Source organism: Flavonifractor hominis (assembly GCF_040095835.1).
Classification (GTDB): domain Bacteria; phylum Bacillota; class Clostridia; order Oscillospirales; family Oscillospiraceae; genus Flavonifractor; species Flavonifractor hominis.
This window is the reverse complement of record NZ_JBBMFT010000001.1, coordinates 797,466-854,454: the sequence shown is the minus strand read 5'-3', so window position 1 is coordinate 854,454 and position 56,989 is coordinate 797,466. Positions and strand designations below refer to the sequence as shown.

55 protein-coding genes, 1 tRNA gene and 1 riboswitch (2 of these 57 only partly in view) are annotated in these 56,989 nt (G+C 59.9%); of the genes, 32 read left to right on the top strand and 24 right to left on the bottom strand.

The window, feature by feature from the left end; all coding sequences use genetic code 11:
* The 10 genes from WMO45_RS04265 to gltA form a co-directional block, all read left to right on the top strand.
* Positions 1-26 carry the final stretch of a hypothetical protein gene (locus WMO45_RS04265; RefSeq protein ID WP_349139312.1) on the top strand. The gene continues 523 nt to the left of window position 1, outside the view, so 26 of the gene's 549 nt are visible here — the last part of the coding sequence; its start codon lies beyond the left edge, outside the window; the stop codon is at positions 24-26.
* An 88-nt stretch (positions 27-114) separates the two neighbouring features.
* Positions 115-528, top strand: coding sequence for a Mini-ribonuclease 3 (locus WMO45_RS04260; protein ID WP_349139311.1), 414 nt, complete (start codon positions 115-117; stop codon positions 526-528).
* Positions 519-2,243 carry an Rqc2 family fibronectin-binding protein gene (locus tag WMO45_RS04255; protein ID WP_349139310.1) on the top strand — a complete coding sequence of 575 codons (1,725 nt, stop codon included), beginning with the start codon at positions 519-521 and terminating at the stop codon, positions 2,241-2,243. The genes WMO45_RS04260 and WMO45_RS04255 overlap by 10 nt, the downstream gene beginning before the upstream one ends.
* Positions 2,244-2,930, top strand: coding sequence for a response regulator transcription factor (locus tag WMO45_RS04250; protein WP_349139309.1), 687 nt, complete (start codon positions 2,244-2,246; stop codon positions 2,928-2,930). It begins immediately after the preceding gene.
* A gap of 83 nt (positions 2,931-3,013) precedes the next feature.
* A complete protein-coding gene (locus WMO45_RS04245) occupies positions 3,014-3,937 on the top strand; it encodes an ABC transporter ATP-binding protein (RefSeq protein ID WP_349139308.1) in 924 nt (307 codons plus the stop codon).
* Positions 3,930-4,685 (top strand): ABC transporter permease, encoded by a 756-nt coding sequence (locus WMO45_RS04240; RefSeq protein ID WP_349139307.1) that lies wholly within the window; start codon positions 3,930-3,932, stop codon positions 4,683-4,685. Before WMO45_RS04245 ends, WMO45_RS04240 begins: the two co-directional genes overlap by 8 nt.
* 30 nt (positions 4,686-4,715) lie before the next feature.
* Positions 4,716-5,459 (top strand): hypothetical protein, encoded by a 744-nt coding sequence (locus WMO45_RS04235; RefSeq protein WP_349139306.1) that lies wholly within the window; start codon positions 4,716-4,718, stop codon positions 5,457-5,459.
* Between the two features lie 59 nt (positions 5,460-5,518).
* Positions 5,519-6,415, top strand: coding sequence for a histidine kinase dimerization/phospho-acceptor domain-containing protein (locus WMO45_RS04230; RefSeq protein ID WP_349139305.1), 897 nt, complete (start codon positions 5,519-5,521; stop codon positions 6,413-6,415).
* Positions 6,416-6,621: 206 nt separating this feature from the next.
* Positions 6,622-7,479, top strand: a complete 858-nt coding sequence (locus WMO45_RS04225) for a sulfide/dihydroorotate dehydrogenase-like FAD/NAD-binding protein (protein ID WP_349139304.1) — start codon at positions 6,622-6,624, stop codon at positions 7,477-7,479.
* Between the two features lie 13 nt (positions 7,480-7,492).
* Entirely contained in the window at positions 7,493-8,890 is a 1,398-nt protein-coding gene (gltA, locus tag WMO45_RS04220) for an NADPH-dependent glutamate synthase (protein ID WP_349139303.1), read from the top strand.
* Between the two features lie 47 nt (positions 8,891-8,937).
* Here the strand turns inward: gltA and WMO45_RS04215 are convergent, their stop codons facing one another.
* The 6 genes from WMO45_RS04215 to WMO45_RS04190 form a co-directional block, all read right to left on the bottom strand.
* Entirely contained in the window at positions 8,938-9,411 is a 474-nt protein-coding gene (locus WMO45_RS04215; protein WP_349139302.1) for a DUF2798 domain-containing protein, read from the bottom strand.
* Between the two features lie 142 nt (positions 9,412-9,553).
* Positions 9,554-10,999, bottom strand: coding sequence for a copper amine oxidase N-terminal domain-containing protein (locus WMO45_RS04210; protein WP_349139301.1), 1,446 nt, complete (start codon positions 10,997-10,999; stop codon positions 9,554-9,556).
* Positions 10,996-11,547, bottom strand: coding sequence for an RNA polymerase sigma factor (locus tag WMO45_RS04205; RefSeq protein ID WP_349139300.1), 552 nt, complete (start codon positions 11,545-11,547; stop codon positions 10,996-10,998). The genes WMO45_RS04210 and WMO45_RS04205 overlap by 4 nt, the downstream gene beginning before the upstream one ends.
* Positions 11,548-11,659: 112 nt before the next feature.
* Positions 11,660-12,691: a threonine aldolase family protein gene (locus WMO45_RS04200; protein ID WP_349139299.1), complete on the bottom strand. Its 1,032-nt coding sequence runs from the start codon at positions 12,689-12,691 to the stop codon at positions 11,660-11,662.
* A gap of 62 nt (positions 12,692-12,753) precedes the next feature.
* The gene (locus WMO45_RS04195; RefSeq protein ID WP_349139298.1) at positions 12,754-14,436 is read right to left on the bottom strand and encodes a glutamine--tRNA ligase/YqeY domain fusion protein; all 1,683 of its coding nucleotides are present in this window, start codon (positions 14,434-14,436) and stop codon (positions 12,754-12,756) included.
* Positions 14,437-14,584: 148 nt separating this feature from the next.
* Positions 14,585-15,208: an ECF transporter S component gene (locus WMO45_RS04190; RefSeq protein ID WP_349139297.1), complete on the bottom strand. Its 624-nt coding sequence runs from the start codon at positions 15,206-15,208 to the stop codon at positions 14,585-14,587.
* Positions 15,209-15,293: 85 nt separating this feature from the next.
* Positions 15,294-15,429, bottom strand: a riboswitch (FMN riboswitch).
* 139 nt (positions 15,430-15,568) lie between these two features.
* On the opposite strand from WMO45_RS04190, the gene WMO45_RS04185 reads away from it, so the two are divergent.
* Both WMO45_RS04185 and WMO45_RS04180 read left to right on the top strand, forming a co-directional pair.
* A complete protein-coding gene (locus WMO45_RS04185) occupies positions 15,569-16,072 on the top strand; it encodes an SLOG family protein (protein WP_349139296.1) in 504 nt (167 codons plus the stop codon).
* Positions 16,073-16,367: 295 nt separating this feature from the next.
* The gene (locus WMO45_RS04180; protein WP_349139295.1) at positions 16,368-17,744 is read left to right on the top strand and encodes a radical SAM/SPASM domain-containing protein; all 1,377 of its coding nucleotides are present in this window, start codon (positions 16,368-16,370) and stop codon (positions 17,742-17,744) included.
* Between the two features lie 57 nt (positions 17,745-17,801).
* Here WMO45_RS04180 and WMO45_RS04175 read toward each other — a convergent pair whose 3' ends face one another.
* Genes WMO45_RS04175 through WMO45_RS04165 form a run of 3 tightly spaced genes read right to left on the bottom strand, consistent with a single transcriptional unit; the run spans position 17,802 to position 19,409 of the window.
* Positions 17,802-18,305, bottom strand: a complete 504-nt coding sequence (locus WMO45_RS04175; protein WP_349139294.1) for a GreA/GreB family elongation factor — start codon at positions 18,303-18,305, stop codon at positions 17,802-17,804.
* Between the two features lie 33 nt (positions 18,306-18,338).
* A complete protein-coding gene (locus tag WMO45_RS04170; protein WP_349139293.1) occupies positions 18,339-18,938 on the bottom strand; it encodes a glycerol-3-phosphate acyltransferase in 600 nt (199 codons plus the stop codon).
* A gap of 57 nt (positions 18,939-18,995) precedes the next feature.
* Positions 18,996-19,409 carry a DUF3783 domain-containing protein gene (locus tag WMO45_RS04165; protein ID WP_349139292.1) on the bottom strand — a complete coding sequence of 138 codons (414 nt, stop codon included), beginning with the start codon at positions 19,407-19,409 and terminating at the stop codon, positions 18,996-18,998.
* 192 nt (positions 19,410-19,601) lie between these two features.
* Here WMO45_RS04165 and WMO45_RS04160 point away from each other — a divergent pair, with 192 nt between their 5' ends.
* A complete protein-coding gene (locus WMO45_RS04160; RefSeq protein WP_349139291.1) occupies positions 19,602-21,884 on the top strand; it encodes a putative bifunctional diguanylate cyclase/phosphodiesterase in 2,283 nt (760 codons plus the stop codon).
* Positions 21,885-21,936: 52 nt separating this feature from the next.
* A complete protein-coding gene (locus WMO45_RS04155) occupies positions 21,937-22,704 on the top strand; it encodes an SDR family NAD(P)-dependent oxidoreductase (RefSeq protein WP_349139290.1) in 768 nt (255 codons plus the stop codon).
* Positions 22,705-22,768: 64 nt separating this feature from the next.
* On the opposite strand, the gene WMO45_RS04150 is transcribed toward WMO45_RS04155, so the two are convergent.
* The 8 genes from WMO45_RS04150 to WMO45_RS04115 form a co-directional block, all read right to left on the bottom strand.
* Positions 22,769-25,312: an ATP-dependent Clp protease ATP-binding subunit gene (locus tag WMO45_RS04150; RefSeq protein ID WP_349139289.1), complete on the bottom strand. Its 2,544-nt coding sequence runs from the start codon at positions 25,310-25,312 to the stop codon at positions 22,769-22,771.
* Between the two features lie 82 nt (positions 25,313-25,394).
* The gene (locus WMO45_RS04145) at positions 25,395-26,099 is read right to left on the bottom strand and encodes a CvpA family protein (protein WP_349139288.1); all 705 of its coding nucleotides are present in this window, start codon (positions 26,097-26,099) and stop codon (positions 25,395-25,397) included.
* 14 nt (positions 26,100-26,113) lie between these two features.
* Entirely contained in the window at positions 26,114-27,304 is a 1,191-nt protein-coding gene (locus tag WMO45_RS04140; RefSeq protein WP_349139287.1) for a DUF5711 family protein, read from the bottom strand.
* Between the two features lie 36 nt (positions 27,305-27,340).
* A complete protein-coding gene (gene truA / locus WMO45_RS04135) occupies positions 27,341-28,090 on the bottom strand; it encodes a tRNA pseudouridine(38-40) synthase TruA (protein WP_349139286.1) in 750 nt (249 codons plus the stop codon).
* A gap of 11 nt (positions 28,091-28,101) precedes the next feature.
* The gene (locus WMO45_RS04130; RefSeq protein WP_349139285.1) at positions 28,102-28,914 is read right to left on the bottom strand and encodes an energy-coupling factor transporter transmembrane component T family protein; all 813 of its coding nucleotides are present in this window, start codon (positions 28,912-28,914) and stop codon (positions 28,102-28,104) included.
* On the bottom strand, positions 28,915-29,787 hold the full coding sequence (locus tag WMO45_RS04125) for an energy-coupling factor transporter ATPase (RefSeq protein WP_349139284.1): 873 nt from the start codon (positions 29,785-29,787) through the stop codon (positions 28,915-28,917).
* 115 nt (positions 29,788-29,902) lie between these two features.
* Positions 29,903-30,760, bottom strand: a complete 858-nt coding sequence (locus WMO45_RS04120) for an energy-coupling factor transporter ATPase (RefSeq protein WP_349139283.1) — start codon at positions 30,758-30,760, stop codon at positions 29,903-29,905.
* Positions 30,761-30,770: 10 nt separating this feature from the next.
* A complete protein-coding gene (locus WMO45_RS04115) occupies positions 30,771-31,637 on the bottom strand; it encodes a class I SAM-dependent methyltransferase (protein WP_349139282.1) in 867 nt (288 codons plus the stop codon).
* Positions 31,638-31,788: 151 nt separating this feature from the next.
* On the opposite strand from WMO45_RS04115, the gene WMO45_RS04110 reads away from it, so the two are divergent.
* Positions 31,789-32,502 (top strand): hypothetical protein, encoded by a 714-nt coding sequence (locus tag WMO45_RS04110; RefSeq protein WP_349139281.1) that lies wholly within the window; start codon positions 31,789-31,791, stop codon positions 32,500-32,502.
* A 38-nt stretch (positions 32,503-32,540) separates the two neighbouring features.
* Here WMO45_RS04110 and WMO45_RS04105 read toward each other — a convergent pair whose 3' ends face one another.
* The 5 genes from WMO45_RS04105 to WMO45_RS04085 all read right to left on the bottom strand — a co-directional run bounded on the left by WMO45_RS04105 (position 32,541) and on the right by WMO45_RS04085 (position 37,828).
* Positions 32,541-33,890, bottom strand: a complete 1,350-nt coding sequence (locus WMO45_RS04105) for an MATE family efflux transporter (protein ID WP_349139280.1) — start codon at positions 33,888-33,890, stop codon at positions 32,541-32,543.
* 367 nt (positions 33,891-34,257) lie between these two features.
* Positions 34,258-35,547: a glycosyltransferase gene (locus WMO45_RS04100; RefSeq protein ID WP_349139279.1), complete on the bottom strand. Its 1,290-nt coding sequence runs from the start codon at positions 35,545-35,547 to the stop codon at positions 34,258-34,260.
* Between the two features lie 66 nt (positions 35,548-35,613).
* Entirely contained in the window at positions 35,614-36,918 is a 1,305-nt protein-coding gene (locus WMO45_RS04095; RefSeq protein WP_349139278.1) for a choice-of-anchor A family protein, read from the bottom strand.
* A 155-nt stretch (positions 36,919-37,073) separates the two neighbouring features.
* Positions 37,074-37,364, bottom strand: a complete 291-nt coding sequence (locus WMO45_RS04090) for an alpha-helical endospore appendage domain-containing protein (protein WP_349139277.1) — start codon at positions 37,362-37,364, stop codon at positions 37,074-37,076.
* Positions 37,365-37,741: 377 nt separating this feature from the next.
* Positions 37,742-37,828: transfer RNA gene (locus WMO45_RS04085), tRNA-Leu, on the bottom strand.
* A 107-nt stretch (positions 37,829-37,935) separates the two neighbouring features.
* Between WMO45_RS04085 and WMO45_RS04080 the strand changes: the two genes are divergently transcribed.
* The 5 genes from WMO45_RS04080 to WMO45_RS04060 all read left to right on the top strand — a co-directional run bounded on the left by WMO45_RS04080 (position 37,936) and on the right by WMO45_RS04060 (position 43,518).
* On the top strand, positions 37,936-38,958 hold the full coding sequence (locus WMO45_RS04080) for a transglutaminase domain-containing protein (RefSeq protein WP_349139276.1): 1,023 nt from the start codon (positions 37,936-37,938) through the stop codon (positions 38,956-38,958).
* Positions 38,959-39,072: 114 nt separating this feature from the next.
* Positions 39,073-39,510, top strand: coding sequence for a MarR family winged helix-turn-helix transcriptional regulator (locus WMO45_RS04075; RefSeq protein ID WP_349139275.1), 438 nt, complete (start codon positions 39,073-39,075; stop codon positions 39,508-39,510).
* Positions 39,507-41,258, top strand: coding sequence for an ABC transporter ATP-binding protein (locus tag WMO45_RS04070; RefSeq protein WP_349139274.1), 1,752 nt, complete (start codon positions 39,507-39,509; stop codon positions 41,256-41,258). The genes WMO45_RS04075 and WMO45_RS04070 overlap by 4 nt, the downstream gene beginning before the upstream one ends.
* Positions 41,236-43,041, top strand: coding sequence for an ABC transporter ATP-binding protein (locus tag WMO45_RS04065; protein ID WP_349139273.1), 1,806 nt, complete (start codon positions 41,236-41,238; stop codon positions 43,039-43,041). Before WMO45_RS04070 ends, WMO45_RS04065 begins: the two co-directional genes overlap by 23 nt.
* Positions 43,042-43,131: 90 nt before the next feature.
* The gene (locus WMO45_RS04060) at positions 43,132-43,518 is read left to right on the top strand and encodes a metal-dependent transcriptional regulator (protein WP_349139272.1); all 387 of its coding nucleotides are present in this window, start codon (positions 43,132-43,134) and stop codon (positions 43,516-43,518) included.
* 94 nt (positions 43,519-43,612) lie between these two features.
* Here the strand turns inward: WMO45_RS04060 and WMO45_RS04055 are convergent, their stop codons facing one another.
* Positions 43,613-45,250, bottom strand: a complete 1,638-nt coding sequence (locus tag WMO45_RS04055; protein WP_172698305.1) for a recombinase family protein — start codon at positions 45,248-45,250, stop codon at positions 43,613-43,615.
* A 20-nt stretch (positions 45,251-45,270) separates the two neighbouring features.
* Positions 45,271-45,510 carry a hypothetical protein gene (locus WMO45_RS04050; RefSeq protein ID WP_155151602.1) on the bottom strand — a complete coding sequence of 80 codons (240 nt, stop codon included), beginning with the start codon at positions 45,508-45,510 and terminating at the stop codon, positions 45,271-45,273.
* A gap of 278 nt (positions 45,511-45,788) precedes the next feature.
* Between WMO45_RS04050 and WMO45_RS04045 the strand changes: the two genes are divergently transcribed.
* The 12 genes from WMO45_RS04045 to WMO45_RS03990 all read left to right on the top strand — a co-directional run.
* Positions 45,789-46,166, top strand: a complete 378-nt coding sequence (locus WMO45_RS04045; RefSeq protein ID WP_155151605.1) for a helix-turn-helix domain-containing protein — start codon at positions 45,789-45,791, stop codon at positions 46,164-46,166.
* A gap of 16 nt (positions 46,167-46,182) precedes the next feature.
* The gene (locus WMO45_RS04040; RefSeq protein WP_155151608.1) at positions 46,183-46,782 is read left to right on the top strand and encodes an ImmA/IrrE family metallo-endopeptidase; all 600 of its coding nucleotides are present in this window, start codon (positions 46,183-46,185) and stop codon (positions 46,780-46,782) included.
* A 54-nt stretch (positions 46,783-46,836) separates the two neighbouring features.
* Positions 46,837-47,037, top strand: a complete 201-nt coding sequence (locus tag WMO45_RS04035) for a hypothetical protein (protein ID WP_155151611.1) — start codon at positions 46,837-46,839, stop codon at positions 47,035-47,037.
* 252 nt (positions 47,038-47,289) lie between these two features.
* Complete coding sequence (locus tag WMO45_RS04030; protein ID WP_155151614.1) at positions 47,290-47,784, top strand: sigma-70 family RNA polymerase sigma factor; 495 nt, start codon at positions 47,290-47,292, stop codon at positions 47,782-47,784.
* A 400-nt stretch (positions 47,785-48,184) separates the two neighbouring features.
* A complete protein-coding gene (locus WMO45_RS04025) occupies positions 48,185-50,116 on the top strand; it encodes an ATP-dependent DNA helicase (RefSeq protein ID WP_155151616.1) in 1,932 nt (643 codons plus the stop codon).
* 113 nt (positions 50,117-50,229) lie between these two features.
* Positions 50,230-50,658 (top strand): translation initiation factor 2, encoded by a 429-nt coding sequence (locus WMO45_RS04020; RefSeq protein ID WP_186918809.1) that lies wholly within the window; start codon positions 50,230-50,232, stop codon positions 50,656-50,658.
* Positions 50,645-50,968: a hypothetical protein gene (locus WMO45_RS04015; protein ID WP_155151619.1), complete on the top strand. Its 324-nt coding sequence runs from the start codon at positions 50,645-50,647 to the stop codon at positions 50,966-50,968. Before WMO45_RS04020 ends, WMO45_RS04015 begins: the two co-directional genes overlap by 14 nt.
* Positions 50,969-51,088: 120 nt before the next feature.
* A complete protein-coding gene (locus WMO45_RS04010; protein WP_155151622.1) occupies positions 51,089-51,982 on the top strand; it encodes a toprim domain-containing protein in 894 nt (297 codons plus the stop codon).
* Positions 51,983-52,047: 65 nt separating this feature from the next.
* The gene (locus WMO45_RS04005) at positions 52,048-55,317 is read left to right on the top strand and encodes an S-layer homology domain-containing protein (protein WP_243141968.1); all 3,270 of its coding nucleotides are present in this window, start codon (positions 52,048-52,050) and stop codon (positions 55,315-55,317) included.
* Between the two features lie 93 nt (positions 55,318-55,410).
* The gene (locus tag WMO45_RS04000; protein ID WP_155151625.1) at positions 55,411-55,785 is read left to right on the top strand and encodes a single-stranded DNA-binding protein; all 375 of its coding nucleotides are present in this window, start codon (positions 55,411-55,413) and stop codon (positions 55,783-55,785) included.
* A gap of 5 nt (positions 55,786-55,790) precedes the next feature.
* On the top strand, positions 55,791-56,708 hold the full coding sequence (locus WMO45_RS03995) for a ParB N-terminal domain-containing protein (RefSeq protein ID WP_155151628.1): 918 nt from the start codon (positions 55,791-55,793) through the stop codon (positions 56,706-56,708).
* Positions 56,705-56,989 carry the start of a hypothetical protein gene (locus WMO45_RS03990; protein WP_155151632.1) on the top strand. It continues 450 nt past the right edge of the window, so 285 of the gene's 735 nt are visible here — the first part of the coding sequence; the start codon lies at positions 56,705-56,707; the stop codon falls past the right edge of the window. The genes WMO45_RS03995 and WMO45_RS03990 overlap by 4 nt, the downstream gene beginning before the upstream one ends.

Here is a 56,989-nt window from a genome sequence, read left to right as displayed (position 1 = left end):
GCTGCCCGCGGCTGCCTCAGGGGTGAGGAGAAGTGGAGGGCACCCGGTTGTTTTTCCGGCGGGATTGCGGTATACTATCCTATCAGTGACAAAGGAAAAACGAGGAAGATGGATATGACGGATTACTTTCACCTGCACGCCGAGCCGGACGCCATCCGGGCCATCAGCAGCCTGGGGCTGGCCCATCTGGGAGACGGTGTGTTTGAACTGATGGTGCGCTCCTGGCTGTGCCTGCACGGTAAGGCCACCTCCAAGGGGCTGCACCGGGCCACTGTGCGCTATGTGGCCGCCCCCGCCCAGGCTAAGGCGGTGGAGAAGATCCTGCCCCTGCTGAGCGAGGAAGAGGGGGACGTGTTCCGACGGGGCCGCAACGTCAGCCCCCACAGCGTGCCCCAGAACGCCAGCCGGGCAGACTATCAGGCTGCCACCGGGCTGGAGGCGCTGTTTGGCTGGCTGTGGCTCCAGGGACGCACCCAGCGGCTCAACGAACTGTTTGGCATTATGATGGAGGAAGAGACATGCCGCTAGACGCACTTTGCCTCACAGCGGTGGCCGACGAGCTGCGCGCCGCCGTCCAGGGGGGCAAGATCGACAAGATCTATCAGCCCGCCCGGGATGAGGTGGTGCTGTTCATCCGGGGGCAGCAGGGGAATGTAAAGCTGCTGCTCTCGGCCAATCCGGGCCATCCCCGGGCCCACCTTACCACCCTGCCCCGGGAAAACCCGGCCGAACCGCCCATGTTCTGTATGCTCCTGCGCAAGCATCTGCAGGGGGCGCGCATCCTGGAGTTGGTGCAGCCGCCCATGGAGCGCATTCTGGACTTCCGCCTGGAGAGTCTGGATGAGCTGGGCGACCGGGTGGAGCGCCGGCTGGTGCTGGAGGCCATGGGCCGCAACGCCAACCTGATCCTGTTGGATGGGGAGGGGCGCATCCTGGATTGCATACGCCGGGTGGACGGAGACATGTCCCGCCAGCGGCAGGTGCTGCCGGGGCTGTTCTACCGCCAGCCCCCTGCGCCGGACAAGCTGGACCCCATGGCGCTGGAGCCGGAGCAGCTGCGCCAGGCACTGGACAATCCGCTGGGCAAGCAGTGGGACAAGCTGCTGCTGGATACCTTTACCGGACTGTCCCCTCTGCTGGCGCGGGAACTGACCTTCCGGGCGGGGGAGGATCCCGCCCGTCTGGCCGCCGAGGTGGAGAAGCTGTGCGCCTGTGTGCGGGAGGGGCGGGTGACCCCCACCCTGCTGATGCGGGAGGGGAAAGCGGTTGATTTTACGTTCCTGCCCATCCTCCAGTACGGTCCGGAGACCGAGAGCCTGCCCCAGGAGAGCTTTTCCAAGATGCTGGACGGCTTTTATGAGAACCGGGAGGCGGCCGAGCGGGTGCGCCAGCGGGGCCAGGACCTGGTGAAGGCGGTAACCAACGCCCGGGACCGGACGGCCCGCAAGCTGGCCAACCAGCAGCGGGAGCTGGAAGCGACGCAGGACCGGGAGCGCCTGCGGGAGCAGGGGGACATCATCACCTCCAACCTCCACGCCATGGAGAAGGGAATGAGCGTGCTGCGCGCCATGGACTTCTACGATCCGGCCTGCCCCATGGTGGAGATCCGGCTGGACCCCCTGCTCACGCCTCAACAGAATGCCGCCCGGTATTATAAGGAGTACAACAAGGCTAAGACGGCCGAGAAGATGCTCACCATCCAGCTGGAAAAGGGCGGCCGGGAGCTGGAGTATCTCAACAGCGTGCTGGAGAACCTCTCCCTGGCTGAAGGGGAGCGGGACCTGCAGGAGATCCGCCAGGAGCTGACCGAGACCGGCTACCTCCGCCGTTCCGGCAAGGCCAAGGACCGGGGGAAAAAGGTGGCCGGCAAGCCCATGGAGTTCCGCTCCTCTACCGGGCTGCGGATCTCGGTGGGCAAGAACAACAGCCAGAACGACCTGCTGACCACCAAGATGGCCTATAAGAGCGATATCTGGCTCCACACCCAGAAGATCCACGGGTCCCACGTGATCCTCTGGCTGGAGGGGGGCGAGGCCGACGCCCAGAGCCTGACCGAGGCCGCCCAGCTGGCGGCCTGGTTTTCTCAGGCACGGGAGAGCAGCAAGGTGCCGGTGGACTATACCCCGGTGAAGTATGTAAAGAAGCCCGCCGGTGCCCGGCCGGGCATGGTGGTCTATACCACGTATCAGACCGCCGTGGTGGACCCGGACCCGGAGCTGGCCAAGCGACTGAGGGTGAAATAAATGGATACCTGCCACATCCTGATCGTTGAGGACGATCCCGATATCAACAAACTGCTCTGCCGCATTCTGGAGGGGGCGGGGTACAGCTGCCGCCCGGCCTTTTCCGGCAGCGAGGCCGTTTTGTGGGCGGGGCAGTATGAATATGACCTGGTATTGCTGGATCTGATGCTGCCCGGCCTGACCGGGGAAGAGTTTATCACCCAGATGCGCCGGAAAAAGACCATGCCCATCATCGTCCTCTCGGCCAAGGCCGGGCTGGAGGACCGGGTAAACGTGCTCCGGCTGGGAGCGGACGATTTTATCCCAAAGCCCTTTGACAACGCCGAGGTGCTGGCCCGGGTGGAGGCCCAACTGCGCCGGTACAAGCAGTTTTCCGGCGGCGGTGGAGGGAGCGTACTCACCCACGGAGACCTGGAGCTGGATAAGGAGAGCGTCACGGTCACAGCCGGCGGCGCCCCGGTGAGCGTGACCGCCCGGGAGTTTGAGATCCTCAAGCTGCTCATGGAGCACCCGAAAAAGGTCTTTACCCGGGAGCAGCTCTATGAGCAGGTGTGGGGCGGGGAGTATATGGGGGACGACAACACGGTCAACGTCCATATCTCCAACCTGCGCTCCAAGCTGGCCAAGGTTAGTGACCGGGAGTACATCAAGACGGTCTGGGGTATCGGCTTTAAGATGAGTGATTAAGACTTTCTTCACCTTTGCTTAAAGGCGGATTATGGACTTGCCGCTATACTGGCATCACAATCCAAACGAAAGGCTGATGCCGTATGACACAAGAAGTATTGGTGACCCACGGGCTCACCAAGCGATATGGAAACCGGCCGGTGGTGGACCGGGTGGACCTGAGTGTGGAGAAGGGCCAGATTTACGGCCTGGTGGGCCGCAACGGGGCGGGTAAGACCACCCTGATCCGTATGGTGACGGGGCAGACCGTTCCCTCCGGCGGGGAACTGAGCCTGTTCGGCGCCTCCGGCGGACGGGAGCTTTCTGCCATGCGCGCCCATACCGGGGTGATGGTGGAGACCCCCAGCTTTTATCCCTACCTCACCGCCCGGCAGAACCTGGAGTACTACCGTATCCAGCGGGGCATCCCCGGCGACCGGGTGGTGGATCAGGTGCTGGAGGAAGTGGACCTGGCGGGCACGGGGAAAAAGACCTTCAAGAACTTTTCCCTGGGCATGAAGCAGCGCCTGGGCCTGGCGCTGGCGCTGATGAACCGGCCGGACTTCCTGCTGCTGGACGAACCCATCAACGGCCTGGACCCGGAAGGGATCGTGGAGTTTCGCAACCTGCTGCTGCGGCTGAATGAGGAGCAGCAGACAACCATTCTCATCTCCAGCCACATCCTGCCGGAGCTGGCCAACCTGGCTACCTGCTACGGCTTCATTGACAATGGAGTGATGCTGGAGCAGATCTCCGCCCAGGCCCTGCAGGAGAAGTGCCGGGCCTGCATCGAGGTGCGGGTGGACGACGTCTCCCAGGCCGCGCTCGTTCTGGAGCGGGAGCTGGAGGTCCGGGACTATGAGGTGCTGCCCGGCAACCTCATCCGTCTGTACTGTTTCCTGGACCAGCCCCATACGGTGGCCCGGGTGCTGGTGGAGGGGGGCGTGGCCCTCCAGTCCATCGAGAGCCGGGGGGCCAATCTGGAGGATTACTTCCTGTCCATGATCGGGGGTGTCCGCCATGCGTAATTATCTGGCTGCTGAGTGCTACAAGGTCTTTCGGAGAAAATACTTCTATCTTACCCTGCTCGTCGTCCTGGCGTTGGAGGGAGTGCTGCTGTGGGGCTGCTGGCTGAGCAGCACCTGGGGCAATGCGGGCATGGATTTCTATTCCGCCGCCACCATGGTGTCCGTCATGCTGAGCATCGGGGCGTATGCCACCATCCTCACCTGTGATATGGTCTTTTCTGAACAGTACAAGCAGAACACCCTGAAAAATGAGGTGGCTTACGGTCTGCCGCGGGTGCGGATCTATCTGGGCAAGCTGGCGGTTGCCACGCTGGTGTCCATCCTGGCGGCGGCGGTCATGCTGGCGCTGTACGTGGCCGGCTGCTGGTTGCTGCTGCCCCACAATGAGCTGGATGGGGTAGCCATGACCCTCAACGGCTACGTCCTGGCGGGGGCCTTCCCCCTGTGGCTGGGTGCTCAGGGGATCACTATGGCCTGCTATTTCCTGGTGCGCAACACCACTCTGGCCGCCTTCGTCAGCGTGGGCTTGCTTGGGGTTCTGCCGGCCATCCTCCAGGGACTCGGACTGCTGTTCCATCCGGTGTTCGAGACGGTGCGGCAGATCATGCCGACGGTCATGCTGGAAACGCTGCCCAATCGGGCCTTCCAGATGGATTATGTAGGCATGTGCTGGCTGGTGGGCGTGGCGCTGCTGATTCTGTCCACCGCAGTGGGCCTGACGGCCTTTCAGAAAAAAGAGATCCGCTGAGGGGAGCGGACGGCCGGAAGGGGAACGGGTATGCTCAACTACATCAAAGCCGAGCTGTGGAAGTCCCTGCACCACCGGGTCGCCTGGGGGACCACCCTGTTTCTGGTCCTGTGTACCACTCTGTTTGGGATATTGATGAGCAGCGCCACCTATGCCGAGCTGGTCGGTGGGGTCAGCTTGACCATGCTGACGGGGATGCTGGTGGTGCCTCTGCTGGTGCAGGTGGTGGACGGCAACCGGGGGGAGACCCTCAAAAATGAGGTGGCCTTCGGCCTGAGCCGGGGCAGGATCTACGGCGGCAAGCTGTTGTCCGGCCTACTGTTGGGCATGCTTCTGTGCGCGCTTTTGCTGATGGGGCTTTTGGGGATCTGCTTTCCGCTGTTGTCCCACAGCGACCGGGCGGGGGAAGAAGCCTCCTTGGCAATCCTGCTTTTTTGCCTGGCGGGAGCTCTGCCGGTGTGGTGCGGGATGTTCGCTCTGTGCCATGCCATGGCAGTGATCTTCCCCGGTGCCGCCGTTTGGATGACGGCTTATTACCTGGTCTTTTTCGTGGGGCAGCCCATTCTGGCGGCACTGTCCACGCTGTTTACCGGGGGACAGCTTTCCCCACTGCTCCAGGCCATCCTGATGCCCTATACGCTGCTGATGCCCCCCTATCTGTCCGGGTGGCTCACCTGGAAGTACCAGCTCTGGTGCTGGGGGATCGGCCTGGGCTGGGGCGGCGTAAGCACCGCTGTGGGGGCAGTGTGGTTTTCCAGACGGGACATTCGATAAAGGACAAGGCGCGCCCGGACCCCGGGCGCGCCCTTGGCGTATTCAAGGGGGCGTGAGAAATGGGGATCCTGTGTATCCTGCTGGCGGCGGCCTGTCTGATCCTGGGCTGGTGGGTGTGGACCCAGCGGCGGGCGCTGCGGAGCGCGGCGGCACAGCTGGAGGAGCTGGAGCGGACGGGCAGCTCGGCCCGGGTACGGCTGGCAGTGCCCAACGGGGCGGCGGAGGCGCTGCTCCAGGAGGTCAACCGCCTGCTGGAGGCCCGCCGGATGGATCAGGCCGCCTGGCGGGAGCAGGAGAAATCCCTGCGGCGGCAGATCTCCAATATCTCCCACGACCTGCGTACCCCATTGACCTCGATTTTGGGCTACCTTCAGCTGCTGGAGGATCCAGATCTGCCGGAGGAGGAACGGCGGGAGTACCTGAGTGTCATTGAGAGCCGCTCTAAGGCCTTGCAGAATCTGATCACCGGCTTTTATGAGCTCTCCCGCCTGGAAGGCGGGGAGTATCCGCTGGAGCAGGCGCCGGTCAATCTCCATGCCAGTCTGTCCGGCCTGCTGGCCGCCTTCTACAACGACTTTGTGGAAAAGGGCTTTGACATGACGGTGGAGCTGGAGGAGGGCCTGCCGCCGGTGTTGGCGGATGAGGGGGCGGTGCTCCGGGTATTCACCAACCTGATCCGCAACGCGCTGGATCACGGCTGCGGGAAAATGGAGGTGCGCCTGTTCCGGGAGGGCGAGTGGGTGGTCAGCCAGTTCCGCAACGAGACCACCGACTTGACGCAAGAGGACGTTCCCCATGTGTTTGACCGCTTCTTTACCTCCGACAAGATGCGCACCGGCCGCAACACCGGCCTGGGACTGGCCATCGTCAAGGCCCTGGCCGAACAGATGAGGTGCCGTCTGGAGGCGGAGTTGACGGACGGAATGTTTGCGATCGTCCTCCGGTGGAGGACTTAACGAGGGTGGGCGGCGGTTTTCTAGACCGGCGCGCTTTACTTCTTGACAAAGCGTAGGAAAGCTGATATGGTTAGTTTAGTAAAGTGGACGGGCGGAATCCGTTGCGGCAGTAGGCCGTCTGGAATTTGGACCGCCCACCTTCCATTGACGTTAGGGACGCGCTCGCCGGACCGGGCGGACAAGCGCGATGAGAAGAGGTAGAGTATATGGTCAAAATCGTACGGAAAAAGGTCCTCAATCCCAGTGTGACCCTGCTGGAGGTGGAGGCGCCCCTCATCGCCAAAAAGGCGCGGGCGGGGCAGTTTATCATTCTGCGTTTGGATGAGCAGGGGGAGCGCATCCCGCTGACCATCGCCGATTACGACCGGGAGAAGGGTACCATCACCATTATCTTCCAGAAGGTGGGCCTGACCACCGAGCTGCTGGCCGATCTGAACGAAGGCGATGTGATCCGGGATTTCGTTGGCCCGCTGGGGCTGGCCACCGAACTGCCCGAGGGCGCCAAGCGGGTGTGCGTGGTGGGCGGCGGCGTAGGCTGCGCCATCGCCTATCCTCAGGCCAAGACCTGCCATGCCGCGGGGATCGAGGTGGATGTCATCGCCGGTTTCCGCTCCAAGGACATCGTGATCCTGGAGGAGGAGTTCCGGGCGGTGAGCGACCACTGCTATATCATGACGGACGACGGCACCTATGGCGAGCAGGGCTTTGTCACGGTCAAGCTCCAGCAGCTCATCGATTCGGGTGTCCACTATGACGCCGTCATCGCCATCGGCCCCATCCCCATGATGAAATTTGTCTCCAAGACGACCGAACCCTATGGGATCAAGACCATTGTCAGCCTGAACCCCATTATGATCGACGGCACGGGTATGTGCGGCGGATGCCGGGTCACCGTGGGCGGCAAGATGAAATTTGCCTGCGTGGATGGCCCGGATTTCGACGGGCACCAGGTGGATTTTGACGAGCTGATGAACCGCAACGCGGTCTACCGGGCCCAGGAGATCGAAGAGGAGAAGCGGCACGACTGCCGTATGGAGCAGCTGGCCCATGAGATGATCCATTGAGGGGGAGCAGAAGATGCCGAATATGAGTATGACCAAGATTCCCATGCCGGAACAGGACCCCAAGGTCCGCAATCATAATTTCCAGGAGGTGGCCCAGGGTTACACCGCCGAGATGGCTGTGGAGGAGGCCCAGCGCTGCCTCAACTGCAAGCATAAGCCCTGTGTGGGCGGCTGCCCGGTGAACATCCGCATTCCGGAGTTCATCGCCAAGGTGGCTGAGGGCGACTTCAAAGCCGCTTACGAGATCATTACCGATACCAACGCCCTGCCCAGCATCAGCGGCCGTGTCTGCCCCCAGGAGAGCCAGTGTGAGGCCCGCTGTGTCCGTGGCATCAAGGGCGAGCCGGTGGCTATTGGCCGGCTGGAGCGTTTTGTGGCCGACTGGTACCGGGAACACATCAACGAGATGCCCCAAAAGCCCAAGAGCAACGGCATCAAGGTGGCGGTGGTGGGCTCCGGCCCTGCCAGCCTGACCTGTGCCAGCGATCTGGCCCGGCTGGGCTATGAGATCACCATGTTCGAGGCGTTCCATACCGCCGGGGGCGTGCTGGTCTATGGCATCCCCGAGTTCCGCCTGCCCAAGGCCATCGTGCAGAATGAGGTGGACAAGCTGGCCGCCATGGGCGTGGATGTGGAGACCGACATGGTGGTGGGCAAGACCTACGATGTGGACGAGATGTTCGAAGCGGGCTACCGCGCGGTCTTTATCGGCACGGGCGCGGGCCTGCCCATGTTCATGGGCATCGAGGGGGAGACCCTGGCCGGCGTCTATTCCGCCAACGAGTACCTCACCCGCATCAACCTGATGAAGGCCTATCGGGAGGGGTACGACACCCCCATCAAGAAGATCAAAAAAGCCGCCATCGTGGGTGGCGGCAATGTGGCCATGGACGCCGCCCGCTGTGCCATGCGCATGGGGGCCGAGCATGTGTATGTGGTGTACCGCCGGGGCGAGGAGGAGATGCCCGCCCGGCGGGAGGAGATCCACCACGCCAAGGAAGAGGGCATTGAGTTCCTGTTCCTGAACAATCCCACCAAAATCCTGGGGGACGACAAGGGACGGGTCCGTGCCATGGAGTGCATCAAGATGGAACTGGGTGAGCCGGACGCCAGCGGCCGCCGCCGTCCCATCGAGGTGCCCGGCAGCGAGTTTGAGCTGGAGGTGGACGCGGTTATCATGAGTCTGGGCACCAGCCCCAACCCGCTGATCCGTTCCACCACTCCGGGTCTGGAGACCAATAAGAAGGGCTGCCTGCTGGTGGATGAGCAGACCATGGCCACCACCCGGGAAGGCGTGTATGCCGGCGGCGATGCGGTGACCGGCGCGGCCACCGTGATCCTGGCCATGGGTGCCGGCAAGAAGGCTGCCGCCTCCATGCATCAGTATTTGAAGGATACATACGGCGCTTGACGCGCAGAAAAAACGGGACGCCCTGAGGCGTCCCGTTTTTTCCGCCTTCAGGCGGTCTGGAGCTGTCGGTGGAAGAGCGCGCGGAAGAGCCGGCGCACCAGCGGCCCGCAGAAAAAGACCTGCCAGCACAGCGCCATGGGGAAATTGCGCACCAGCGTCTGGAGCCAGACCGAGACAAATTCCGCGTGAAATCCGGAGAAGAACACCGTGGCCCCAAAGCTCATGGTGGGGCACATCAGGGCCACGGTGATGCCGGCCCGCACCAGAATCACTAGAATGGGGCGGTCCTCCCCGGGAGTGAGCTGGGCGAAGGTCAGCTTCTGGGCCAGAGGGTCCATAAAGAAAAAACTCATGATAAAACAGGTGGGCAGCATAATACGCATTTCCCACAGCGCCGGCAGCCAGCAAGCGTTGGACATCCCACCCAGCCGGAAGGCGGTGTTGTACACCTCCATGGCCAGCACCATGAAAAAACACATGAGTAGAGCAAACACGACTTCCTGAAATTTGGTTCTTGGCATGATCAAACCACTCCTTTTCCGAAAAAAAGAGCGGCGCCCGGCACGTAACTGGATTTACGTGCCGGGCACCACTCGTTCGTGCCCCTATCATACTACATTTACGGGCATTTCGCAAAGGGCAATTTGCATGAAAGCGATCGACTCAGGGCCAGATGGTCCAGCTGTCGGCGTAGCATTCTGCCTGAGAGTCATAGGGCAGGCAGATCCAGAGCTGCCAGATATCCTCCAGCTCTGAGAAGGCCTCCACGCACAGCGTGCCCGACGCGCCGTCCGGCGCGGTGTGGAACTGGCCTGTGCTGTCCTGCACCAGAACGGGCAGACTCAGCTCGATCGGCTGGCCGTCCAGCCGCGCAGTCTGGCTGCCCCAGGTCAGCTCCAGCGTAATGCCGCGGTAGGTCATCACAGCGGTGTGGGAGGCGTCGTCCCAGTCGCAGTCGATCCCAAGCCCTTCACACAGGGCCCGTACCGGCAGGAGGTATCCGCCGCCCTCCGGCCGGGGGTTTACCCGTGCCAGAGAGAAGGGCAGGGTGTCACAGCTCTCCTCTTCTGTGGGCCGTGGTGTACTGCCATCCAAAGGGTATTCCAGGCCCCACACCACCAGCGCTTTGATCTGGGACAGGTCCTGCACGCTGCGGAACGTGAGGTTCCAGGTGCCCCGGTAGGCGGCGGTATCGCCGGAGGACTCCAGCAGGGTGGTGCCCTGGGTGGGGGCGTTCAGCATCTGGCCGGCCGTGCGCAGTGTGCCGTCCGCCATGCGGAACTGGATGGGGGGCAGAGGGGCCTCTTCCCGGAGGCCCTGGTCGGTCCAAGACACGTCCATCTGCAGGGAGAGCGGGGTAAGGGACACGGTATGCAAGGTGACCGGGCCTGCCGCCCGGGTCTCATACCAGGCCAGACCCTGACCGGAGGCGTTTACCGCCACCTCCACCGGCTGGGCCGGGTCCAGTGGCACCGAGATGGAGAGTCCCGGCTCCATATACCCCATGCGGACCGAGAGCTGACTGCACGTCATGCCCGACAGGTCCACCCGGATGCGCCAGGTGGTGGAAGTCTCGGTGCGCAGGGCGGATACCTCGCTGTAGCTGAAACTGCCGCCCACAGCGGGGGCGGAGTCCTGAGAGAGGTAGTCCGGGTCCACCGGGTGGATGCTCCACAGATCGATCCCGTTAAAATCCTCTGTGCCCATAAAGGCCGCGGCCTTGTCGGTACGGGCGTCTACCCGCACCAGCAGCAGCGCGGCGGAGGCGTCGCAGGCCGAGCTCTCCACCGTCAGGGTGTACTGCTCGTCACAGACCGACCTGGGTTGATCATCCACCAGGTCCTGGGCGGCGCTCTGTCCGCCCTGAAAGTAGAAGTCGAGCACATTCCAGTGGGAAGCGGCCGCCAGAGCCGAACCCGCCAGCAGGACCGCGGCGGCGGCGACCAGTGCCGCCAGGCGAAGTTTTTGCCGCATATAAAGGCTCCTTTCCGAAGGGATGGCGTTCAGCGCGGCATTGACCCGCCGCCGTACGGCTGCCGGGTCGGGCTGCGGACAGGGGCCCTCCATGGGAACGGTCTCGTCCCAGAGCTGCTGGAGTCGGTTCTTCACAGCGCATCCCCTCCTTCCGTCAATCGTTGTCTGAGTGCCTTGCGGCCCCGAAACAGCCGCTGTTTGGCGGCGGTCTGGGTCAGCCCCAGATCCCGGGCCGCATCCTTGAGCTTATCGCCCAGGTAGTAGTAGCGGAGGAACAGAGTGCGGTCAGGCTCCTCCAGGGCGTCTACGGCCTCCCACAGCCGCCGGGCCCACTCCCGGCGTTCGGCCTCTTCTTCCGGGCCGGGCGCGCCGGAGGCGGTGGACGGTTCAGGCAGCGGATCGGCCGGACGATGGGTCCGCAGCCAGTCGGTAGCCTTGTTGCGGGCCACGGTGCCCAGCCAGGGGCGCAGTCCCTGCTCCGGGTCCAGCTGTCCGGCGTGGGCCCAGAGGGCCAGAAACACGTCGGCCACCACTTCCTCCACGTCCTCCCGGCTGCCCTGGCAGCCCAGGGTGCGGGTCACCACCGCCCCCACATATGGGGTGAAACGGTCGATGGCCTGCTCCAGTGCCGTGCGGCTATGCCGCATGAGGTTTCGGGCCAGCGCCCGTTCGTCCATATCCATTCCCTCGCTTTCCAGAACCGGTTCTGCCTGTATATACGACCAAGATGGCCCACGGTTACGGTTTCGGGACAAAAAATTCCCCCAAGGCATGTTGCCTTGGGGGAAGAATGGCTCAGTGCAGGTCGGGCAGGGCGGCCAGCAGACCGTCCACGTCGGCCTCGCTGGTGTGGAAGCAGGCCACAAAACGGACCACGGTATGGGTCTCGTCATAGGGACACCAGTCTTCGTATTCGCACACCGCGTCGATCTGGGGCTTGATGGAGTTGGGTACCACGGCGAAGACCTGGTTGGTGGGGGACTCCACCCACAGCTGCCAGCCCTTGGCCTTCAGACCCTTCTGGAGACGGGCGGCCATCTCATTGGCCTGGCGGCCCATTTTAAAGTAGAGGTCGTCCTCAAACAGGGTCAAAAACTGCACGCCCTGGATCCAGCCCTTTTCCATTACGGCCAGCAGGCGCTTCTTCATGCGGAAGAAGCCCTCGGTGAGCTCGGGCCGGGTGATGACCAGGGCCTCGCCGAACATGGTGCCGTTCTTGGTGCCGCCGATGTAGAAGGCGTCGCACAGATGGGCGAACTCGGGCAGGGTCATGTCGTTGGCGTCGGAGGCCAGGGCACAGCCCAGCCGGGCGCCGTCCACAAACAGAAGCAGGCCGTTCTTGCGGCAGAAATCATACAGGGCGGTGAGCTCTGCTTTGGTGTAGACCGCACCGTTCTCGGTGGCGTTGGAGATGTACACCAGGCCGGGCTTGGTCAGGTGGACGTCCTCATGGAGCTTGAGCAGGGGGACCAGCTGCTCCGGGGCGATCTTACCGGCGGCGTCAGCCTCCACGGTGAGGATCTTGTGGCCGGTGGCCTCAAATGCGCCCACTTCGTGGCCGTTGAGGTGGCCGGAGTGGGGGCAGATGGCGGCCTCCCAGGGCTTGAGCAGGAAGGCGCAGGTCAGTACGTTGGCCTGTGTGCCGCCAGTGACGAATTCCACCATGGCGTCGGGGCAGCCGCACACCTCACGGATGCGGTCCTTGGCCCGGGCGGTGTACTTGTCGTCACCGTAGCCGATGTTGCCCTCCAGGTTGGCGGCGCATACCGCGTCCATCACCTTGGGGTGAGCGCCGAAGGAGTAGTCGTTGCGGAAGAAGTACTTCATTTCAAAACCCTCCAAATCAGATTGGGAGGCGGCGGAAGGATTCCGCCGCCCTTGCGTTCCCATTAAAATTTAAAGGAATCTTTCAGACTGACCGAGCGGTTAAAGACCAGGTGGCCGGGGGCGCTGTCCTTGTTGTCCACGCAGAAGTAGCCCTGGCGCAGGAACTGGAAGGAGGCGGGGGCTTCCACGCCGGCCAGGCCGGCCTCCACCTTGGCGTTGGGGAGCACCTCCAGAGAGTTGGGGTTGAGGCAGTCCAGGAAGTTCTTGTCGCCGGCGTCGGGATCGGCATCGGTAAACAGGTTGTCGTACAGGCGCACCTCGGCGTCCACGGCGGTGGCGGCGTCCACCCAGTGGATGGTTGCGCCCTTCACCTTACGGCCGTCGGCGGGGTCGCCGCCCCGGCTCTCCGGGTCATAGGTGGCAAAGATCTCGGTTACATTGCCGTTTTCATCCTTGGCACAGCCGGTGCATTTGATCAGGTAGGCACCCTTCAGACGGCACTCAGGGCCGTCGGGGTAGAGGCGCTTGTACTTGGGTACCGGAGTCTCCAGGAAGTCCTCAGCCTCCACATACAGGTTGCGGGAGAAGGTGATCTCACGGCTGCCGGCTTCGGGGTCGTTGGGGTTGTTTTCCACAGAGAAGGTCTCGCTCTGGCCCTCGGGGTAGTTGGTGATGGTCAGCTTGACGGGACGGAGCACCGCCATGACCCGCTGGGCAGTCAGGTTCAGGTCCTCCCGCAGGCAGTGCTCCAGGAAGGCAAATTCCACGGTGGAGGCGGCTTTGCTCACGCCGTTGCGCTCGGAGAAGTTGCGGATGGCCCGGGGGGTATAACCCCGGCGGCGCAGGCCGCAGATGGTGGGCATCCGGGGGTCGTCCCAGCCGGACACCCGGTTTTCCTCCACCAGCTGGCGCAGCTTGCGCTTGCTCATGACGGTGTAGTTGATACCCAGGCGGGCGAACTCGATCTGCCGGGGCTTGGCGGGTACATCGCAGTTGGCGATCACCCAGTCGTACAGGGGCCGGTGATCCTCAAACTCCAGGGTGCACAGGGAGTGGGTGATGCCCTCCAGCGCGTCCTCCAGAGGATGGGCGTAGTCGTACATGGGGTAGATGCACCACTTGTCTCCCTGACGGTGATGGTGCATGTGGTTGATGCGGTAAATCACCGGGTCGCGCATGTTGAAGTTGCCGCTGGCCAGGTCAATCTTGGCCCGCAGGGTGTATTTGCCATTGGGGAACTCGCCCGCGCGCATCCGGGCAAACAGATCCAGGGATTCTTCGATGGGACGGTCCCGCCAGGGGGAGCGGGCAGGGGTGTTTACGTCGCCACGGTACTCCTTGAACTGCTCGGGGGTCAGCTCACACACATAGGCCAGGCCCTTCTTGATGAGCTCCACGGCGTACTCGTACATCTGCTCAAAATAGTCCGAAGCGAAGTAGAACCGGTCGCCCCAGTCATAGCCCAGCCAGTGGATGTCCTCCTGGATGGCCTCTACATATTCCACATCTTCCTTGGTGGGGTTGGTGTCGTCCATGCGGAGGTTGCAAAGCCCGCCGTACTTCTCAGCGGTGCCGAAGTCCACAAAGATCGCCTTGGCATGGCCGATGTGCAGGTAGCCGTTGGGCTCCGGCGGGAACCGGGTATGGACGGTCATGCCTTGGAACTGACCACCCTGGGCGATGTCCTCGTCGATGAAATCATGGATGAAGTTTTGCGTCATGGTGGGGTTCAGCTCTTCTGGCATTTGGTTTCACTCCTTTATATTGATACAAATTGATATTTTACCCTGAAAAATGGAAAATTGCAAGAGCCGCAGCCGGAAAAGGAGTGGCAGCGGGAAAAAAGACGGGGCGCCGCATCAAGAAGCGGCACCCCGTTGGAAGAACGATGGTTCAGGATTCGTTGGGCAGGCTGGAGGAGACGTCCTTGTGGAACGCATCCCCGTGAACAATGTACTTGGAGACCACCTTGTAAACCAGGAACGTGACCGTGGAGTTGACTCCGGCCTTGATGAGGTTAAAGGGGGCGATGAAGGGGAAGAGCAGGGTGTCCACATAGGCGCGGTTGGCGGCCACGGCAGCGGTATCCGCCACGTCGGCGGTGATGAAATAGGGGGTGAAGAAATGGTTGAAGACCATCATGGCGGCCGTCATGGCCAGAGTGCCGCACACCAGGGCCAGCACAGCGCCCCGGCGGGTGTGGCGGAACTTATAGATGGTACCGGCCACCAGGACCAGCGTGGAGGTGGCGAAGATGTGCATGGCGATCCCCATCACGCCGCTCTGGGCGCTGACGGTAAAGCCCTGGATCAGGCTGGCCACCACGGTGAGCATCAGCCCGGCCGCCGGGCCGTAGGCAAAAGTACCGATGAGGATGGGAATGTCAGCGGGGTCATATTCCAGAAATGCCACGGGCCCAAAGATGGGGAAGTGGACCAGCCACACCAGTACAATGGACAGAGCCACCAGCATGGCCATCACGGCCAGCTTCTTGATGCGGACGGATCTTGCAGACATAATAAAACACTCCTTATTGACTGGATAACACCTGAAAGACCATGCCTTCCAGGTGTCAAAATCAAAAGGAGCGTGCCCAATTTCAACACATCTTCTTTCATCCAGACTTCGCGCCCGTGCTGTGCGCGTCACTGTCGGTCCCGGAGTTGCACCGGGTCAGCCGTTGCCGGCTCGCGGACTGTACCGCCGATCGGGATTTTCACCCTGCCCTGAAGACATCAGATTCAGTTGTTCCGCCCTTATTATACACATTTAGTGGGAAATTGCAAGAGAAAAAATAAAAAACAAATGTTCGATAAAACATTGACTTGCCCGGCGGGATATACTACAATGAGGACAACAAGGATACGGAGGGGCAGAATGGACAGAGAACGGACGTGCAGCTTTACCGGCCATCGGCCGGAAAAACTGCCCTGGCGGGAGAATGAGCAGGACCCACGATGCCTGGCGTTGAAGGCGCGGCTGGTGAAGGCGGTGGAGCAGGCATATGACGAGGGAGTGCGGCACTTCCTGTGCGGGATGGCCCGTGGGGCAGACTTCTATTTCTGCGAGGCGGTGCTGGAGCTGCGCCGTAAGTGCGCCGGCGTGACGCTGGAGGCGGTGATCCCTTGTGAAGAGCAGGCCGCCCATTGGCGGGAGCGGGACCGGGAGCGGTATTTCTCCCTGGTGGAGCGCTGTGACCGGGAAACCATGATCCAGCGCCACTACGACCGGGGGTGCATGCTCCGGCGCAACCGCTATCTGGTGGACCATGCCGGGATGCTGATCGCGGTCTATGACGGGATGCTGGGCGGTACGATGTATACCATTTCCTATGCCATGAAACAGGGACGGAAGATCGTGACACTGGATGTAGAGGAGTAGGGCGGCCGTTTGGCCGCCCTTTTTTCTGGAACAAACAGGCACATCCGGAGCGGAAGGTGCATATTCTGGAAGAGGACTCCATCGGTTAGCGGTGAATAAGGTTTTAATAATTATATAATAGAATGGTAAAAATAACAAAAGAAAACGAATAAAAGAAAATATGATTTTAAACAAACTGCCGGTTTTGTCAGGAGTTTGGACAGGATTCGGGTTTTGTCTATTTTCCTTTTGACAAAAGGGCGGTATAGTATCACCAACGATTGGTATTGTTATGCCGTGAAAGGGGAAAAGAAAGATGAAGATTCCTGACAGTCTGAAGCGTTACGGCCTGGCCAAGGTGTTTGATTATCTGGACAAGGATCCCATGAACAATATGAGCAAGGTCATGGATCTGGTCAACAAATTTGCCGGGGACACGTTGAGCACGCAGCGTGCAGCGTTCGACCGAGTCATCAACGATAAAGATTCCTGCTGGCACCAGCTGATCGAAAAAGTCTGGACCCAGACCGATCCGGATGTATTGAAGACGGTATTCAATAACTTCTTTGTCAACGCCAACCTTGTGGGATGGCCCAAGCAGGAGGAGAACCGCAAAAAGTACGGCTGCAACATCCCCTGGGCTATTCTGCTGGATCCCACCTCTGCCTGCAACCTGCACTGCACCGGCTGCTGGGCGGCGGAGTATGGCAACAAGCTGAACCTGACCTTTGATGAGATCGATTCCATCATCACCCAGGGCAAAGAGCTGGGTATCTATATGTACATCTATACTGGCGGCGAGCCTCTGGTGCGCAAGAAGGATCTGATCGCTCTGTGTGAGAAGCACAACGATGCCGCTTTCCTGTCCTTCACCAACGCCACCCTCATTGACGAGGAGTTCTGCCAGGATCTGCTGCGGGTGGGCAACTTCATCCCCGCCATCAGCCTGGAGGGCTTTGAGGAGGCCAACGACTCCCGCCGCGGTGAGGGCATCTATAAGAAGGTCACCGATGCCATGGCCCTGCTTAAGAGCCACAAGCTGCCCTTCGGCATCTCCACCTGCTACACCAGTGTCAACTACAAGGATATCACCAGCGAGGAGTTCTACGACAAGATCATGGATCTGGGCGCCTACTTCATCTGGTTCTTCCACTACATGCCTGTGGGCAACGATGCGGCCCCCGAACTGATGCCCACTCCCGAGCAGCGTGAGGAGATCTATCACCGTATCCGGGCCATGCGTCAGACGAAGGGCATCTTCGCCATGGACTTCCAGAACGATGCTGAGTATGTGGGCGGCTGTATCGCCGGCGGCCGCCGTTACCTCCACATCAACGCCAACGGCGATGTGGACCCCTGCGTGTTCATCCACTACTCCGATTCCAACATCCGGGAGAAGACTCTGCTGGAGTGCCTGCAGTCCCCCATGTTTATGGCTTACCACAACAATCAGCCCTTCAACGAGAACATGCTGCGTCCCTGCCCCATGCTGGAGAACCCGGAGTTCATTGAGAAGATGGTGCATGAGACCGGCGCTCACTCCACCGATCCTCAGTCCCCTGAGACGGTAGAGCATCTGACCGCCAAGACCCATCCTTATGCCGACAACTGGACCCCCACCGCCGAAAAGCTGTGGAACGAGTCTCACCCCGGCTGTGCCGGCTGCGCTGGCTGCAGCAGCTGCGGTCAGTAAGCGTACATAAAAAAGACCTTCCCCAAGTGGGAAGGTCTTTTTTATGTAGATACAGAGTCAGAAACCACGCAGAGGAACGGAGCCGTCGTCGCCGCCCTTCTCGATGGATTGAATGACGGCGTCATAACCATAGGAATCGTTGACCTGAATGTGGAAACGCTCCCCCACCTTCCGACCAAGCATGGCACGGCCCAGAGGGGATTCCTTGCTGATGAGGCCGTGGAGGGCATCTTGCCGCATGGTGGTGACGATCTGGTAGGTCTCAGTATCGCCTTCGTCTTCCAGCAGGACGGTGACCTTGTCGTACAGATCCACCGCGTCGGCATGGGTGGCGTCGGGGAGGACCACAGCGGTCTTGATCATGTTTTCCAGGAAGCGGATGCGGCTCTCGTTGCGGTTTTTTTCCTGTTTGGCCGCTTTGTACTCGAAGTTTTCACTCAGATCGCCGAAAGCGCGTGCTTCCTTGACGGCCTCCAGCAGCTTGGGGCGTAGCTGAATGCGGCGATAGTCCAGTTCTTCCTGCATCATTTGCAGGTCTTTTTGGGTCAGTTCATTGTGCATGGTATGTCCCTCTTATATCTGAGATTGAATCGATCATGGCTGATTACGGCGGAATTTACGGGGTTCCTCTCCACGTATCATGCGTTGCAGTCCCCTTATGTGGCGGGAGAACATCAACACGCTCAGCAGCAGGGCCAGAAGAAATACTTCTGCCGTGCCCCAGGCCGGAACACTGAGGAGAAACAGCGTGGGGATCACTACGGCGCCCAGCGGCAAATAGCCGGTAAACAGTGTGACAGCCAGACCCAGCAGGCAGCTGAGTGTGCCCCACAGAGGGGCGGAGAGGATGAGAGCCGTGCAGGTGACGGCCACCCCCTTGCCGCCCTGGAAGCGGCGCCAGATTGGAAAATTATGTCCCAACACGGCCCCGAGACCGGCCCACAATCCGGCGGTGCGCAGGCCGGGGCAGAACAGCAATTGACACAGTGACCAAGCCAGAGCCGTTTTCCCAACATCGCCCAACAGCACCGTCAACCCCCAGCGCAGTCCCAGCTCGTGGGCCAGATTGGCCATGCCGGGATTGCCGGTACCCAGGACGGAGGCGCTGCGTCCGGTTCGCAGGCGGGCCACCAGCTCACCGGTGAGCAGACAGCCGCAGCTGTAGCCGACCAGCAGACAGAGCAGCCGCTGCATCTCATCGCCTCCCCCTTTTTTATCCGATGGTCTCAGTGTGCCCCTTCGAGCGCTGTTTTAGCCATCGGTGGGTTTGGGCGCCTCAGAGGCAGTATGGGCAGCCTGTCCCTGCTGGATGGCCTGCCGCTCACGCAGCAGCTCCTGATGCAGCTGCAGAGAGGTCCATTCACGGTTTGTGGGGGTCAATACGGCCTTGAGAGGAACCGGGGGGATCTTATTGCGGCGGAAGCCCTGGAGAAATTGCTCCAGCAGCGGGCCGGTAAACTGGACCAGCAGCAGCATCTCGTCCGTAAAGCCGGCGGCTTCGTCTGGGGCAGCTGTCCCGTCCCCATCCACCAGGCTGCCCAGCGGCAGGGTATAACATTCCGGGGAGACCTGCCGGACGCGGATCTTCAGCGGCAGGCACATCCGCTGGATCTTGGCGGCCTTGGTTTTGTCCAGATTATAAAGAAGGACCAGTGGCATGTTCATCGCGTGGTATCCCTCGCTTTCTGATTTCCAACCTATTTTACCCGCTTTGAAAGAGAGCGTCAATATAAAATCCGCTGTGGCCGGTGTACCAGATAGGTGCCTTTTTTCTCTTGAGCTTTTCGACAAAATTGGATAAAATAGAAAGAAGAAATGAAATAAAGTATTGTACGATAAGGAAAAGAGGCGAGCTCCGTGCGGGAATTAAGCCAAGGGAAAAAGCAGCAGCATATGTATTTGGCCATTTTGCTGTTTGCATGCTTCCTGGTGGGTGGGATCCTTTTCCTGTGGCATATGATGAGCCAGAATGAGAGCGATAGTCTGCAGTATCTGGACAATGCGGCGCTGCACCAGGAGATTTCCGTGGACCGGCAGATCCAGGGTGATTTTCAGACCCTGCACGCGGTAGCCATCGCCATGGAGGAACTGGGCGTGTCCGAATTGTCTCAGGTGGAAGAGATGATGCAGAAGATCAATGAGAGCAATAGCTTTCGCTATATGGGCATTGCCACGGTGGAGGGACAACTGGACCTGGTCGAGATTGGCGGGGAAAGACATTTTGGACTGGATGTATCCCAGGAGGTCTTTTTCCAAAAGGCTGTAGCGGGGAAAGACGCCATTTCGGCCACCCGTCAGGATCCGCTGGCTGAGGGAAACTATATCAACTGCTACGGTGTCCCTTTGCTGAATGGAGCAGGCAGTGTCGTGGGGGTGCTCTGCGGGATAAACGACGCATCGGTCCTGCGGAGTATCATTGATGCACCGCTGCTGAACAGTGAGGGATTTTCTGACCTGCTGCTCCAGGATGGACGGATCATCATTCGCTCTCAGGACACGCCGGTAGCCAGGGGGGATATCCGGTCGATTTCCGATCTGGAAGGGATTTCAGAGCAGGACATGGAAGAAATTAACACCGCTCTGGCGGAGGATACCAAAGCCCACTTTACGTATCAGATCGAAGGCCGGACCATGGTGGCAGTACTTGCCCCCATCAGTGTACCGGGATGGTATATCCTCTCCTCACTGCCTCAGGAGACGCTGTGGCAGCGTTATCTGGTGACCGTTGTGGGTGCGGTGTTCCTGGTGGCTACCGGAGTGCTGCTGTTTTTTGGAATGATGCTGCGGGAGCGGCGGGCGGATGCCCGCAGCCGGGCCCAGCTGGAGCGGTTGGCCTATCAGGACAAACTGACCCAGTGCCGCAATTATGATAAATTTCTCCTGGATGCTGAGCAGATATTTCAAGAGAGTGGCTGTGACGGCTGGGCGCTGTGGTATTGTGATCTGAAGCATTTTAAATACTACAATGATGTGCTTGGCTATCACATGGGAGATGCCCTGCTGAAGCGCATGGCAGAGGTCTTTCTTCATCTGGAAGGGGCGGATGCTGTGTTCTGCCGCGCCACGGCGGATAACTTTGTGGGGCTGCACCGGGAACAGGATCCCAAGCGGCTGCGGGCCTGGTTTGACCAGGTGGTGGAGGAACTGACCCGGGAGGAAAGTCAGGTGCCCAACCGGGTATGTGTGGAGCTGTGTATGGGCTTTTTCCTGCCTGAACCGCAGGACGTATCTCTGGCCGTCCAGGAGATGGTGGACCGGGCCAACATGGCGCAGAAATCCATCAAGCAGCAGGCCGGCAGCGGCTGTGCCTTTTATAACGAACAGATCCGGGAATATAACCGCCGGGACATGGAACTGGGCCGGCAGGGGATGCAGGCGCTGCGGGAGGGACAGTTCCAGATCTATGTTCAGCCCAAGGTCGATATCCAGCGTGGAGACCGGCTGAGCGGCGGAGAAGTGCTGGCCCGCTGGCTGCATCCACAGCGGGGAATGGTGCCGCCAGGAGAATTCATCCCGTTGTTTGAAGAAAACGGTATGATCGTGGATCTGGACCGGGCCATGTTTCGCCAGAGCTGTCAGTGGCTGAGAGCGCGGATGGACCGGGGGGAGCCGCCGGTCAGCCTGGCGGTCAATGTGTCCCGGCTGAGTCTGCTGCGGGAGGATTTTGTGGAGTACTATGCCGCAGTTAAGCGGCAGTTTGCCATACCGGATGGTGTGGTAGAACTGGAATTTACCGAGAGTATGGCCCTGGTGGGGGAAGAGATGTTCCTGGACCTGGCCCATTCCATCCAGCAGGCGGGATTTATCTGTACCATGGACGACTTTGGTACGGGCTATTCCTCACTGAACCTGCTGAAAAACCTGCCCATCAACGTACTCAAACTGGATATCATGTTTTTCCGGAAGAGCATTGACAAGCGTCGGGAACGCATCGTGGTGCGCAATATCATCCAGATGGCCAAGGAGTTGGATATCCGTGTGGTGGCGGAGGGCGTGGAGGCTGAAGAGAGTCTGGAATTCCTCCGCGCCGCCGGCTGTGATATCGCTCAGGGCTATCTGTTTGCCAAACCAATGCCGCTGGAGCAGTTTGAACGCCTTGTGGAAGAAAAGAAGGATGGACCCTGGAAAACGGAGGAATAGAGCCGGACAGGGCGGGAGATGCTGTGGAAAAAGAGAAAAAGAGGGGAGCGGAATGCGGGTTGCCATCGTAACGGGCGCCTCGTCCGGACTGGGCCGGGAATTTGTCCGTCAGTTGGAACGGCAGGGAGGGCTGGATGAAATCTGGGCCGTGGCCCGGCGGGAGGAGCGGCTGCGGGAGCTGGCGGAGCAGGCCGGGGCCATCCCGGTGATTCCACTGGTCCTGGATCTGACCGAGGAGGCCAGCCTGGCGCAGCTGCGCCGGCGGCTGGAGGAGCAGCGGCCCGAGGTGCGCCTGCTCATCAATGCGGCTGGCTTTGGCAAGTTTGGGACCTGGGCAGACCTGAGTGTGGAGGAGACCCGGAGCATGATCGCTCTGAACTGCACTGCGGCGGTAGAGCTGACCATTGCGGCGCTGCCTTACATGCACCGGGGGGCCCGCATCCTGGAGATCTGCTCCTCAGCGGCCTTTCAGCCCCTGCCCGGGCTCAATGTATACGCGGCCACCAAGGCGTTTTTGCTGCGTTACAGCCGGGCATTGCGCTGGGAGGTAGCGCCCAGAGGCATCCGGGTAACGGCGGTGTGCCCCGGGTGGGTGCGGACCGAGTTCATCGCGGTGGCCCAGGATACCAAAAACGGCAAAACGGTGCGCCATTTTCCCTTTGCTCTCCGGCCGGAGACGGTGGTCCGGCGGGCGCTGCGGGACAGCCGGCTACTGGCGGTGACCACCTGTTCATTGCCGGCGCTGGTGCAGCGGGTGGCCAGCAAATGGCTGCCGCACTGCTTCATCATGGGCTGCTGGGAAGGGCTGCGGCGGATCTGAGAGAAAGCAACAACGCGCGGCCCCTGCGGTTTTACCGCAGGGGCCGCGCGTTTGTTTTGCGTGATCACTCCGCCGTAATGACGGGGTGTTCTCCATCGGCGGAGGCGTGGATGGCGGAAATGGGACGGAGGTAGCTGTCGATGAGCTTGGTGGCGATGTCGTCCTCCAGATCCTTCTGGATCTGCCGGCGCAGGTTGCGCGCGCCATAGGTGACGGAGTAAGACTTTTTCACCAGGTAGTCCAGCAGCGCCTCATCCCAGGTGAAGGAGATGCCCTTCTCGGCCAGGGAACTCTTCAGCTCACCCAGCATGATGCCCGCGATCTGCTTGAAGTTGTCCTCTGTGAGCTTGTTGAAGTAGACGATCTCGTCCACGCGGTTGATGAACTCAGGCCGCAGGAAGCCTTCCAGGGCCTTCATGGCCCGCTCCCTGCCCTGCTCGTCGGCGGTGCGGCCAAAGCCTACGCTGCCGGCGGAAGAACGGGCGTCGCTGCCCGCGTTGGAGGTCATGACGATGACGGTGTTCTCAAAGTTGACGTTGCGGCCCTGTGCGTCGGTGATGTGTCCGTCATCCAGGATCTGCAGCAGGATGTTCAGCACGTCCGGATGGGCCTTTTCGATCTCGTCGAAGAGAACCACGCAGTAGGGTTTGCGGCGTACCTTCTCGGTGAGCTGACCCGCCTCGTCATAGCCCACATAACCCGGGGGGGAGCCGATGATGCGGCTGACGGCGAATTTCTCCATAAATTCCGACATATCCAGCCGGATGAGGGACTCGGGGGAGTGGAACATATCCATGGCCAGCTGTTTGACCAGCTCAGTCTTGCCCACGCCGGTGGAGCCCACAAAGATAAAGGAAACCGGCTTACGCTTGGAGGCGATACCCACCCGGCCCCGGCGTACAGCGGCGGCCACGGCGTGGACGGCCTCGTCCTGGCCGATGAGATGCTCCTTGAGCCGCTCCTCCAGGTGGGCCAGACGTTCATACTCGGCCTCCTGGATCTGGCTGGCGGGGATCTTGGTCCACAGTTCGATGACCCGGGCCAGGTGCTCCACCGTCAGGGGGGGCGCGCTCTGAGCTTCCAGCTTGGCCAGCTCGTCCTGCAGCTGCATCTCCCGGCTCTTTACAGCGGCCAGACGCTCGTAGTCCCGGCTACTGTCTCCGTCGGAGAGCAGCTTCTCCCGGTCAGCGGTGAGGTTGGCCAGCTCCCGGCGGAAGTTGGCCTGGCGGGTCTCGTTGGCGCTCAGCGCCTCCTGGGTGGCGGGGTTGCCTACCAGTGCGTCGTGCTCGGCCGTGAGCTTGTTGAGCTCACGGCGCAGCTCGCTCTGCCGCTGCTCGTTGTTCTTCAGCGCGGTTTGGCGCTTGTAGTCCCGGTCGTTGGCCTCCACCATCAGGTTTTCCCGCTCTTTCTCCAGGCGCTCCAGTTCCTTCTTGACCTCCACTTCCCGGGCCAGGGTCCGGTTGTGGAGGTTGACGTCGGAGCAGGCCTCGTCGATGAGGTCGATGGCCTTGTCGGGCAGAAAACGGTCGGTGATGTACCGTTCACTCATGGTAACGGCCAGGCGGCACATCTCGGGGGAGATGGAGACGAAGTGGTACTTCTCATAGTAGGGGGCGATGCCGCGGATGATTTTGACCGAGTCCTCGATGGAGGGCTCTTCCACCATCACCGGCTGGAACCGGCGCTCCAGAGCAGAGTCCTTTTCGATGTACTTGCGGTACTCGGTGAGGGTGGTGGCGCCGATGACCTGAATCTCGCCCCGGCTGAGGGCGGGCTTGAGGATGTTGGCTGCATTCATGGAGCCCTCCGCGTCGCCCGCGCCCACGATGTTGTGGACCTCGTCAATGACCAGGATGATGTTGCCCAGCTTCTTGATCTCCTCGATGAGGCCCTTCATGCGGCTTTCAAACTGGCCGCGGAACTGGGTGCCTGCCACCAGGGCGGTGAGGTCCAGAAGATAGACCTCTTTATCCAGCAGTTTATAGGGCACGTCCCGTTCGTAGATCTTCTGGGCCAGCCCTTCGGCAATGGCGGTCTTGCCCACGCCGGGCTCGCCGATCAGGCAGGGGTTGTTCTTCTGCCGGCGGTTGAGGATCTGGATGGTGCGCTGGATCTCCTCCTCACGGCCGATGATGCGGTCCAGCTTGCCGTCAGCCGCTTTCTGGGTCAGAGAAATGCAGTAGTTTTCCAAGAACTTGCGCTTGGGGGGCTTGTCGCCCTTTTTTTCTTTGCCGTCCCGGTCCGACCGGGCGCCGTCCCGCTCCGGAGGCTGGGACTGGGGATTCTGAGCCGAACCGAACAGCTTGTTCAGGAAGGGGAAGGTGGCGGTTTTACCCTCGTCCTCTTCATCGCTGTCGCCGTTTTCGGCTGACATCAGCCCTTCCATGCCCTCGGCTCCGCCGAAGGCGGACATCATCTCATTGGTCAGACCCTCCAGGTCCTCCTCGCTGATGCCCATTTTCTGCATCATATCTTCCACGGGCTTGATGCCCAGCTCCTTCGCGCACTTGAGGCAGAGACCTTCGCTCTTGGTGGTGCCTCCCTCCATCTTCTGGATGAAAATCACGGCCACGTTCTTATGGCATCTGGAACAAAGTGTGGGTTGCATTTGTATTCAACTCCTTTGGAGGGAAGGTTACTTCCCTCGGAGAAATGATTCTAATCTGAAATTATGAACTGCGTATGAATGATCAAAATCCGCTCAGCAGGGAGATGGGATTGGTAGTCAAAAAGAAGTGCAGCAGATGGGTTTTAGTTACCATATCTTCCGGTATGATGTTGCCCAGATAGGGCAGCAGCCAGGCCAGAACGAAGAGAAGGATGCAGGCCTGTACCAATCCAAACAGTCCGCCCAGGGTCTTGTTGAGAAAGTGCAGCCCGGGTAGGCGTGCCACCAGATCCAGTGCCCGGCTGATCAGTTTCCAGGCCAGAAGGATCAGGGCAAAGGAGACCAAAAACAGGATCAGGTAGGCGACTGACTGGGCAATGGCAGCGGCCACAGACGCCGCCGCGCTGGCGGCCGCTGTGGTCATACCGTTTTCCACGGCCTGATCCACTGCGTCGATGAGAGATTCGTAAAAGCCCATTTCCCGCAGCGCATTGAGCACACCGTCCAGGGGGACATCTTCGGGAGAGAGGGCGGCCGAGCCGCCTTCAGCCACCTGCTGCTGGATGGCGGTATTCAGCTGTTCCTCGATGGCAGAGGCAAAACGGGGCTCCAGTGCGTCGGCCACCATGGGTGAGAGGGTGCGGGCCACAAATCCAGCACCCACAAAGGCGACCAGGACGGCAAGCAGACTGCACAGAGAAAGCACCAGTCCCCGGCGGGCGCCCATTACGGTAAAGAAGATCAAAACGGCCAGAATGATAAGGTCAACAATGAGATAAACAGCCATGGATTCCTCCGTTTTTATTGAGGCACATAGAGATGTGCGGTGTTGTTTCCGATGAGCATAGCGCTGCCATCGGAGTACTGCAGGACTTTCAGGGCGCTTTTTGTGCCCTCCAGAGAGGTGTAGAGATCCAGATCCTGGTCATAGATATCCAGCCGGTCGGCGGTAAGCAGGCTGGTATAACGCCCGGCCGAGGAGAGGGAGAGAACCTGCTCATCAATGGCCAGGGTAGCCCGCTCGGTGCCGTCGGAAGAGACGATCACCAATTCTGAGGCGCTGCCTGCCCGGTATTTGCCCAGCAACAGGGAGACCGTGCCATCTCCGTCCAGGGAAAAGGATTTGAGGTAGCGTCCACCGTAGCTGTAGGAGCTGGAGAGGGTACCATCCGGGTCAACCAGATAGGTCCCGGTCTCACCCAGAGCCCAGATGCCGCTGTTGTCCCAGCGCAGATCCAGGATGGCGTCGCTGCCCACGGGGCAGGTCCAGTCCGGATCGATCTCCTCCTCGGTGCGCTCCAGCCGATACAATTCCACCCGGCTTTCAAAGGTGCCGTCCGTCAGGCCCATGGTCAAAAGCGCCATGGACTTGTTGTCCGGAGAGAGAACCGCATCCATCACAAAGCGGGTGGAGAGGCGCAGCTGTATTTGGGGGCTATAGGTGCTGTCATAGACGGTGATCGTCCCTTTGGAACCGCTTTCCTGACTGACCACGATGAGCCAGCCGCTGCTGTTCAAACTGGCGCAGAGCAGGGAAGAACCGGCCGACTGAGACAGGGAGAACGACTCCTCCTGGCCGGAATAAACGAACAAGTCCTGACCGCCGATGTCATAAATCAGCGCATTTTTTCCAACGACGCTGACCGTCGGGTTGGTCATGGAGACGGTTTTGTCCACCGAGACCTGCCCATCACCGCTATAAAGGCGTATATTATTGGGGGAGCAGACCAGCAACTCTCCGTCCAGTACGGCAAAGGCGTTGGAGATATCTCCGTCAAAACGGAAGGAGTCAGCCTGCCCGCTGTCGTTCCGGGACAGGTTCCAATAGGTGAACCAGCGCTTGATGGAGTCAAAATTCAATTTGTCGTAGTTGACCACCAGAACCACCGCGCCCAGAACCAGAGCTACGGTGACCAAAAAGGCCAGAAAACGGACCAGACGGTTCGGTCGTGGTTTCTTTGGGACAGAACGGTCCCTTGTGCGTTCATCCATGTTATGCTCCCAGACAGTGATGATATGCAGCCGCAGCTATAAAACGTCCTCGTTGTACCAGAGTTTGGTCATGTAAAGCCCGCCTGCGGGTACGGTGGGGCCGGCGGCTGTCCGGTTTTTACCCTCAAGAATGGAAGGGACCGCATCGGGGGAAAACTTCCCATCTGCGGCATATACGCAGGTGCCTACCATGGCCCGTACCATATTGTAAAGAAAACCGTTGGCACACACCCGGCATTCGATGAGATCCCCGCTGCGGGCGATATCAAAGTAGTATACCGTGCGGACGGTGGTGCGGGTCTCGGTGCCCACCGAGCGTACAGCGGCAAAGTCGTGGGTCCCCACAAAGTGACTGGCAGCCCGCTGCATCAGCTCCTCATCCAGGTGCTTGGGGTAAAACCAGGCCCGGTTCACATGGAAGGCGTTGCGGATGTGGGAGTTATAGATGCGGTAGGTGTATTCCTTTTTCAGACAGGAGCCAATGGCGTTGAATTCTTCCGGCACTTCAGTGGCCTTTACTACCACGATGTCGTCGGGCAGGCGGGTATTCACCGCCAGGGGAATACGGTCGCAGGGGATGCGGGAAGTGGTGCGGAAGTTGGCCACGTAGGTCTCGGCGTGGACGCCGGCGTCAGTGCGGCCGGCGCCGGTGCACTTTACCGGGTGTCCCACCACCGAGGCCAGAGCTTTTTCCAGGGTTTCAGCCACGGTGACGGCGTTTTTCTGCACCTGCCAGCCGTGATAAGCCGTACCCACATACATCAGTTTCAGTGCAATATTTCTCATAACATTCCTTTTTACAGTCCGAACCGGCGCAGCACACCTATCGCTACACACAGTGCAATACCGAAGGCCAGCGCGGCGAAGTCGATGCCCCGCAGCTGGAGCCGGCGCATCCGGGTACGTCCCTCACCGCCGTGGTAACAGCGGCACTCCATGGCTACCGCCAGCTCGTCGGCCCGGCGGAAGGCGGAGATGAACAGGGGCACAAGCAGAGGAATGAGGGCCTTGGCCTTCTGAATCAGGTTGCCGGTGTCAAAGTCGGCGCCCCGGGCTTTCTGGGCGGACATGATCTTGTCGGTCTCCTCGATGAGGGTGGGGATAAAGCGCAGGGCGATGGACATCATCATGGACAGCTCGTGCACCGGTACTTTGATGGCCTTCAGCGGCCCCATCAGCTTTTCCAGAGCGTCGGTGAGCTGGATCGGGGAGGTAGTGTAGGTCAGCAGGAAGGTACAGGTGATGAGCATGGCGATGCGCAGTACCATGAATACAGCGGCCCAGATGCCCTCGGCATAGATCTGAAAGATCCCAAAGGAGAGCAGCGGTGTGCCGTCACCGGGGGTATAGAACAGGTTGAGCAGGCCGGTGATGACGATGATGATCAAGATGGGCTTCATGCCCCGGAGGATACTCTGGATGCCCACCTTGGATACGGCGATAAGCACCGCCAACACCAGCAGAAGGATGCCGTAGGAGACCACCTGCTTGGCCAGAAAGAGGGCCATGATATAGGCTACCGTCCAGATCAGCTTGGTGCGGGGGTCCAGGCGGTGGATCAGGGTATGGCCGGGAAAGTACTGGCCCAGCGTAATGTCTTTCAGTGCCATTTACTCCGCCCCCTTCTCATTCCGCCCCAGTTTGGACAGGATGGCGTCCCGGGCCTGCTCGATGGTGTAGACGGAGGGGTCGATGTCCACGCCCAGCGCCCGCAGGCGGTGAAATACCCGGGTCATGGCGGGGATGCCAAGACCCATCTTCACCAGCTCCTCCCCGTGGGCAAAGACCTCGCGGGGCGCGCCGGAGAAGGGAATCCTTCCGTCGTTGACCACCACCAGCCGGTCCACCGTCCGGGCCACCTCCTCCATGGAGTGGGAGACGATGATGATGGTGGCGTTCTTGGCCGTATGGTAGTCGTGGATGTTCTCCAGGATGGACTCTACGCCCACCGGGTCCAGTCCGGCAGTGGGCTCGTCCAGGATGAGTACCGAGGGCTCCATGGCGATGACGCCGGCGATGGCGACCCGGCGCTTCTGGCCGCCGGAGAGCTCAAAGGGAGACTTGTCCAGCAGCTCTTCTTTCAGACCGACAAAGCGGGCCGCCTGGCGCACCCGGCGGTCGATCTCCCCCTCGTCCAGCCCCATATTGTGGGGGCCGAAGGCGATATCCTTGTAGATGGTCTCCTCAAAGAGCTGGTACTCCGGGTACTGGAACACCAGTCCCACCTGAAAGCGGGTCTGGCGGGTGCGCTCCTTGCTCTCCCAGATGTCCCGGCCCTCAAAAAGGACCCGGCCGGAGGTGGGCTTGAGCAGCCCGTTGAGGTGCTGGATCAGCGTGGACTTGCCCGAGCCGGTGTGGCCGATGATGCCCAGGTACTCTCCGCGGTAGGCGGTGAAGTCCACATCCACCAAAGCGCCGTGCTCAAAGGGGGTGCCCGCCGAGTAGATATGGCAGAGGCGTTCCGTCTGAATGATCGGTTCCAAATGACTTCATTCCTTTATTGTGGTGGTACATGCCCCAAACCGGGGTCACGTCCGGAGATCGAATTGCAGTTCTGTGCGTCCAAGCGGAGTGCGGAGCTTTCCGCCCCTGCGTCCACTAGGCCCCTTCCCGGTTCAGCAGGTCGTACAGGACCTGGGCACAGGCTTCATCGCTCAGCGCATCCAGGGGCACATCGACACCTGCCTGGCGCAGCTGCCACAAAAGCTCAGTGGTCTCCGGTACGGTAAGGCCCACGGCCTTCAGCTCCTCCACCCGCTGAAAGACCTCCCGGGGGGCGCCGTCGGCGATGACCTTGCCCTTGGCCATGACCACCAGGCGGTCGGCCTGGGCGGCCTCATCCATGTGGTGGGTGATGAGCACCACGGTGACGCCGGAGGTGCGGTTGAGCTGTTTGATGGTCTTCATAACCTCGGCTCTGCCGATGGGGTCGAGCATGGCGGTAGGCTCGTCCAGCACGATGCAGCGGGGCGCCATGGCGATGACGCCGGCGATGGCCACCCGCTGCTTCTGTCCGCCCGAGAGGAGGTGGGGAGCGTGCTCCCGGTACTCATACATACCCACGGCCTTGAGGGCGTCGTCTACCCGCCGGCGGATCTCCTCCGGGGGAACGCCCAGGTTTTCCGGGGCGAAGGCCACGTCCTCCTCCACCACGTTGGCCACGATCTGGTTGTCCGGGTTTTGGAACACCATGCCCACGGTGCGGCGGATGTCCAGCAGCCGCGCCTCGTCAGACGTGTCGATGCCGTCTACGTATACTTTGCCGCCGGTAGGCAGCAGAATGGCGTTCATATGCTTGGCCAGTGTGGACTTGCCCGAGCCGTTGTGTCCCAGTACGGCCACAAAGGAGCCCTCCTCGATGGACAGGTCCACCCCGTCCAGTACCAGAGGGGCGACCTCACCGGCCTCGGCGTAGGTGAAGCGCAGCTGCTGCGTTTCAATGATGCGGTTGCTCATATTCAATACCTCATTTGTGTGCCGTCCACCGTCCGGTGGCGCCGCAGGGCAGGGCTAGGCCGGTAGCGGTCACGGGCAGGCCCAGCTCCTGACTTTCTGTATGGCCGCCGTATTTCCGGGCCACCAGGGTTTCCAGCAGATAGGTGAGCACCGACGGGGCCAGGCCCGTGGTGTAGGAATTGATGAGGAAGAACAGCGGCTGGTCCGAGAGGACCTGGCTCACCAGCTCCACAAAGGGGAACAGATTCTCCTCCAGCTTCCAGATCTCTCCCGAGGGACCCCGGCCGTAGGAGGGGGGGTCCATGATGACCGCGTCGTACCGGCGGCCCCGGCGGATCTCCCGCTCCACAAACTTGCCGCAGTCGTCCACGATCCAGCGGATGGGGGCCTCGCTCAGGCCGGAGGAGGCGGCGTTCTCCCGGGCCCAGCTCACCATGCCCTTGGCCGCGTCCACGTGGCAGACGCTGGCGCCGGCGGCGGCGCAGGCCACCGTGGCCGCGCCGGTGTAGGCGAACAGGTTGAGCACGTTGACCGGACGGCCGGCAGCGCGGATGCGCTCCATGGCAAAGTCCCAGTTGGCCGCCTGCTCGGTGAATACACCGGTGTGTTTGAAGTTCATGGGCTTGACGTTGAGCGTCAGCCCCTTGTAGTCCAGCGTCCACCGCTGGGGCAGGTCTTTTTTGACCCACTGGCCCCCGCCGGTGGAGGAGCGCTGATACCGGGCGTCGTATTTGCGCCAGCCGGGATGGCGGCCCTCCGGGCGCCAAATGGCCTGGGGATCAGGCCGCACCAGGATGAATTTGCCCCAGCGCTCCAGCCGCTCCCCGTTGCCGCAGTCCAGCAGTTCGTAATCCTTCCAGTCAGTTGAAATCCACATGTGATTCTCCCACCGTTGTGTTTCTTGTCATAATCATCCTATTATATCATTCCCATTTGGGGCAGTCAATGAGAAGAAGCGATTGTGTTATGGGGAAAACTGTGATAAAATAAGCCCAAAAGCGAATTTTAGAGAAACGGGGTGTCCCATTATGAGCGACGCGCAGCTGCAGTTCCGTACGGCGACCTTCGGCGGATTCCAGAAGCAGGATGTGCTCAACTATATCGAGGCGGCCAATCAGGAACACAAGGAAAAGCTGGAGAATCTCCAGCGGGAGCGGGATGAGGCGGTGCAGGCGCTCTCCGGGCTGAAGGATGAAGCGGCTGCCGCCAAGGAGGAGGCCCAGGCCGGCCTTCAGGAGCAAAATCGCCTGAATGAGGAGGTGGCCAAGCTCCGGGAGGAGCTGGAGCAGGTCAGAGCCGAGCTGGTGCAGAAGGATGAGGCGCTGGATACGGCGCGCCGGGAACTGGAAGAGACCAAGGAGAAACTGTCCCGGGCCGAGCCTGCGGCGGCGGCTTATGAAAAGATCAAGGACCGTACGGCGGGCATGGAGCTGGAGGCCCACTGCCGGGCCCAGGCGGTCCAGGCGGAGGCTGAGGAGCGGGTCAAGAAGGTCCGGCTGGAGGTAGAGCAGTGGCTGAGCAAGGTCCAGGCCGGGTATGACCGCCTGCGCACCGACATGGATGCCAGCGTGGCCCATGCGTGCGGGGAGCTGGACCGGGTAAGAACCACGCTGGGACACATCTCGGAGGAGCTTGGCAATCAGGATGGGCGGCTGGAACAGCTTGCCCAGGCCTGTTCCGAGGCCCTGGGCGGCCGGGTTCCGGCCCCGGTACCCCTGTCGGAGGATGGACCGGAGCACTGAGTTAAAAAATGCGCGCCTGCATTGCAGGCGCGCATTTTTTAACGCAAAGAGGCGTTCGTCCGTTTCCGGGCCAGAGTGGTCAGGAACAGCAGACACAGCAGGATCTGTACCGTAGTGGCCATGGGGGTAGCCAGACCGATACGAAACAGATCAGCGGGGAAAAGCCGACTGAGGACATAGACCGCCGGAATGCGGATGAGCACAGCGCCCACGATCCCCTGCACCATGACAAAAAAGGTATGACCGCAGCCGTTAAAGTAGCCCACACAGCAGAAGAGAATGGAGGTCAGCAGGGTGTCGATGGCATAGGCTTTCAGATAGGCGTGAGCCTGCCGGATGACGTCCGCGTCGTTGGAGAAGAGCCCGGCCAGCAGATCGCCCCGCAAAAAGGTGAAGCTGGACACCACCACGGCGACACACAGAGCGGTACCAATGCCGCAGACCAGCGCGGCCCGGGCCCGCCGAGGCTGGTTTGCCCCCATATTCTGCGCCACAAAAGCGGAGATGGACTGGGTAAAGGAGGAGGGAAACAGCATGATGAAACCGCAGACTTTCTCAGCCACCCCAACGCCGGCGGAGGCGGTGACATCAATGGTATTCACGACTGCCTGGATGATGAGAAAGGAGACCCCAACCAGCAATTCCTGCAGTGCGATGGGAGCGCCCAGCCGGAGCTCTTTGACCAGGCAGACCGGGTCGGGCCGGAGGTAGCTGGCATGAAAGGGAAAGGGCAGGGTACGCCGGGCAATCAGGGCCAGGGAGATGGCCACACTGATGGCCTGAGAGAGGACGGTGGCCAACGCCGCGCCCCCCGCACCCATGCCGAGTCCTGCTACAAAGAGAAGGTCCCCGGCAATGTTGCATACACAGGCGATGCACACCGTGAGCAGCGGCGTGCGGGAGTCGCCCAGCCCGCGGAAGACGGCTCCCAGCAGGTTGTACCAGACCACAAACAGAATGCCGAGGCCGCAGATGCGGATGTAGGCGCAGGTCTGGGCATAGGCCTCGGCCGGAGCGTGGAGCAGTCGGGCCAGAGGACCGGCACACCCGGCCAGGATCGCCAAGAGGAGCAGGCCGAAGAGGGTGAACAGTGCAATACCCGTACCGATGGCCCGGCCTGCGGCCTCCCGCTGATGCTGGCCGATCTTCTGTCCCACATAGATGGTGATGCCCATGGTAAGACCGGTAACCACCATGGTTACGGTCTGCATCAGCAGGCTTCCTGTGGACACGCCCGATACATCGGTGGTATGGGCGAACTGCCCCACCACCAACAGGTCTACCCCGCCGTACAGGGACTGTAAAAAGAGTGCCGCAAAGACCGGCGCAGCAAATCGCAGCAATGTGCTCAGCACGCTGCCTGTTGTCAGATCCCGTTGCTGCTGCATATCGTTCTTCTCCTTTGATGCAAAAAATGCTGGATAAGGAGACAGACATCTCAGTCTGTAGCCTTATCCAGCATAACATTTCCAGCGAATGTCATACCCTCCGCGCTGTTTGCAGAGTAGCACAACCGGAGAAATTTGTCAACGGTACTCTGAAGACCGGCACCAAAAAGAAAGGCACCTGCTGAAAGCAGGTGCCTTTCTTTTTGGTGTATTGCAACACGATAGATGCCCGGAAGAACACCGAATTGCATGTTGGGTCCGCATTTTAAACCATGGCTTTGAACCAATTCACGCCTTTGTTCCAAACGATTCACTGCGTACAACGCATGCTCAATTATCCTGCCATATGACAAAAGGAAATGGTTGGTCACGTTGTTCCTACCAGCAGAGGCATCAACTGATTGCGGCAGATCCATGCGCCATGGTATTTTGTCCGCACTCTGGTTTTTGCCCGCAGGCTGTGATCCTCCCTCATCAAGTTGACGATAATCCCTCCGTGCTCTTCGTAATATGCCTGTTCTGATGGAACATATTTCTCGTGCGTGTCATAGCCAAAATTTCGCCCGTCCCACCGCAAAAAATAGGCGCCCAGACTGTCCCCCAGTTCTTTCAAGGCGGGCACTGCCTCATTGAGTACCAGGAAATTTCCCCGGCTTGCCGCCTCCAGAACGGTCAGTCCAAAGGATTCGGAGTAGGAGGGACATATAAACAGGTTTGACAGGCCGAACAGTTCGAATACCCCACGGCGAGGGAAGCCCTGCTCATATCCAAGGTCGGAGGTAAAAACCAGATCTTCTTTTTCCAGGCCAAACTTCATCCCCTCGGTCTGAATCGTCCGCTTGTAGATTTGGCCGGGAATATCGGCACTGGGAAAGTCGCAGAAGATTACCTTGGTGCGCTGCTCTGTTTTTCTTTGGATAGCTCCAGCCAGGGCGGCGACCTTCTCAAAACGCTTGCCCGTGGTGAGCCGTCCGGGATAGACCGCCAGAATATCCGCGTTCAGCAGATCGATCCTGCACGCCACCTGCTGAACATCCTGGCTCAGCATCTCCAACAGAGGCAGGCTGTTGTATACGACTGCACAGCTGCCCTGAGGCACATCATACTGCCGGGCCAATGCATCAATCCCCGAGTAGGTGGGGTAGACAAAGCGGGTGTTGGGCATAGGGGTAAAGCGTGCGGAAAAAGGCCATTCCATCTTTTGAGGGCGATTTACTGGCATAGAGTGGGTAAAAGCCAGGAACTTTACCTTCGGCAAGGATTTCTGCGCCTGGCGGATAGCCACATTATGAACCAGATGCCAGCCTTGATAGAGGATGTCGTGCATGATGCACGCATCCACGTCCTGGAGATACCGGACGTAATCTTTGGCAATCCACTCAGCCTCCTCATAAAAGGTCTCATGGACCGTACCTGTGGGAGCGGAGTAGTCGTGCCATACAATGGGGGCACCATGGCGAGTGTTGGTAACCTTCACCCACTCCAGCCGCGGGTCCAGAAATACACCCTGACGCTCCTCATCAGGACAGGTCTCGCTCACCAGGATCTTCAGTTCGACCTGGGCCTCCAGCAGCATTTTGATCTGATCTGCTACCACATTGACCAGGGAGTAGGTAGAAGACAGACCTGCGAACATCGTCAGAATGGCAACTTTCATACCCAATTTGCTCACTTTCTTTATGGACTGGATGGCGCAACAGGGATCTGCTGCGCCATCCTTAGTTTATTCTCTGATATCGTTACATTTGCACGCTTTAAAAAGAGAAATTTTGTCGGTGAGAATGACTTCCAAATTGGAAATGCTGTTGACCATGGATTCCACGGAGCGGTTGGTCTGCAAAATGGTTTCCGAAGTCAGATTGTCAAAGGAAAGGATTTTCTGTATCTTTTCTCCTTCCGCATTGAGAATGTGGGAGAGGGCTGCCTGCTGCAGGGCAACAGAGACAAGCAGGTCCGTAATTGCCTGACTGCGTGGAACAGGGGCTTGGGTGGTCGTGGTGGACGTTGAAGTGGTGGACGTTGTTGTCGTTGTTGTCGTTGTTGTCGTTGTTGTGGTGCTGCTGGTGGTGGTGCTGGTAGTGGTGCTGGTAGTGGTGCTGGTAGTGGTGCTGGTAGTGGTGCTGGTGGTGGTGCTGGTGGTAGTGCTGGTAGTAGTGCTGGTAGTGGTGCTAGTGGTAGTGCTGGTAGTAGTGCTGGTGGTAGTCAGCAGACAAACGGTGGCCTCTGGCAGTTCACCAATAAACAACTCGTTGTGACTTTCGGCATTCCCAGAAAAACTATCAAAGATGATATTACCGTTGATCTGACTGAATGTGGTGTTGGCAGCAGCGAAGGGAGCCAGCACCGAGCCATAAATGGCGGTAGTGCTGTTTGACCAAGTCAACGCCTGAGGAAAGTTCCACAGGATTCGCCGTGCATTCTCTCTGGTAGCTGCCGTGCCATTCCGGAAAATTTGATAGCTGCCATACTGGATAGCAGTACCATCCACATTGATGAGAATGGTGGCGCTCAAGGGAGCGATGATATTAATACCGTTGAGCTGTGCCAGGGAAATTCCGGTACCGTAGAGATTGCTGCTATCCAGAGAGAAAATATTCAAAGTTGCATCGGTGCCGATCAGATTTAACTGATTGAAGACAACCTCGCCGGTACCGTTAGGAGCCAGGGTGCTCCAGAAATTGGAGGCACATTTCAGGTATCGTTCTGCCTCCGCAAAGTCAATGGGTGTCCCTTCAATCAAAAGGCCGTTTGGGTTACCCATGGTATAGTTAATGATTGTGCTGCTGGGATTAACAACTGTGTTGCCGCTGGCATTGGAGCCTGCGGTGACGTTGACCGTTCCATTTATCACAAAAGATGGGTCTGTATTGGCGGGGGGGAGCGGGGTAATACTGGCGCCGACGCCGTAGTTGCTGAGGGTGGCATTGCCGCCGACTGCTACTCGCCCCTCTGCATCGGTATTGCTCAGACTCATGTTGCCGAAAACGAATACGTTATAATCGTTGGCAAGGCCGAAATTAAATGCCATGGTTAATCCTCCTATAGGACTTATACTAGCCCGAATGAGGCTCTTTTGAGTTGGAGCAAATCAGAATTGCTCCATACCTATAGTGTATGAGTCAATCAGACGATGGTGCAAAATAGGGTGGGGCTTCCTTCCGGAAGCCCCACCCTATTTTATCGTTATTCCAGACTGATATCAGGCTGACACAGACAATCATTGAAGCTGGACAACTTGGACTGGAGGATCATTTCCAACCGGGATACCGCGTTGACCATAGACTCCACAGACTTGTTGGTGGCCAGCAGCACCTCCGGGGTCACATCGGGGAGGGCTACCATTTTCTGAATTTTCTCGCCCTCTGCGTTGAGAATATGGGACAGGGCGGTCTCTTCCAGAGCCACCGACTGGATGAGATCCGTGATGGCCTGGTCTCTGGTGGTAGAACTGGCAGTAATAACAGGCATACCCATAGTAAACAATACTCCTTATGCTGGATTGAGCCTTTGCTCTCTCCATCCTATTCACACCTTGACGCTGGTGTTACGCCTGCGGTGCTGCCATGAGGTGTAGACGCACCAGCCCCCGAATTATAAGATGCAACGGAAGAATTTTGAGAAACGAAAAATGAGCCCCGCTTTTCGATAAATAGTTCGAAAAGCGGGGCTCATTCATTGTGGAACATCGCAACGGTATAGATGCCGCAGCTTCCCGGTTTGCACCTAAAACCAAATCGAAGCCCAGCGCAGCGGGTTCGATTTGGAAGCGAGGAGCAGCAGAATGAGCGCGCGATGAGCTTTGCAGTGAAATGAAAAAGCTCGTCGCAAGCGATATGCCGCTTGCGACGAGCTGGTGCCGGTAGTCGGACTCGAACCGACACGATGTCGCCACCAACGGATTTTGAGTCCGTCACGTCTACCAATTCCATCATACCGGCCAATCACCGTTTTCCTATTATACAAGATAAATGGCGCGTTTGCAAGTATTTTATTGTACACAGAAAAATTGGGACGTATAATAGATTCGGCAAACAAGCGGAGGGGAATGGAACGTATGCAGGAATACTACTTTGCACAGATGGACAAACCGTGTCAAGCGGTCTATCGGGACATGCTTACAGGGCTCACCCAACTGGGGCCGTCCTTCTCAGTGCCCAGATTAGAGACCAGACAGCTGAGTGAGGTGCTCTTTCAGCTCCGCCTGGACCACCCGGAGATCTTCTATGTGGCGGGATGCTCCTTTCGGGTCCATCCGCAGGCGTCCCATGTGGAGGTGGTGCCCGAGTACCTCTTTCCGAAGGGGAAGATCCGGGAACACCAGGGCGCCATGCAGGCGCGTCTGGAGAAGCTCTGCCGCCCGGTGCAGGGGAAGAGCGCACTGGAGCAGGAAGCGTATATTCATGACTTTATCTGTACCGGCGTGCGTTATGACAAACTGAAAAAGCCCTACTCCCACGAGATCATCGGCCCGTTGGGGCACGGCGTGGGAGTGTGCGAGGGGATGGCCAAGGCGGTGAAGGCTCTGTGTGACCGGCTGGGGGTATGGTGCATCGTGGTCATCTCCCAGGCAGCGCCCGAGCGGGGGGTGCGTTACCGTCACGCCTGGAACGTCGTACAGCTGGGCGGCAGCTATTATCACCTGGACGCCACCTTTGACCGGACTTTGAGCGGGGAGGGGGCGCCGCGGTACGACTACTTCAATCTGGACGACCGGCAGATCTTCCGGGACCATGAAGCCCTGCTGTACCCGGCCCCCGCCTGCGCAGACGGCACGCAGGGCTACTACCGGGTGCACAAATGCTCCTTTACCCGGTTGGAGGAGGTGGAGAAACGAGCGGTCCAGGCGGTGCGGAAGGGAAAGACGCTGCTCTTCCAGTGGCGGGGCGGCCCCCTTACTCAGGACGTACAGACACAGCTTTTGACCCTGTTGGAACAGTCCGCGGCCCAAAAGGGGCGGTATATCCGCGTGAGCCTCAACCGCCCTCAGGCGGTTTTTCAGGTGGACTTTCCCCAGCAGCCGCCCCAGGCAGCTTGTACCGACCAACAGGCGGACGCAGAGGCGGAGTGATTATAGAAGATGCAACCGCTGTCCATTCCGGGAAAAACGGGGTTGACAGCGGTTGTGTATATCATCATAATTGATATATCAACTGTTGATATATCATCAAAGGAGGCGAGCGGTGTGGAGCGGACGTTCCATATGCTGCTGTACCGGGCCTTTCACGCCCAGCGCAATTATCTGCGGGCCAGTCTGAATGAGCTGGGACTGGGCTCCGGACAGCCCAAGCTGGTGGCCTATCTGGCTGCCCGCGGGCCCTGCCGGCAGCGGGAAATGGCGGATTATTTTGATGTGGACCCGGCCACGGTGTCCCGGATGCTGGACTGCCTGCAGAAGGGCGGCTTTGTGACCCGGCGGGCGGACGAGCAGAACCGGCGCTGTGATCTGGTGGAGGTCACCGAACTGGGACGGCAGGCCAGTACGGTCTGGAGAGAACGCTGCCAGCAAGCGGAGGAGGTTATGCTCCGGGGATTTACGGAAGAGGAGCGGGAGCGTTTTTCTGACTATCTATCCCGGGCGTATCAGAATCTGCGCCGGGGAGAGAAGGAGGGGGAACTGTGAAGGAACTCAAGAGGCTGTTCTCTTACCTGGGACCTTACCGGTGGGATATGCTCATCGGCGGATTGCTGGTGTTGGTGGAGACCGTATTCGAACTGATCATCCCGGTTTTAATGGCCGACCTCATTGACGTGGGGGTGGGGAGACAGGATCTGCACTATATTATGGTCAAGGGGTTGCAGATGGGCGTGTGTGCGGTGCTGGCCCTCATCACGGGCCTGCTCTATGCCCGCTTTGCCGCCCGGGCGGCTTACGGCTGGGGCGCGCGTATCCGGGAGGCACAGTATACCCGGGTCCAGGACTATGCCTTTTCCAACCTGGACCGGTTTGAGACCTCCTCCCTGGTGACCCGGATGACCACCGACGTGACGGTGCTGCAAAACGCCATCAACGGCGGGCTGCGGCCCCTGGTGCGCAGCCCGGTGATGTTGGTGATGGGACTGGGGCTGTCCTTCTGGATGAACGCCCGGCTGGCCCTGGTCTTTGTGGTGTGCGCGCCTGTGCTGGCGCTGATCCTCTTTTTTGTGGTACGCACGGTGGCACCCATGTATGGCCGCCTTCAGAAAGCCATGGACAGACTTAACAACGTGGTGCAGGAGGGATTGACCGCCATCCGGGCGGTGAAGGCCTTTGTTCGGGATGAGTATGAGGAGGAGAAGTTCCAGAGCGTCAACCAGGAACTGATGCAGACCAGCCAGCGGACGTTTCACTTCGCGGTGCTCAACCTGCCGGCGTTTCAGTTCACGATGTATACCGCCATGGTACTCATTTTGTGGTTCGGCGGCGGTATGATCCTGAAGGGAGAACTCCAGGTGGGGGAGCTCACCGGCTTTCTCAGCTATGTGCTGCAGGTGATGAATTCCTTTATGATGATCTCCAATGTGTTCCTGCTGCTTACCCGCTCTCTGGCCAGCGCCCACCGCATCGCCGAGGTGCTGGATGAGGAGACGGCGCTGGCCTCTCCGGCCCAGGCGGTGGAGGAGGTGCCCGACGGCAGTGTGGATTTTGACGGGGTGTCCTTCAAATACCGCGCCGACGCCCGGGAATATGCCCTGGCCCATGTGGACCTGCACATCAGGGCGGGCCAGACCGTGGGCATTCTGGGCGGGACCGGTTCGGCCAAGACTACACTGGTGCAGCTCATCCCCCGCCTCTACGACGCCACGGAGGGGACGGTCCGGGTGGGCGGCCGGGACGTGAGGGAATACGACCTCAAGGCTCTGCGGGATGCGGTAAGTATTGTGCTGCAGAAGAATGTACTTTTTTCAGGCAGCGTGCGGGAAAACCTGCGCTGGGGCGATCCGGACGCCGACGATGAGACGCTGTGGGCGGCCTGCCGCGCGGCCTGTGCCGACGAGTTTTTGGAGCGGATGCCCGGCGGGCTGGACGCCGATCTGGGACAGGGGGGCGTCAATGTCTCAGGTGGACAGAAACAGAGGCTGTGTATTGCACGGGCCCTGCTGAAAAAGCCAAAGATCCTGATTTTTGACGACTCCACCTCGGCGGTGGATACCGCCACCGAGGCGAAGATCCGCGCCGCTCTGGCCAAACTCACCGGCGTGACCAAGATCATCATCGCCCAGCGGGTGACCTCCGTGATGAATACCGACCTCATTGTCATCCTGGAGGACGGACAGATCCACGCCTGCGGAACGCACGATCAGCTGCTGGCTTCGGATCCCATCTACCAGGAGATCTACGCATCCCAGATGAAAGGAGGGGAGGAGCATGGCCCGTCAGCTCAGTGCTAAAAAGCCGAAACACCTGGGCTATACCCTGCGTACCCTCATGGCTTATATGGGCCGGCATAAGTTCCTGCTGCTGGCGGTGGCGGTGCTGGTTACCGTCAGTGCCCTGGCCAATCTGCTGGGGACCTATATGATCCGTCCCGTGGTCAATGGCCTGGCCCAGGGTGGGATAGAGGCCCTGCTGCGGGGAGTAACTCTTACCGCAGGCATTTATCTCATTGGTGCTCTGGCGGCCTGGGGCTATACCCAGACCATGGTCAAGGCGGCGCAGAAGGTACTTTTTGACATCCGCCGGGACCTGTTTGCCCACCTGCAGAAGCTGCCGCTGCGCTTCTTTGATACCCGCCGCCACGGTGATGTGATGAGCTATTTCACCAACGATGTGGACACCATCTCTGACGCACTCAACAACAGCTTTGCCATGGTGATCCAGAGTTTTATCCAGGTGGTGGGTACCCTCACCATGCTGTTTATCCTCAACTGGCGGCTCACCATGGTGGTGGCGGTGTGCTATGTGGCCATGTTCCTCTACATCCGCTTCAGCGGAAAGCGGAGCAAGGCCTATTACCGCCGGCAGCAGGCCAGCCTGGGGGACCTGGACGGCTACATCGAAGAGATGGTGGCCGGGCAGAAGGTGGTAAAGGTGTTCAACCACGAGCGGGAAAACCTGCGCTGCTTTCGGGAGAAAAATGAGGCGCTGCGCAAGGCGGGCACGGGAGCCCAGGGCTATGCGGCCACCATGGTCCCGGCAGTGGTGAGCATTTCCTACATCAACTACGCTATCGTGGCCGCTCTGGGCGGATATATGGCTATGAAGGGCATGACCGATGTGGGTAGCCTGGCCAGCTACCTGGTTTTTGTACGTCAGGCGGCTTTGCCCATCAACCAGTTTACCCAACAGACCAACTTCCTGCTGGCGGCTCTGGCGGGCGCCGAGCGGGTTTTTGAAGCCATGGACCAGCCGGTGGAGGTGGATGAGGGCCAGGTCGTGCTGGAGAAACAGCCCCAGGACGGCTGGCGCTGGAAAAAGCCGGACGGCACCACGGTGCCGCTGCGGGGGGATGTACGCTTCCAAGATGTGACCTTCGGCTACGAGGAGGGGCACCCCATTCTGAAAGGGATCACCCTCTTTGCCAAACCCGGACAGAAGATCGCCTTTGTGGGCTCCACCGGCGCGGGCAAGACTACCATTACCAACCTCATCAACCGCTTTTACGATGTGCAGGGCGGCAGCGTGGTCTACGATGGTATTGATGTGAGAGACATCCGGAAAGACGACCTGCGCCGTTCTCTTGGCATTGTGCTCCAGGATACCCACCTCTTTACCGGTACGATCGCCGACAACATCCGTTTTGGTAAGCTGGACGCCACGCAGGAAGAGATCGAGCGGGCGGCACGTATCGCCAACGCAGACTCCTTCATCCGCCGCCTGCCCCAGGGATATGAGACGCGGATCACCGCTGACGGGGCCAATCTTTCTCAGGGGCAGCGGCAGCTGCTGGCCATTGCCCGGGCGGCGGTGGCCGATCCGCCGGTGCTGATTCTGGACGAGGCAACCTCCTCCATCGATACCCGGACCGAAGCGCTGATCGAACAGGGAATGGACCGGCTGATGGAGGGGCGCACCGTATTTGTCATTGCCCACCGGCTAAGTACCGTGCGCAACGCTGACGCGATTTTGGTGCTGGAGCACGGCACCGTAGTGGAGCGGGGAAGTCATGCCGATCTTCTGGCACAAAAAGGCATATATTATCAATTATACAATGGGATGTTTGAATTGAGCTGAAAGAATGACTGGTTGGTCGAAAAAAACTTGTCAAAGCAGTCAGAATGTGTTAACCTGTATAAAAAGATTCAGAACAGGAAGGGTAAACTTATGAACCTTTATGAGTCTGCGGAAAACTATCTGGAAGCTATCCTCAGCTTGCATGAGCGGCATGGTATGGTACGCTCTATCGATATTGCCAATGAACTTCACTTTTCCAAGCCAAGTGTCAGTGTGGCCATGAAGAAACTGCGGGAGAGCGGCTATATCGAGGTAGATAAGGATGGCTTCATCTCACTGCTTCCGGCGGGGGAAGAGGTGGCCAATCGGATCTATGAGCGGCATAAGCTGTTGACCGAGTTTTTTATCCGCTTGGGGGTGGATGCCAAAGTGGCGGCGGAGGACGCCTGCAAGATCGAGCACTATTTAAGTGAGGAGACCTTTCGGAAGATCAAGCAGCATGCCACAGCTAACATGAATCCAGACGAAATCCAATAACCAAAGGAGGGCCGGCATTAGGCGTGCCCTCACAAGGACAACTACGAATTTTAAGGATAGGCAGGTGTTGCGAAGGCAGCACCTGCCAGTTCCTTTATGCACTTTTCGTGGTACTCATGTTCCCAACCACGCCAATGTCCGTGTAGTGGATCTCCACAGTCTGCCTCGCATGTTTGGACCACTTCACATCCTTCTCATGCACCACGATTTTCTCAATGAACAGCCGCAGCAGTTCCGGCGTCAGTTCCTGGATGTCGGTGTAGCGCCTGGCTTTTGAAATGAAGTTGTCAGCGCCGGACACCGTGGCCTTCCGTTTGGCGACCTCCCGCTCCCTTTGCGGGATGGCGGTTTTCAACTGCTCCTGCTCCGCCACATAACTGGTGGAGAGTGTCTGGAACTGCTCTGTGGTGATGCGGCCCAGTACCGAGTCCTCATACAGCCGTTTGAAAATGGCCTCCAGTTCCGCCTCGCGCTTTTTCATGCCTGAAAGTTCCAACTCCTGCCTGCGGATCTCCCGCCGAAGTTCAGCGGACTGCCGGTCACAGATGTAGGCGGCGAACTCCTGCGTGTGCTCCCGCGCCATCGCCGTGACCCTGCGGATGTCCTCCAGCACGATCTCGTCGAGGACACACTCCCGGATGTAGTGGGCTGTACAGACCTCGGCGCCCTCCTTTTTGTAGGTGCGACAGGTGAAATTAGTCTGCGTTGGTTTCATGGTATGCGCCCGATGAAGAACCATTGTGGAACCGCAATCGGCGCAGATGACAAGGCCGGAATACTTGTTGAGTTCCTCCATCTTTGTGGGGCGCTTTCGGTTTTGCCGTACCCGCTGAACGATATCCCACGTTTCCCGGTCAATGATGGCCTCATGGCTGCCCTCAATGACGATACATTCCTCCCGCGGATGCTCTATTTTACGTTTGTCCTTGTAAGATTTACTGCTGAATCGCATATTGATCGTGTTGCCAATATACAACTCATTCTCCAGCATATGCGCGACGGTGCTTTTTTCCCAGTTGTAGGGCTTACCCAGCGAGAGTCCCATGTGCTTAGTACCAAAACGCTCATAGGCATACATAGTCGGACACAGTACCTGCTCACTTTTCAGGAGGCGGGCAATCTGGCTGGGGCCGTTGCCGGCAGCGCAGAGGGCGAAGATGCGGCGCACCACTGCGGCAGCCTCCTCGTCCACAATGAGCTTGCCCTTGGCATTCTCATCCTTTTTGTAGCCGTAGGGTGCCCGTGTCCCCAGGCGCTCCCCGCGCTGAGCCTTGGCCCGCTGTACCGCCCGGATCTTCCGGCTGGTGTCCCGCACGAACCACTCGTTGAACAGGTTTTTGAAGGGCATCAGGTCGTTGCTCTCGGCGTTTTCCGTGTCCACATTGTCGTTGATGGCGATGTAGCGGACGCCGAACTGCGGGAACCGCTCCTCGATGTACAGCCCTGTGTGCAACTGGTTTCGCCCCAGACGGCTGAGATCCTTGGTGATGATGATCCCGATTTTCCCGTCCTCCATGTCCGCCATCATGCGCTGGAAATCCGGCCGGTTGAAACTGGCCCCGGAGTATCCGTCATCCACATAGAATTGGATGTTGGGAAAGCGGTGCTCACGGGCATATGTTTCGAGGATACGCCTTTGGTTTTGGATGCTGTTGGACTCTCCGTCCAGACCGTCGTCCTGGCTCAGACGGCAGTATAGGGCGGTGATTTTCATTTGGTTTGACTGACTCATTCGGTCCTCCTTTTCTCCAGTCAAACCGTCCAGAGTTTGTGTGATGTTACCTCTGCCGGGGCGGTTTGTCCACCCCTTTCCGAAACTGTGCGGGAATTTTTCAAGTCCATGTCAATGAGCGTTTTGAGTTTGTCCTCCGGCGAACAGGCGCCGTCCGCAGGGAACACGGAAACCACATGGATCAGCCGTCCGTGACTCATCTGGTCGCGCTCGGCCACAACTTTTCCTGCCCGGCCGGGCATGGGAATGATTTTGGGCATTGCGTCCCTCCTCTACAGAATGTGAGGGGCCAGGAAACGGCGGATCGGGTCCGGCAGCGTTGCCAAATCCGGTCCCGGCTTACGTTCATGCCCGAAAAGAAAACTCCCCTTCATCTTCTTACCCGAAAAAAGGCCAAGTGAATACCCATATTAAGAAAAAGCGCGAGGTGTCCCATAAAAGGAGCACCTCGCGTTTGGCCTCTTGCGGCATGAGATGGAGGCGTGTATACTAAGCATAGCCGTTCTCGAAAAAGAGAACAGATAGGAGGCACACCGCAATGGAGCAGACATTCGGCAGTTATGTGCGGGAGAAACGAATGGCCCGCGGGCTGTCCCTGCGCGCTCTGGCAGCAAAGCTGGAGGTGTCTCCGGTCTATATGAGCAACATCGAAAATGACCGGAGGCCGGCGCCAACCATGGAGAAACTGAACCACCTCATTGAGATCCTGGGACTCTGTCAGACAGACGCCGAGTTGCTGTTGGATCTGGCCGCCAAATCCAGAACACAGCGGGTGTCCGCAGACCTGCCGGAGTACATCATGGAACGGGATATCGTCCGGGCCGCCCTGCGGACAGCCAAGGAAGTGGACGCCACAGACGAGGAATGGCAGGAATTTATAGACCGCATCACCCAGCGGGGAAAGCGGGGCGAGTGAGAAGGGAGGCAAGCGCATGCGGAAGTATTATACTGAGCAGACGATGGAGAGCATCGCCCGGCGTGTGCTGGATGCCTACGATGAGCGCCTCTACCGTGGGCAGCCCCGCGCCATCCCCATCGAGGACCTCATCGAGCGCCACGGCCTGACACTGGAATTCCAGTACCTCCGCAAGAATGGCCGGATCCTGGGGAAAACTGTGTTTGACACCGGCCTGGAGGCCGTGTACGACATGGAACTGGGCGAGTATACCCTGTTCCCGGTGAAAGCCGGAACCATCCTCATAGACGCCTCGCTGTGTGAAGAAGAAACCAGCACCGGCCGCCTGCGGTTTACCGAGGCCCACGAACTGTCCCACTGGATCCTGCATAAGGGGCTGTATGTGGGTACCGGGGAGAGCGCGGCGCTGCAGCCTGCCGTCAAGGAAACCAGTATGGAGATCCAGGCGAATATGCTTGGGTCCGCCCTGCTCATGCCCATGCCAATGGTGAAACGGTGTTTTTATCAAATGCGGTCCGGCCGGGACAGTCAGGCCATTGTCCAAGCCATGTCGGAGGTGTTCCAGGTGTCCCGCCAGGCTATGCGGATCCGTCTCACCAACCACCACCTGCTGTAAAATTTTTTACCGTAGTGTTCTCAAAATAGAGAACACTTTGCAAGGAGGAACGCCATGCAACAGATAAAAAGGACCCGTGCGGTGCGCTGCCCTGTGTGCGGCCGCGGGCGTGTGATTGACGCCGCGGCCGACGTGGATCCGGGGCGCCTGCGCCTCTACGGCCCGGAGCATGCGGACAAGGCGGAGTTGTTCTCCAAATGCCCCAAGTGTGGGCTGCAGATCGGCATCTCCTTTGAAAAGACCGGATATTCCTAAAAGCAAATAAAATATAGAGTATCGACCTCGTCAAGCGCACCAACCGCCCGCATCAGCAGCGGGATCCACCGTGTTCGGAGCCTTACAGGCAGCAGTTCTGCTGTGCTGTAAGGCTCTTTTTTTGCGCTTTTCCGCGGCAGAACAGCGGAAAGGCACGATATGCGGAACGCCTGGCAGCCCTACATAGCGAAATACCCGTGATCGCCAACTCAGAAGTTTTTCCTAAAAAATCTGAGATTGGAGATCACAACCATGAAAAAATGGCAGGAAAACCGGAATTACAGGAAGATCCGTGACGACAGCGGCGAAGTCGTCGCCCATATCATCACCGTGGATGGTAGGGATGTGGCGGTCACAGAGGACGTATTCGCGGCGTATGCCCAGATGGACCGGCGGGAGCGGTATCTCAGCGAGGATCTGCCCACTGGCAAGGTCCTCTCCCTGGAACAGATGGCAGAGGACGGCGTTTTACCGGACTATGTGGGTGCGGAAACGGCGCCCAGCGCCGAGGACTGCGTCCTTGCACGGGAGTCGGAACGGGAGCGGGAAGAACTGACCAGCCTGCTGCTGGCGGCGCTTATCTCCTTGGAGGACCGGGACAGGCAGCTCATCACCGCGCTGTTCTACGACCACCTCTCCACCAGAGAATACGCCCGGCGAATCGGCGTGACCCAGCGGGCCGTCATCAAGCGCAGGGACCGGATCCTGAAGGACCTGAAAAAATATTTTGAAAAATCTGCGGCGTGAGGGTATTCACTCAGCCCCTTTTTGGGGAGGACAGCGGAAGGGGGAAATACCTCCCCCTTCGCTGCTCCTTGAAAAGTGCATACCAGCAATGCGGGTAACACGCAGCCGTACCCACCCCACAGCGCGCCAGGACCCGGCCCCAGCGGCCGGCGAGCGATTCCGCCTGCGGCCGGCCCTGGCAGGCCGGGCAAGAGATGGGACGGCTCATACAATGACACACCAAGCACGGCCTGCGCGTAAGACAGGCGGCGCTGCTCCGGGATTGAAAGCAGTAGAGATCCCGGAAATATGCCCGTGAGGCCCTGGCCAGGGGCCTGCCCGCATTGTTCCCGAAACCCATCGGGGGGGCGAGTGCGAATACGATGGGAACACGAAAAAAGATAAAAGGACGGAATGATCCATGAAAAAATACACCCATGAAAAGGCCCATGAAGAAGTTGACCGTATTTTCAAAGTCCTGCTGCCCCAAAGGAGTATGGCGGAACGGCCGGAACAGATCCGGCTGTGCCACAGCATCCTGGATGCCATGCTGGACGGCGGCATCGCCCTGTGCGACGCAGGAACCGGCATCGGCAAGACCTTCGCCTACCTGACCGCCGGCATCCTGCATGGCAAGTGCCGGGCGGCAGAGGGCAGGCCGCAGCGCCCTATCCTGATCTCCACCTCCAGCATCGCGCTGCAGAACGCCATCCAGAAGGAGTACCTGCCCCTGCTGTCCGGCGTGCTGCTGTCCGAGGGGCTGGTCTCCGCACCCATTGAGGCGGTCATCCGCAAGGGCAAGGCCCACTACGTCTGCGATGCCCGTCTGGAACGGCGGATCCGGCAGGTGGGGGGCAGCCATAAGAACCCCGCCGCCCGCCAAGCCCTGCACGCCGCCCGGCATGTGCTGGATCTGGACCAGCTGTCCGGGATGAGCAGTTACGACCGGGAGCGGATCTGCGTCCCCAAGCGGTGTAATTGCCGACGGAAGGACTGCCGGTACCGCTGTTTTCTGGACGCCTGCCAGAGCGGGCAGTACACGGTCCAGATCTGCAACCACAACCTCCTGCTGGCGGACCTCATCCACCGCGGCCAAAAGAAAAAGCCCATCCTGCCGGACAACGCGGCCATCATCATAGACGAGGCACACAAGCTGCCGGAAACCGCCCGGCAGATGTTCGGCGTGACGCTGAACGCCCAGGACTTTTCGGAGCTGATCCGCAGCCTGCATGTGGAACGGTATGTCCTCGCGGCGGAACTGCTCTCCGAGGCCGTGGCGCCGCTGACGGAAAGACTGTCGGTCCCGGTGGAGGAAGGAGCTGGATTTGAAACCTACCAGATGTTCCTGGAGCGGCCGCATCAGATCCTGACGGTAATCTGCCGTCAACTGGAGGGCCTGCTGACCAGGGAAACCTGGCGCCTGCTGTCCGCTGTCGCCTCTACTGTGTCCCTCTTTTATCTGGGGAATCCTGAGATGATCTTCTACGCGGCAGACGACGACCACGGCGGGGCCATGCTGTGCGGCACGGTGTCGGAATTGGCCGCGCAGCTCAAAGCCACGCTCTGGCGGCAGGACCAGCCCATCATCCTGACCTCCGGCACCCTTGCCGTTGGGAAGGACTTCAGCCGGTTCCGCACCGCCACCGGCCTGACAGGGGAGCGGCCCGTGACGGAAACTGTGTGTCCGTCCCCCTTTGACTATCAGCACAACTGCCTCCTCTATCTCCCCCCGGACCCGATCCCGCTGGACGCGGCGGACTACTATGACCGGCTGGCCGCGCAGATCCGGCAGCTGGCGGCGGCGTCCCACGGCCACGCCCTGGTGCTGTTCACTTCTTACCTCGCCATGTCGGCGGTCAAGGAACGGCTGCAGGCCGCGGCGCTGCCCTTTCCCGTATTTACGATGGGCCGACGCCCAGCCCGCACCCTGGCGGCGTTTCGGGCCGCCCCCGGCAGTATCCTGCTGGCCACCGGCGCGGCATGGGAGGGGCTGGACTTCGCCGGCGACGGCGTGTCCCTGCTCATCATCCCGCGCCTGCCCTTCGCCTACCCGGACGCTGTCAAAGAAAAAGAGCGGGAGGACTACCCGAACCTGCGGGAGTTCCTGCGCTCCGTTGTCATCCCGGAAATGCAGATCAAACTGCGGCAGGGCTTTGGCCGGGCCATCCGCACGGAAACAGACACCTGTGCCGTCGCCGTGCTGGATCCCCGCGCCGCCCGCGGCCGGAGATATTTCCAGAGCATGGCGGAGGCCCTGCCGGAGATGCCGGTGACGGGCAGCCTGCGGGCAGTGGAACAGTTCTACCGTGACCACAAGGACGCCGGTTATTTCCATCTCCCCAACGCAGGATGAAATTGTTGCATTTGCTGCGTCTGTTCGCCATTCCTTGGTGGTGTTGGTAATGGCTTTCGTGATGCTTTCCGGCTATACTTGCGTTGCAAATCAAGCAAAGGAGGCAATCAGACATGGAGCACACCAAGGGCCTCTCCTGCCAGATCCCGGAATCCCTGCATGCCAGGGTGACGGCGGAGCGCGTCGCGGCAAACCAGTCCCTCAGCGAGTACATCACGGAACTGCTCACCAACTACTATGAAAACAGAGGAAAAAACGACATGGCACAGACGAGAACAATGGCATTTCAAATCAGCGAGGACCTGTTCCAGCGGATCAAGGACTACCTGGCCCGCGAGAGTGAGCGCCAGGGACGGAAGGTGACCCAGCGGGAGTTCGTCCTGGGGCTGATCGAGGACGCCTTACGGCAGGCGGAGCAGGAGGCGGCGGAATCCGCCCCTGACGATATCCCCACCCCCGCTGAGAGCCAGGATGCAAATGCCGAAATGGAGTCTGAGGACGAGGGATCCGAGGAAGGAGGCGACGAGGATGTGGCAGAATGAGTTAGAGGCCATGATTGCCGCCGGCGGCGCACCCTGCAGGGCCTGCGGCCAGCGAATGCTGAAAGTAGACGGCTGCACCTGGACCCATGTGAAATGCGGCAGCCGTTACTACCGCCGCATCAAGTACGGTGAGGACGGCATGGCGTATGACGACGCCCGCTGCCACGACTGCGGCGCCAAGCCGGGCCATTACCACCATGTGGGATGTGATGCGGAGCGGTGCCCCGTATGCGGTGGGCAGCTCATCAGCTGCGACTGCGACGTTTCCGAGTATGTGGAGCGGCCGCCCAGAAAGAGAACAACCAAGTAAATCAGGATCCCAGAACCGCCCGGAGCGCCCGACAGGGACGCCCCGGGCGGTCTGTTTCACAAGAGGACTGGAGGTGAGAAAACGTCAGAACCGAGATCCAATCGTTTCACAGAACAGGAGATGGAGATCGCCCGCGGGACGGACCTGCCGGACCTGCTGACGTCTCTCGGCTACACCGTAACGCGGGTAGGCCACTACCACTCCACCAAGGAGATGGACAGCCTGCGGATCAAGAACCGCCGCACCTGGTACCGCTACTCTGAGCAGACGGGTGGGGATGCCATCACTTTCCTGCAGCATTTTTGCGGCAGGAGTTTCCCACAGGCGGTGGAGGATCTGCTGGCCTTCCACGGCCACGCCAGGGATGCCCCCGCGGAGCGGAGCAGGCAGACTGAGCAGGCGCCGGAACCGCCGAAACCGTTTGCATTGCCGCCGAGGCACACCGATGCCCGCCGGGTGTGCGCCTACCTGAAAAAACGCGGGATCGCACCTCGCGTCATCCGCAGCTTTCTCGACGCCGGACTGCTGTATGAGGACGCCGGGCACCACAACTGCGTGTTCGTCGGCTACGGTGGGGACGGCAAGGCTGCCTTCGCCAGCCTGCGGGGCACCTACGACCGGGACGGCAGCGGTTTCAAGGGCGACGCCGCCGGCAGCGACAAATCCGTTGGCTTCCGCCTGCCGTATGTCCCGGACAGCAGGACCGTGTATGTGTTCGAGGCTCCCATTGACCTTATGAGTTACTGCACCCTGCACCGGGGATTCCACAGCAATGCGCTGGCCCTGTGCTGCCTGGATGACCGTGCCCTGTCGGTGTTTCTCCGGGAGCACCCTGCGGTGCGGAAGGTCGTCCTGTGCCTGGATCACGACCGCCCCGGCCAGGAGGCCGCGGAGCGCATGGGCCGAAAATACGCGGCGGAGGGCTACGCCGTGCAGACACTGTCCCCTCCCTCCCGGAAGGACTGGAACGCCTATCTGACCTTTGTGCAGCAGTTCCGGGAAAGGGGGCGGTGACCAAGTAAACGCAAGTAAAGAGAGCTAAACCAGCAATTTCTACACAAAAAAGGAGGAAAAACCACTTGAAAAGCAAGACAACCAGGCATGGCCTGAAGCGCATGACGGCCCTGCTGCTGGCAGTCGTGCTCTGCGTCGGCATGGTGCCCAGCGCCTTTGCCGCCCAGGAGGACAACTATCACGACCCGGCGGAACACTGGATTGAGGCGCTCAACCGTACCAACGAATTGGATGCCAACTCCGTGGTGACCATCGAAACATTTACCTGCTGTGAGTGCGGGCAGGCCACCTCGTTCCAGGTATTCCGTGTGCCGGAGTACACCCGCAATGGAGAAACGGCCCTGACCCGCAACGTCAAGTATTCAGACGGCACCTGCCTGGACGGGGAGAGCAAGGGCGACCTGCTGGACGGCACCCCTGGTCAGGACGCCTACTACACTGGCTACCACTGGACGAAAGCGGTGTGCCAGACCTGTGGAACGTTCAATACCAACATGGGGGCCACCAGCTATGCCTGCGGCAAAAATGTGTATTGGCTCTATGACTGTGCGGCAGACTTCTTCGAGGAGCTGCCCGAGGAAGTCACCGTTGAGCAAGTAGACAGCGAGTATCACCGTGTCATCACCACCAGCGGGGAGTATTGCGCTTTCTGCTATGGCACCTTCAAGGAGGAAAACTCCACACTGGAGCGTCACGCAATGGAAAGCAGCATCCGCCCGGAGTTGGCTCACGATAGGTTCGTCGAGATGGACGCCTGCGCTGACTGCGGCTATGCCGAAACTGCCTACACCGTCGCCAAGGCCGTCATTGCGGATTACTTCGGCGTGGTGGACGGCCAGCCCCACACGGTCACGGTGTCGGACTTGTCCGAGGCTGGCGTGACCACCGCCATCCGCTACGGCCACAGCGCGGACGCCTGCACTCTGACTTCTGCCCCCAACTACACCGAGGCCGGGGACTATCCGGTTTACTATGAAATCACCTACACCTACCACGATACCGACATGGTGGAGGACGGTGTTGCCTTTGTCCACCTGCGGGACGAAACCACCGCCGAGGATGGTTCCTGCACCTGCGGCTGCGACAATCCCGACTGCGGCTGTCAAGACCCGGACTGTGACGGTTGCTGTTGTGACGACAAGGGCTGCGGTGAGAATCACAACTGGACGCTGCTGGATAGCACCCCGGCGACCTGCCTGACCCTCGGCTATGACCGCTACCTGTGCGTAGACTGCGGCATGATCGAAAAGCGGGACTATGAGGCCGCGCTGGGCCACGCCTACCAGAGTGTGGTGGTTCGGGACGCCACCTGTGAAGTCCCCGGCAAGACCATCGATATTTGTGAGCGGTGCGGCAATGTGAAAGAAACCAACCTGCCTCAGACCGAGCATGAGTTTTCCACCACCGTCATTCCCGCTACCTGCACCAGCCCCGGCTACACCCTGCGGGAGTGTACCGTCTGCGGGGAGCGCCACATCGAGGACATTACCTCTGCACTGCCCCACAACTACGTTTCCAAAGTGACCCCGGCCACCTGTGAGGGCGGCGGGCGTACCCTCCATATCTGCGAGGGCTGCGGCAGTTCGTTCATCACCGACTATACCGACCCGCTGGGCCACAGTTGGGACGAGGGCAAGGAGATCACCGACTCCACCTGCACCGGCGAGGGCATGACCGAGTACACCTGCATCCGCTGTGGAGCCACCCGTCTGGAGGGCGATGAGGCCGCAGGCCATATCCCCGGCGACCCGGCCACCTGCACCGATCCCCAGCTCTGCACCCGCTGTGGGGCCGTCATTGAGAACGCTTTGGGTCATGACTATGAAACCGTTGTGACCGAGCCGACCTGTACGGAGATGGGCTACACCACCTACACCTGCACCCGCTGCGGCGACGCCTACAAGGGCGACTACACCGAGGCGGCAGGCCACAAGCCCGGTGACTGGATCATCGACAAGGAGCCTACCACCGACAGCGAGGGCAGCAAGCACAAGGAGTGCGAGGTCTGCGGTGAAACGCTGGAAACCGAGGAAATCGAGAAAATCTACAATCAGGCCACCACGGACAGCAAGGGAGAGGCCGTTGTGGGCGGTTATCTGGTGATCGTCACGGATACCGACACCAAGGACCCCGTTGCCAATGCCACCGTGACCCTCCACGCGGACGATACCCTGTCCATCCGTCTGCCCAATTCCCGCCTGCTGGACTATGCCGACCAGACCACGATCACCGTCCAACTGGTGAAAGATAAGTCCCCCGTGGAAGATATGTTCATCGCCGTGACGGATAAGCACGACAACTACTGTGCCGGTAACACTGGCAGCAACGGGCAGCTCACTGTTCCCGGCACCACCGGCACGACCAATGAGGACGGCGACGCCACCGTAGGCTGGGAGGACGAGGACGGCGACCGCTGGACCCTGACTGTCACCGTGGAGGACTACGAAACCGGACGCCCCATCGAGGGCGCGGAGGTGTCCATCGGCAAGGGCGGCAACATCACCGTCACCCTGCCGGACGGGACCGATATGGACGAGGACAACCGCATCACCGTCACGGTCACAGACAATGAGCGCGACCCGCAGGAGGGCGTGACGGTGATTGTCAAGGGCGATCTGGGCCAGAGCGAGCGCGGCGAAACCGATGAGGGCGGCAAACTGACCGTTCCCGCTGTCACAGATACCGAGTACCACGGGGCCTATATTGTGGGCTACACAGACGGCACCTTCGGCCCGGAGCGCAGCATGAGCCGGAGCGAGGCGGCGGCCATCTTCGCCCGCCTGCTCTCTGACAAGCTGGACGAGCACATCCCCAGCGGGGCCAATGTGAAGTTTACAGACGTGGACCCGGAGGCGTGGTACGCCGGCTATGTGGAGTACCTGACCGGCTACGGCGTGGCCGTGGGCTACAATGACCGCACCTACCGTGGCGACCAGGCCATCACCCGCGCCGAGTTCACCGCTATGGCGGCGCGGTTCTTTGATGTGTACGGCGATGGCGACGAGGAAATCATGGAGCAGTACGAGGGCTTTGACGATGTGAGCGACGGCTATTGGGCTGCGGAGTATATCAAGGACGCCGCCATCCACGGCTGGGTGGAGGGCTACGGCGACGGCACCTTCCGGGCAGATGACCCCATCGACCGGGCGGAAGTCGTCACCATCGTCAACCGTCTGCTGGGCCGCGAGGCCGACGAGGACTACATCGCGGACAACCGCCGCCAGCTGGTGATGTTCCCCGACGTGTCCTCCCGTCACTGGGCCTACTACCAGGTGCTGGAGGCCGCCAACGCCCACACCGCCATCCTTACCGACCCCGAAACCTGGGACAAGTGATCCACCCGCTGTGCCGCGGCCCCGCTGTGGGCCGCGGCGCTTTTATCCCACAATTCACTCTACATTAAATAATAAAGAAGGAGAAATGCACCTATGCTGAAAATCGTAGCAATCGGAAACCTGACCAACGACGTGGAGCTGAAGATCCATGAGGCCACCGGAAAGCCCTATGCCATCCTGCGGATCGCCTCGGACCGCCGCTACCGGGACAAGGAGGGCAACCGCCTGACGGATTTCATCTCCATCAAGGTCCGCGGCCCGCTGGCGGAACGCTGCGCGGAGTTTGCCTGGAAGGGCTGCAAGCTGGCCGCCTCCGGCGACTTTGAAACCATCACTTTCGCGGACGAGCCGGAGCGTCAGCCCGGTTTCCTCATCAAAGCCACGGAGGTGGAGTTCCTGTCTCCCCGCCGGGTGGAGGAAAACGCCGCGTCCATGCCTGCGGACGGCATGGATGAGGCCGCAGCCTGAGCGCCATGCGGAATACAGGCATTGAATACACCAGTGCGGAACGCACCCCCACCATCCTGCCGGAACTGGCGGAGCTGCTCCCCCCTCTCAGCGGGGAGCAGCTTGCCGCGCTGGAGAAGGACATCCTGCAAAACGGCTGCTATGCGCCCATTATCGTCAATGAGGACCTGGTCATCGTAGACGGCCACAACCGCCAGCAGATCTGCACCCGGCACAGCCTGCCCTATAAGATGGCGGTGTTTGCCTTTGACGATCTGCTGGAGGCCAAGCAGTGGGCGCTGGACACCCAGAAGGGCCGCCGCAACCTGGACAAATGGGAGTTGGGCAAGATCGCCCTGAAACTGCGGCCGGAGATCGAGGCCAGGGCAAAGGCCAACCAGCAGGCGTACCACGGGAACCAGTATGAGAGTGGACCTTCGGCAACATTGCCGGAAGTCCACTCCGCCCCTGTGGACACCCGCAAAGAGTTGGCCGCCTCTGTCGGCCTTGGGGAGCGCACGATGGGCAAGGTGATGCAGATCGACGAACACGCCCCCGCCGCCGTGAAGGAAGCCCTGGACAAAAAAGAACTGTCCATCAACCAGGGGTATCAGATCACCCGGCAGATACAGGATCTGCCGGAGGACGAGCAGGGGCAGGCGGCATTGGAGCTGGTGGAGCTGGAAAAAGCGAAAAAGGAGATTCGGGAGAAGGACGCCGAAATCGACCGCCAGAGCAAGATCGCCGGCGTGTTCTGCAAGGCTTATGAAAAGGCCGTTCTGCTGACGCCCACAGAGGAAAATGTGCGGATCTGGGTCAAATGCACCCGCATGACCAGGGAGGAAATGGAGGACACCATCAGGGAGTCCCGTGAACTGGCCGGCGTGTTCACTGCCATTGCCGGCCTCGTGGAACGCCTCCTGCCGGAGAGGGGGACGCTATGAATGAGATGAGTGTGCGGGAGTGGCAGAAACGCTTCCGTGCAGGGGACTTCAGCAGCCGGGATCGTGCTGTGCAGTGCGAGGCCGGCTGGTATGACTGGTTTTGCCGGGACGACGCCCTGGCCGGACGCCTGAAAAAAATCTCCGGCGTTGTGCTGGGGATCACGGATCCCTTCATTCTGGACAACTACTATGTGTGGTTCAAGAACAACTGCCCGCTGGATGGGCCGCTCTATGACGACGTCCGGTTTGAGCCTCTCACCGGGGAGCGCGACGGGAAATAC

Coding starts and splice junctions, on each gene's coding strand:
- WMO45_RS04185 (WP_349139296.1), top strand. CDS start 15,569: ATGGACAGAGAACGGACGTGCAGCTTTACCGGCCATCGGCCGGAAAAA.
- WMO45_RS04190 (WP_349139297.1), bottom strand. CDS start 15,208: ATGTCTGCAAGATCCGTCCGCATCAAGAAGCTGGCCGTGATGGCCATG.
- WMO45_RS04110 (WP_349139281.1), top strand. CDS start 31,789: ATGAGCGACGCGCAGCTGCAGTTCCGTACGGCGACCTTCGGCGGATTC.
- WMO45_RS04225 (WP_349139304.1), top strand. CDS start 6,622: ATGGTCAAAATCGTACGGAAAAAGGTCCTCAATCCCAGTGTGACCCTG.
- WMO45_RS04255 (WP_349139310.1), top strand. CDS start 519: ATGCCGCTAGACGCACTTTGCCTCACAGCGGTGGCCGACGAGCTGCGC.
- WMO45_RS04045 (WP_155151605.1), top strand. CDS start 45,789: ATGGAGCAGACATTCGGCAGTTATGTGCGGGAGAAACGAATGGCCCGC.
- truA (WP_349139286.1), bottom strand. CDS start 28,090: ATGAGAAATATTGCACTGAAACTGATGTATGTGGGTACGGCTTATCAC.
- WMO45_RS04000 (WP_155151625.1), top strand. CDS start 55,411: ATGCTGAAAATCGTAGCAATCGGAAACCTGACCAACGACGTGGAGCTG.
- WMO45_RS03995 (WP_155151628.1), top strand. CDS start 55,791: ATGCGGAATACAGGCATTGAATACACCAGTGCGGAACGCACCCCCACC.
- WMO45_RS04080 (WP_349139276.1), top strand. CDS start 37,936: ATGGAACGTATGCAGGAATACTACTTTGCACAGATGGACAAACCGTGT.
- WMO45_RS04150 (WP_349139289.1), bottom strand. CDS start 25,312: ATGCAACCCACACTTTGTTCCAGATGCCATAAGAACGTGGCCGTGATT.
- WMO45_RS04015 (WP_155151619.1), top strand. CDS start 50,645: ATGTGGCAGAATGAGTTAGAGGCCATGATTGCCGCCGGCGGCGCACCC.
- WMO45_RS04205 (WP_349139300.1), bottom strand. CDS start 11,547: ATGGATATGGACGAACGGGCGCTGGCCCGAAACCTCATGCGGCATAGC.
- WMO45_RS04030 (WP_155151614.1), top strand. CDS start 47,290: ATGAAAAAATGGCAGGAAAACCGGAATTACAGGAAGATCCGTGACGAC.
- WMO45_RS04065 (WP_349139273.1), top strand. CDS start 41,236: ATGGCCCGTCAGCTCAGTGCTAAAAAGCCGAAACACCTGGGCTATACC.
- WMO45_RS04175 (WP_349139294.1), bottom strand. CDS start 18,305: ATGCACAATGAACTGACCCAAAAAGACCTGCAAATGATGCAGGAAGAA.
- WMO45_RS04215 (WP_349139302.1), bottom strand. CDS start 9,411: ATGCCAAGAACCAAATTTCAGGAAGTCGTGTTTGCTCTACTCATGTGT.
- WMO45_RS04180 (WP_349139295.1), top strand. CDS start 16,368: ATGAAGATTCCTGACAGTCTGAAGCGTTACGGCCTGGCCAAGGTGTTT.
- WMO45_RS04090 (WP_349139277.1), bottom strand. CDS start 37,364: ATGGGTATGCCTGTTATTACTGCCAGTTCTACCACCAGAGACCAGGCC.
- WMO45_RS04020 (WP_186918809.1), top strand. CDS start 50,230: ATGGAGCACACCAAGGGCCTCTCCTGCCAGATCCCGGAATCCCTGCAT.
- WMO45_RS04060 (WP_349139272.1), top strand. CDS start 43,132: ATGAACCTTTATGAGTCTGCGGAAAACTATCTGGAAGCTATCCTCAGC.
- WMO45_RS04250 (WP_349139309.1), top strand. CDS start 2,244: ATGGATACCTGCCACATCCTGATCGTTGAGGACGATCCCGATATCAAC.
- WMO45_RS04170 (WP_349139293.1), bottom strand. CDS start 18,938: ATGCAGCGGCTGCTCTGTCTGCTGGTCGGCTACAGCTGCGGCTGTCTG.
- WMO45_RS04145 (WP_349139288.1), bottom strand. CDS start 26,099: ATGGCTGTTTATCTCATTGTTGACCTTATCATTCTGGCCGTTTTGATC.
- WMO45_RS04260 (WP_349139311.1), top strand. CDS start 115: ATGACGGATTACTTTCACCTGCACGCCGAGCCGGACGCCATCCGGGCC.
- WMO45_RS04155 (WP_349139290.1), top strand. CDS start 21,937: ATGCGGGTTGCCATCGTAACGGGCGCCTCGTCCGGACTGGGCCGGGAA.
- WMO45_RS04105 (WP_349139280.1), bottom strand. CDS start 33,890: ATGCAGCAGCAACGGGATCTGACAACAGGCAGCGTGCTGAGCACATTG.
- WMO45_RS04115 (WP_349139282.1), bottom strand. CDS start 31,637: ATGTGGATTTCAACTGACTGGAAGGATTACGAACTGCTGGACTGCGGC.
- WMO45_RS04235 (WP_349139306.1), top strand. CDS start 4,716: ATGCTCAACTACATCAAAGCCGAGCTGTGGAAGTCCCTGCACCACCGG.
- WMO45_RS04240 (WP_349139307.1), top strand. CDS start 3,930: ATGCGTAATTATCTGGCTGCTGAGTGCTACAAGGTCTTTCGGAGAAAA.
- WMO45_RS04165 (WP_349139292.1), bottom strand. CDS start 19,409: ATGAACATGCCACTGGTCCTTCTTTATAATCTGGACAAAACCAAGGCC.
- WMO45_RS04100 (WP_349139279.1), bottom strand. CDS start 35,547: ATGAAAGTTGCCATTCTGACGATGTTCGCAGGTCTGTCTTCTACCTAC.
- WMO45_RS04120 (WP_349139283.1), bottom strand. CDS start 30,760: ATGAGCAACCGCATCATTGAAACGCAGCAGCTGCGCTTCACCTACGCC.
- WMO45_RS04025 (WP_155151616.1), top strand. CDS start 48,185: ATGAAAAAATACACCCATGAAAAGGCCCATGAAGAAGTTGACCGTATT.
- WMO45_RS04140 (WP_349139287.1), bottom strand. CDS start 27,304: ATGGATGAACGCACAAGGGACCGTTCTGTCCCAAAGAAACCACGACCG.
- WMO45_RS04130 (WP_349139285.1), bottom strand. CDS start 28,914: ATGGCACTGAAAGACATTACGCTGGGCCAGTACTTTCCCGGCCATACC.
- gltA (WP_349139303.1), top strand. CDS start 7,493: ATGCCGAATATGAGTATGACCAAGATTCCCATGCCGGAACAGGACCCC.
- WMO45_RS04095 (WP_349139278.1), bottom strand. CDS start 36,918: ATGGCATTTAATTTCGGCCTTGCCAACGATTATAACGTATTCGTTTTC.
- WMO45_RS04040 (WP_155151608.1), top strand. CDS start 46,183: ATGCGGAAGTATTATACTGAGCAGACGATGGAGAGCATCGCCCGGCGT.
- WMO45_RS04245 (WP_349139308.1), top strand. CDS start 3,014: ATGACACAAGAAGTATTGGTGACCCACGGGCTCACCAAGCGATATGGA.
- WMO45_RS04055 (WP_172698305.1), bottom strand. CDS start 45,250: ATGAGTCAGTCAAACCAAATGAAAATCACCGCCCTATACTGCCGTCTG.
- WMO45_RS04035 (WP_155151611.1), top strand. CDS start 46,837: ATGCAACAGATAAAAAGGACCCGTGCGGTGCGCTGCCCTGTGTGCGGC.
- WMO45_RS04200 (WP_349139299.1), bottom strand. CDS start 12,691: ATGAAGTACTTCTTCCGCAACGACTACTCCTTCGGCGCTCACCCCAAG.
- WMO45_RS04050 (WP_155151602.1), bottom strand. CDS start 45,510: ATGCCCAAAATCATTCCCATGCCCGGCCGGGCAGGAAAAGTTGTGGCC.
- WMO45_RS04195 (WP_349139298.1), bottom strand. CDS start 14,436: ATGCCAGAAGAGCTGAACCCCACCATGACGCAAAACTTCATCCATGAT.
- WMO45_RS04010 (WP_155151622.1), top strand. CDS start 51,089: ATGGAGATCGCCCGCGGGACGGACCTGCCGGACCTGCTGACGTCTCTC.
- WMO45_RS04230 (WP_349139305.1), top strand. CDS start 5,519: ATGGGGATCCTGTGTATCCTGCTGGCGGCGGCCTGTCTGATCCTGGGC.